Genomic DNA, 53,152 nt, shown 5'->3' with positions numbered 1-53,152 from the left:
CTCAGACAGCAATACAGGGTAAAGTGATGGATAAGCGGCAACAACCCATTGTTGGAGCCAATATCTATCTCGATGGAACTTACGATGGAACAACTTCAGATATGGAGGGCCAGTTCGAATTAATTACTTACGAAAAAGGTCAACAGGTACTTGTTATCAGCAGCATTGGATTTCAGAAATATAATTATGCTTTTTCAACAGACAGTGCTGTAGCTTTCTTAGAGATCATCCTGGAAGAAAAGATCAATGAACTAGAATCGGTTGTAATCACAGCAGGTACATTTGAGGACGGAGAGAAAAAGCAGTCGATGGTTTTATCTGCTTTTGATGTGGCTTCAACGGCAAGTGCTCAGGGCGATATCTACGGTGCTTTTAACAATGTTCCGGGAACCCAGAAAGTGGGCGAAGAAGGTAAATTATTTGTAAGGGGTGGCGAAAGTTACGAAACCCGCACTTTTATGGATGGTATGTATGTGGCTGATCCATTCTATTCGCAAGTGAATAATATTCCAACCCGTGGACGGTTTTCACCATTGTTGTTTGATGGTTTGTTATTCAGTACGGGTGGGTATTCGGCTGAGTATGGTCAGGCATTATCATCAGTTGTGGCATTAAAAACACTGGGACTTGAAAACGAGGATAAGTCCAGTTTAAGTTTGATGAGTGTCGGAACGGGATTTTCTCAGGTGAAAGCATGGGAGAAAAGTTCCGTGGCTTTTACTGCAGATTATATTAATTCGGCTTTGCATAATCAGATGTTTGGTTCTGATATCAATTGGCAGTCCGATCCAAATCTGCTTAATACCTCATTTATGCTTCGCCATAAAACAGGTCAGTCTGGGTTGATAAAAGCTTTTGCCTCTGTTCAATTAAACAGGATGGAAATGCTGTATGATAATTTTCCATCAGATCAATCACAGAATTTAAGTCTGAATGATGAGAGCTGGTATGCCAACACTACCTATACAGATATGATCAATGAGAAATGGATGATTCAGTCGGGTTGGGCTTATTCGTATTCGAAAGATAAGATGCTACTGGACACCATTCACATGCAAACAGTTAATCAGGATCATCATCTAAGATTCAAAGCGACTCACCTGACAAGCGAATCGTTCAAATGGAAAACAGGTGGAGAATGGTTTATTTCTCAGTACGGGCAGGATGTGAAAGCAGGAGCTGCAGGTGCCTTTCTGGACTATCGTAATCATCAGTTAGCTGCATTTGCTGAAGCTGACTGGCAAATCAGTCCTGTAGTAGCCATTCGTTTTGGCGGACGAACTGAATATAGTTCACTATTGAAGAAGGCCGAAGTCTCTCCGCGACTGTCGGGTGCTGTTAAAACAGGCAAAAATAGTCAGATCTCCATGGCATATGGTACATTCTTTCAAAACCCACAGGAAGACTATTTAAAGATTAACCCGCATTTGCAAACAGAGCAATCTTCTCACCTGATTGTAAATTATCAGTATAAGAATGAGAAACGTTTATTGCGTATTGAGGCTTATCAAAAAGAGTACGATCGACTGGTTATTTTCAATAATGAGTTCAGCTTTAATCCTGAAGATTATACAAATATGGGGTATGGATCATCCAACGGAATAGATCTGTTTTGGCGTGACGGTAATACCTTTAAAAATGTGGATTACTGGGTTTCTTATTCCTTCAACGATTCAAAACGTTTGTATCGCGATTATCCTGGAGAAGTGACTCCACCTTATGCATCGCGCCATAATCTCTCAATGGTCTGGAAACAGTTTGTTCCTGCCTGGAGTTCATTTTTTTGCCTGACCTATGGGGTGGCTAGTAAAAGGCCTTACCATAATCCAAACCTGGAGGGTTTTATGCAAATTAAAACCAATGTTTATCAGGATGTAAGTTTCAATATTACTTACCTCACCCGTGTTATGAATCGTGAAGCTGTATTGCATTTAATGCTAAATAATATCACAGGTCGTAAAAATATTTATGGTTACGAATACCGACAATCGCCTGATGAGAATGGATATTACGATGGAAAAGCCATTGTGGCACCAACAAAACAACAGGCCGTGTTAGTCTTAATGATCATGTTATAATCAACTTAAAAATCAACGTTATGAAAACTTTCTTTTTAATTGTTGCCGGATTTTTATATCCATTTGTAATGAATGGAACCAAAGATGCTTACCTGCAAAAAATGCAGCAAACCATCGGGCAAATGAACCAGTCAACAACCATTGAACAGTACCAGCAAGTTGCCAATACCTTTGAACGAATCAGTGCAGCTGAAACCGATCAATGGCAGCCTATGTATTATACAGCCTACTGCTATGTTATGATGAGTTTCCAGGTGAATGATGGAAGCCGAAGGGATGAAATTCTTGATCAGGCACAGGTTTGGATTGATAAGGCCTTTAAAGTGGCTCCTGATGAATCGGAATTATTTGTATTGCAGGCTTTTCTGTATCCGTCTCGTATAATTGTTAACCCGATTGACAGAGGGATGAAGTATATGGACTTAACTTATAAAGCCCTTGCAAAATCCAAAGAGTTAAATGTTAATAATCCCAGGGCCTATTATTTAGAAGCTGTCATGATTCAAAACAGTCCCGAAGCTATGGGTGGAGGAGCAGAAAAAGCCTTACCTGTTTTTGAAACATCATTGGAAAAATTTCAACAATTTAAACCCAATACGATCATTGATCCGGATTGGGGAGAAGAGGCTGCCAGACAATCCTATTCAGCATTAAATAATAGTATTGACGAATAATTTGGTATATTCATTTACTTAATCTCCAACAATGAAAAAATCGTCAGTTTCTAAATATGTAGTCAGATTTATTAAAGAGTTTTTGTTGCTAGCCTTAATAGGTAATGGGATCGTATATTTTATCATGGGCTACCATGAAATAACAATACCTGTTTTGCTTAAAAATACACTTTTTTCATTCATTGGAGGATGGCCCATGCTTAAGAGTGTGGCCTGGCTGGTTCAATCATTAGATAAAAACGTGCCATGGTTGGTTTATCCTCTTAAGCGATTGATTTACCAGTCAGTGGGAATGATTTTACTCTGTGCCTTTTTTATTCTTTTAGCCGTTGGAATAGCTTTTATCTGGCATAAAACATTGGAGGAGATAGATATAGAATTGTTTCTCAGTCAGGTTGGCCTTAGTTTGAAAATTGCTTTTGGTTTTCTTATCCTTTCTTCATTGGTTACCAATAGCGTACTCTTCTTTAAAAAGTGGAAAGATGCAGCTGTGGAGCAAGAGCGCTTAAAGCATGAACATACTGCATTACAATACGAAACGTTGAAGAGTCAGGTTAATCCACATTTTTTATTCAATAGTTTAAATGCATTGATTCAGCTCATACATACCGATGCAGACAGAGCCGAAGCATATGTGAAAAAGCTCTCACATGTGTATCGTTATGTGTTGGATATGAAAGATAAAGAAACCGTTGCACTAAAAAAGGAATTACAGGCGGTTGAAGATTATATCTTCCTGTTAAAAATAAAATACGGAGATAGTCTGAAAGTCAGTTTTCCGGATGAACTGCCCAAAGGAGCAAGGATTGTACCTCTCTCTCTGCAGATGTTACTCGAGAATGTGGTAAAACACAATGTTATTGCCCGAAGTAAACCTGTTGAAGTATCCATTCATTTGAAAGATGACTACCTGATAGTTAGAAATAACATCAACGAAAAAACAGATAAAGAACATTCGACAGGTATTGGACTTGAGAATATATCTACACGTTATCGATACCTGACTAATAAAACAGTTACCATTCATCAAGATAACGGGAGTTTTGAAGTAGGACTTCCGTTAATGTCAATTATCAAAAAAGAAGAATAAAGGCAGTAATATGAAACTGAAGGTAGTAATCATAGAAGATGAAATAATGGCAGCAGCGCGGATGAGAGATCTGTTGCTTCAATATGATTCGGAAATAGAAATTATTGCAGAGCTGGATTCAGTTGAAGATGCTGTGAAGTGGTTTAAAAATGGTGTAGTTCCCGATCTGGTGTTGATGGATATTCAGCTGGCAGATGGTATAAGTTTTAATATTTTTGATGAGGTGAAGGTGGATTATCCGATCATTTTCACAACGGCATATCAGGAGTATGCCATCAGAGCTTTTAAAGTAAATAGTATTGATTATTTGCTTAAACCAGTTTCATATTCCGATCTGGAACAAGCGATGAATGCCTTTAAAAAACATTTAGGGTTTGGTAGTAATCAGCTTTCGCTTGAAGTGATTGAGAAGGTAAGGCAGATGTTGAAGAAAGATTATAAAAAACGCTTTACAGCAAGGGTTGGTGAGCATATAAAATCGATTCTTATTGAGGACATATCTTTCTTTCATAGCGAAGGAAAAGGTACCTTCATTACTACTGTTGAAAAGCGTCAGTACCTGATTGATTATTCACTGGAGGCTTTAACCGAATTGCTCGATCCGGATATGTTCTTCCGCATAAACCGCCAATATATTATCAAACATTCGGCCATTGAGGATATAATGGCATATTCTCAAAGTCGTTTAAAGGTAAGACTTAAGAACTGCGATGATGAAAAAATTCTTATTAGCAGAGATAAAGTGGGTTCTTTTAAAGAATGGCTTGAGATTTGATTAATATACAAATCGATACCCGATGCCATGTATCGTAATTAATATTTCGGGATGATTAGGGTCGGTTTCTATTTTCTGACGCAGTTTTAAAATAAAATTATCAACGGTACGAGCCGTTGGTTGATAGTCATAACCCCAGATATTATCAAGGATACTATCGCGACTAATGGTGGCGTTTTTATGTTCGATCAGATATTTGAGAATATCAAATTCCTTGGCTGTCAGCTTTACAGGTTCGCCATCGCAATTGGCCATATAATTCTCAAAATTTACTTCCAGTTTACCTATCTTAATGGTTGGATCTGTTTCTTCTTTGGTATGATTGCCTGCCCGACGAAGTACGGCTTTAATTCTGGCCATCAGCTCGCGCAGGCTGAATGGTTTGGTCATGTAATCATCACCTCCTGATTCCAGTCCGATAACTTTATCAATTTCTTCGCCTTTAGCAGTTAAGAAAATGATAGGTGTCTCAATTCCTTTATGACGAACCTGCTTACAAACATCAAAACCACTTATTTTTGGAATCATTACATCCAGTAAAATAAGGTCGTATTGGGTACTGGTAATTTTCTTAATCGCCATCTCACCGTCGTCAGCCACGTCAACAGTATATCCTTCAAATTCAAGATTGTCTTTTATGCCCTGTTGCATATCAGGTTCATCTTCAACTATTAATAAATGTTTGTTGGTCATAGCTAAATATTTTTTGAAACGGGGAATTTAAGGGTAAATGTACTTCCTTTGTGTTCTTCACTAATCACCGATACCGAACCTTTATGGGCCTGCATAATATGCATCACAATGCTTAATCCCAAACCCGATCCTTTGGCATGATGAGCCAGTGCACCTTTGGTTACACGGTAAAATTTATCGAATATATGTTTCTGCTCTTTGGCAGGAATACCGATACCAAAATCACTAACAGTGACGATGACGAATTCGTCTTGTAATGAAGTTGTTAATTCTATTTGCTTAATCTCTTTACTGTATTTTATAGCATTGTCCAGAAGATTGGTGATTGCCTCTGTAATGGCTTCTGCATCACCATCAATCAATGGGATGTCATCGTTAAGTTTTACCTGTGCTTCAAATCCTTTGGATTCCATGCGGTAGGCATAATTTTTCATTACATCGCTTATCAAATCATTGATGTCGACCAATGAAAAAGTGAATTGCCGCTTTCCATCTTCAATTCTTGAAAAGTTAAGAATGTTATTGACAATGGAAGAAAGCCGTTGTGTTTCTTTATGGATGATGCTGTAATACTTACTGCGTTTGGTTTCGTCGTTAACCCGGTTGAGGTGAAGTGTTTCGGCATACATACTGATAAGTGCCAGCGGTGTTCGTATTTCATGCGAAACATTGGAAACAAAGTCGGATTTTATTTTTGCCAGTTTTATTTCACGTCGAATATTACGGTAGAAGAACCAGGCACCGATGATAAGCAAAACATCAATCAAAGCCAGGTACAGAATGTTATTGTAAGCTCTTTTGCGTGCTACATCGCTGATGGTTATTCCTTTGGGTTGAATGCCAATGCTGTAGTCGGGAAGCAGCCAGATCGAAATTTCATCGGTTACCGAAGCAGGAGTAGTGTTGAGTAAGGTGCTGAATATAAATTGTTCAGAACTGTTTTGCTTTACTGTCAGAATAAAGTTATCACCTGCAATACGTTGCATTCGTGGAGATAGTACATCTGAAATAAATTTGCGGGCATCTATTACAAATATTCCCAGTTTAAGCTCCTGATTCAGTTTGGTTACAAAGGTAATTAGTGAATAGTGCTGTACATCAAGGTCAATGGCCGATAGTTTTCGGTAACCTTCGCTAAAGTATGTAAACTGACGTTTAAGATTAGCTGTTTCACTTACCAAAGAGTCAACTATTTCCTTTCTAAGATTCTGGTCTTCCAACAACAGGTCGTTATAGTTAAACTGATCATTGGTATAGGATAGCAGTAACAGGTTTTGACACTGTGGATTCTTCTGCAGGTATAGATCAATATTGGATGATGTATTTTCGTCAGACCAAGTCATCTTTTCCAAATCGTTGATCCACGCATTTACATTATCATCAGCAAATTGATTTGTAGAGAATAAAACAGCTTCCAATTGATTATTGTAGATACCTTCAATCAGTTCTTCCTGATCATTCATTGAACTTAATTCCAGAACGGTAAAAAGTGATGTTGGAATGATTAAGAGGATCAGAACAAAAAAGAGAGGACTTATTTTAACTGTTTTTTTCATACAAAGGTTAAGACGAAAACCAAAGTATTAAATATTTATGGATTTGCCTAATAGCGTCCCCCTCCAATAAAGTATTTTTTGTAATAAAGTTCAGATAAGTTGTTGATTACCACACCTCGGCTAGTTGATGCATGAATAAAATTACCATCACCTAAATATATGCCAACGTGACTAACAACTGTTTTGTTGATTTTAAAAAATACGAGATCTCCGGGTTTAATTTTGGCTTTTGCTATTTTATTCGATTGGCTGTATTGATCTCTTGAGGAGCGTGGCAATGAAATATTGAAAACCGATTTGTAAATCTGTGTTGTTAAACCTGAACAATCGATACCAGATTTGTTAGTTCCTCCATATCGATAAGGAGTTCCAACCCAATTCTTAACTTCCATATTTAAATTATCTGAATTGATCGAAGTTTCCGATTCTGTTTTGATGCTTGGCTTCGATATCGGTTTTTCAGTAATTAATGTTTCACCACTGAGGTGAGCAATACGGTTATTAATTCTGCTGATATTTGATTGAATCTGATCTTTTTCAGATCTGACTGCTGATAATTCTTTTCTTTTGTCGGTAAGTTTATCCAGAATCTTTTGTTCCTTCCGACGGATGGTTGTTGTATTTCTTCTTTTTTTACGTTTGCCGGCTTCGGCCCAGGCTTTCTTTTTTAGTATTTCTTCTTCCTCCGCCAGTTTTTGCTCAGTTACCTTGATATGGCCCAATTCTTTATCAAGATTTTTGATTTCTTTCTGAAGCTGGCGTATTTCCTTTTTTGGCTTTGAATCTTCATTCTCAGACCTAAAATCAGGCGGACATGCTGCGTGCAACTGCAAAGTCAACAATAAAAGAAAAAGGGAAGAAAGAAGTTTATTAATCATTCATTAAAGCATTTTACTGAAAAAGGAAGCAATCTTTTTTAACTATCAAGAATAATAAACGAGCAGGTTTAAGATTCAGTATCTCAACCACCAGCCTTTTTTACCTTATAGCCTTCGTTCTTGAGGAGATCAACCACTTTATCACGGAAATCGCCCTGGATAAGAATTTCTCCATCCTTGGTGGAGCCTCCAACGCCGCATTTACTTTTTAGCATCTTACCCAAGTCTTTTAAATCATCATCATTACCAACAAAACCGGTAACCAGGGTTACTTTTTTACCACCCCGGTGCTTTTTATCAAGCATCACACGTAAATCCTGTTGCGAAGGAGCAAGAGTTTCCTGTTCTTCGTCTTCGTTATATTGGTAATCAAAATCCTGGTTCGTTGAGAAAACAACGCCATCCAGATTTTTCCATTTTTTCTTTGCCATTCTTTTTTTTGTGATAAAAATACAATTAATCGCTAAAATTCCTCATTCTATTAAATTGCTTTCACCAATGTGTGATCAGATATAGAAAGAATCAAATGCAATTCACCTGAATACTATTGATAAAATAAGCAAATGATTTTAACCACGAATTACACAAATTTCACGAATTAGATTTTAATGGTGTTTTCATAGGATAAAATCAGTTTAAATAAGCCTGAAAGGCTGACTGTAAAAGCCGTGGGTTTTAACCCACGGTATTAGAGAGTTGTAAATCCGTCGCACGCAGTAGCCTGTTTATCTGGCTAATCCTATTGCAACAGTTTAATATCTTATAATTCTATACACTACTTTCTTTGTCTGCCAAACAAAGAAAGTAACAAAGAAAATTCACCACGAATGATGCCTTTTTGAAATGGTTATCCCACAAGCCTTACCGAACAAGGGCCTCATTTCAAAAAGCCCGCTCCATTCGTGGACACCCACCGCACCTCAAATCAGCAATTTTTACCATTTATCCTTTGGTTTACCGGAATGCGCCTTCAGGAAAATGCGTTTAGAAAATCAAAGAATGGAGCGTTAAAAAAGAAAAGTTGTTTGATCCTGATTTAGAAACTGTAGGTTTTTGGCAGCCAAAAGCCACAAGGTTCTTATCGGGTGAGTTCTTTTATTTTAGCGGAGAGAATTGATTTTTAGCAATTTTCATGACAGCGCGGCACTTCTTGTTTACTTCTTCTTGCTGCAGAGAAGAAGTAAAAGCCCCCGCGGCTTGAGCGGGTTAAAAAGAATTATTGCTTTGGTATGATAATGACTATGTGTGAAGGCGAAGTGTTAATTTTAAAATTAGTTAGGATGGAATTCAACCAATTCCTTATGAACTTAATCGATAAATCAGCAAATATTTCATAACCACAAATTACGCTGATTTCAAGAATTATATTTTAATGGTGTGTTCATAGGATAAAATCAGTTTAAAGAAGCCTGAAAGGCTGACTGTAAGAGCCGTGGGTTTTAACCCACGGTAATGGAAAGCTGTAAATCCGTCGCATGCAGTAGTCTGTTTAGTCTGATAATCCTATTGCGACGGCATGGAAATCTATTATTCTCTCCATTTTTTCTAAGATCTTTTACAATCATAATAAGCCTGATTACTGGAATATTTAAGCCATAAATCATCAAATGATTTTAACCACGAATTACACAAATTTCACGAATCAGATTTTAATGGTGTGTTAAACGGTAAAAGTTGATTAAATAAGCCTGAAAGGCTGACTGTAAAAGCCGTGGGTTTTAACCCACGGTATAAGTGAGCTGTAAAACCGTCGCACGCAGTAGCCTGTTTAGTCTGATAATTCTATTGCGACGGTATCCTAATTTTTTTCATCTGGTATCTGCTCCATAAAAGAAGGAAAAGTCCTTGTGCGTTAAACAAAAACAATAAATTCTTGAAGCACATTACTGACTATTCGTAGATTATTTAATTAACTTAGTAAAACACTAATCTTATAAATATGAGACTGCTTTTCTCTTTGTTCTTATGTCTATTATTATCTCCGGTAATAGGACAGGTATCTAACGATTTTTCAAAGCTTGACGATTATTTTGATTTGCTCGAACAAAACAACAAGTTTATGGGTGGAGTTGCCATTTATGATGGCGATGATCTTTTGTACGAACGCTATTGCGGATACGCAGATATAAATAAAGGTCAAAAGATTGACTCACTGACAAAGTTCAGAATTGGATCAATCTCAAAAATGTTTACATCGGTTTTACTTTTTCGCGAAATAGAAAAAGGCAAGCTAAGCCTGGATACACATCTCGACCAATTTTTTCCGGATATTAAAAATGCTGAAAAAATAACAATAGGCCAGCTGTTGAGGCATCGAAGTGGTATTCATAATTTCACCAATGATTTGGATTATCTGGGGTATATGACTTATGAGAAATCAAGAGAGGATTTATTGCAGATTATTCAATCAAAAGGATCCGATTTTGAACCTGGGGAGAAGATGCAATACAGTAACAGTAACTTTGTGCTTCTCACATTTATACTTGAGGATCTTTCGGGTGAATCATATAGCAGCTTGGTTGATATTCTGTGTGTTGAATTGGGTTTGAAACATACAAAGGTAGGTGGTAAAATAAATACTTCCGACAATCAAGCCCAATCTTATAAATTCGTTGAAAACTGGCAGCCCGAGAGTGAAACCGATATGAGTATTCCATTAGGGGCAGGTGCAATTATTTCAACTCCCAGAGACTTGAACTTGTTTATTCAAAAACTATTCAATGGTAAGGTCCTCCGTGATGACAGTTTTAAGGCAATGACAACCATAAAAGATGGAGTAGGGTATGGCATTTTTTCATTCCCTTTTCACGATAAAACGTTACTCGGACATAATAGTGTAATTGATGGATTCAGAAGTAATTTATCAATTAATAAAAACATCAGTCAGGCGGTAACCGGTAATGGGTTTAATTATAATCTTAATGATATTTTAATTGCCTGTTTAAGCGAAATGTTTGACCGAGATTATGAATTGCCTGATTTTAGTGCTAAAAAAGTGGAATTGGAAGAAGGCGTTTTAAAAAGTCTGGAAGGAACCTATTCATCATCACAAATGCCTTTGAAAATATGGATTGCATTTAGCGATGGTAAATTAACAGCACAGGCAACCGGACAATCACCTTTTCCTCTAACAGCCTATGAAAAAGGAGTTTTTAAGTTTGATCCGGCAGGTATTCAATTAATTTTCCCTTTGGAGAAAGATCAGATTGTATCCGGAAAATTTCAACTCAAACAAAATGGAATGACATTCGAGTATCAGAGGGAGTAATTCTTTCGTACTTTTGTGGGCATGGAGGTAAGTACAATTAAAGTAATTGGTTTTGATGCAGATGATACACTGTGGGAGAATGAAACATTTTTCAGAGAGGCAGAGCATCAATTCGCCATGATTCTGTCAGATTACATGTCGGAAGAGGAGATAATGCATGAGTTATACCAGGTTGAACTGGCAAATATGCCTTTGTATGGCTATGGAATCAAGGCTTTTATTCTTTCTTTGATCGAAACAGGAAGTTTAATAACTAACAATCAGATAACTGCTGATCAAACCAATCAAATTTTAGCTATTGGTAAGAATATGTTGAATAAACCGGTGAAATTACTGGATGGTATAGAAGACGTATTGCAAACCCTGTCTCAAAAATACCGTTTGATAGTTGCAACCAAAGGAGATCTGCTCGATCAGGAACGAAAGTTGTCAAAATCAGGCTTGATAAAGTATTTTCATCATATTGAAATAATGAGTGATAAGCATCCTGAAGCCTATTTGAAATTAATCAGACACCTTGATTGTAAACCTTCTGAGTTTTTAATGGTTGGGAACTCTATGAAATCAGATGTATTGCCCGTTGAAGAAATTGGTGGATACGGAATTCATGTTCCTTTTCATACAACCTGGCAACATGAGATGGTTGAGAATCATGTGAAATCAGATCGTGTGATTGAGGTTGAGAGTGTTAAGGATGTATTAAAGATATTTAATTATTAAGTATGATAGTAACCTTAATGGGGTCTGTTGCTGCAGTACTCACTACGTCTGCCATGTTTCCGCAAGCAATACGTATTATTAAAACCCGTGATGTGCATAGTATATCGTTGCTGATGTACCTGGCAAATACCATTGGAATAGTGTTTTGGCTTATTTATGGTGTTTTGCTGAAGGAGATGCCAATTATCATAGCTAATTCAATAGCAATTATTCCGGCTGCATTAATTCTGATACTGAAAATCGTACTGGGAAAGAAAGGTAAGGATTAAGAGCAAAAAATAACCATCTCACGATTGCTGTCTGACGTTTCTCAATTCAAGAACAACCGATGAGATGGTTTGTACAATTACTTATCTTGCGGTCTAGTAATTGGTTTTGTTAATTTCGAAATAAGATTGTGGGTGCAAACATGCCGGGCAATTCTTAGGTGCTTTTGCTCCTTCATGAATGAAGCCACAATTGCGACACATCCAGGTAACTTTTCCGTCTCTCTCAAAAACTTTACCATCCATTAAATTGTCGAACAACTTACGATATCTTGCTTCGTGATGCGCTTCAACTTTGGCAATCATTTTAAAAGCAACAGCTACTTCTTTAAAACCTTCTTCTTCAGCTATTCTGGCAAATTCAGGATATAATTCAGTCCATTCTTCGTTTTCACCGTTGGCAGCAGCTTCCAGGTTAGCTTTTGTATCGCCAATTACACCGGCTGGATAAGAAGCTGTGATTTCAACCATTCCACCTTCCAGGAATTTAAAGAATCGTTTGGCGTGTTCTTTTTCCTGATCTGCTGTTTCCATAAAAATAGAAGCAATCTGCTCCAAACCTTCTTTTTGAGCCTGCTTGGCAAAATAGTTATAACGCATACGAGCCTGCGACTCACCTGCAAAAGCTTTCAACAGATTTTGTTCTGTTTTTGATCCTTTTAAAGTTGTCATAATATGTTCATTTTTGATTTTAATCTGGGTCGAACAACAATATTAATTCTTTATTTTTTTATTTTTAATATATATATAAGCTCATTTCCTTATTTAGATTTTTTCCAAACACTTAATTACAATGACTAATGATGGATATTTGCAAAATCATAAAGAAAGAGCGATTTAATAATCAGTATATTATTGTATAGTTAAATCGGGTCAAACATCGATTTGGGTGATCCACAAGTAGGACAGGTCCAATCATCCGGTAAATCTTCGAACGAAGTGCCTGGAGGAATACCATTTTCTTCATCTCCTTCTTCGGGGTCATAAATATATCCGCATGCCAGACATTTATATTTCTGAGACGAGGATGGAGCAGATGATTCTTCTTTAACCTTAATCTTTGATTTATCGATGTAAGTAGGAGCATTTTTAGGTGCAACACCTTTTTTAACTTCACGATAATAGGCGTAGGTTAATGGATCAGCCTCTTCATCAAGCAATTTGTTTTCAATAATCTCACCAATGAAAATAATATGAGTTCCCACATCAACCTTTTGAGCTACTTTACAATCAAACCAGGCAATAGAATCTTCAGTTACAACGGGTGTTCCACTCAGGCTTGTACCATATTCAATTTGTTGAAATTTATCCGTGTCTTTTCCGCTTTGATAGCCAAATAAACCAATGGTTTCGGCTTTGGCACTTTGCTTAAGTATTGAGATTGAGAAATATTCCGACTGCTCAATAAGTTCACAGGTAAGATTGTCTTTATTACAGCTGATCGCAATTTGCGGAGGTTCGGCAGTTACCTGAAAGACAGTATTGGCAACATAGCCATTTGATTTTTCATTGGCTTTTGCCGAAATAATATATAATCCATAAGTAATTTTAAAAAAAGCTTCAATGTTCATTTTGAGTCTGTTTTTGTGATCATATAAATTTAAACTTTATTCATCTATAGTCGAAGAATATCTTGCTTGGAGTGTAATATTTTTGCAGATTTGGATTCTATTTAGATTGATTGTAAATTATGATTTCTTAAATTTTATCATGCATAATCTGAATATCATAGTTTACTTTTGACCTTAGGAATGTGATACCTGAATCATATATTATAAACTGCGATAATTCTATCATCCGTTGCCTAGTGCAATAAATTGATTAATTGTTCGATATGAATAAAATAGTTGAGAAGGAGTTTTTTTCTGAAAACGTTGTGCGTTTGGAAATTGAAGCTCCTCGAATTGCAAAAGCCCGTAGAGCCGGACATTTTGTAATTGTTAAAGTGGGTGAAAAAGGGGAGAGAATTCCTTTAACCATAGCATCAGCCAATCCCGAAAAAGGTACCATCACTCTTGTGGTACAACGTGTGGGTGTTTCATCACGACGCCTGGCTGATTTAAATGTTGGTGATGAAGTAACTGACCTGGTTGGACCATTAGGACAGGCAACGCATATTGAGAATTTTGGAACGGTACTGGCCTGCGGTGGCGGTGTTGGAGTAGCTCCTTTGTTACCAATTGTTGAAGCCTTGAAAAAAGCAGGTAATAAGGTGGTTACTGTTATTGCTGCCCGTACCAAGGATCTTATCATTCTGGAAGATCAGATCAGAGAATACTCTGATGAGTTGATTATTACAACCGACGATGGATCTTACGGTGAGAAGGGTTTGGTAACCGAAGCAATGGAGAAAGTGCTTCAGCGCGAAAAAGTGGATTTGTCTGTTGTGATTGGTCCGGCTATCATGATGAAGTTTGCTTCATTAACTACTAAAAAATATGAAGTTCCTACTTATGCGAGTTTAAATACTATCATGGTTGATGGAACCGGAATGTGCGGGGCTTGCCGGATTACGGTTGGAGGTAAAACAAAGTTTGTTTGTGTTGATGGTCCGGAGTTTGATGCACATCAGGTGGATTTTGATGAGATGTTGCTTCGTTTAAACGGATACAAGGAAATAGAAAAAGAAGCAGAACAAAATTACCTTCATTCAAAAGATAAACAATAAGATGGCTGTTAGCAAAGAATTTTTAAAAGAAGAAAGAGAGCAGTCCTGGAGGGTTGATATACGCGGTTTGATGAAAAATAAGGAACGGACCGCATTGGAAAGGATTCATATGGGCGAGGTTGATCCAAAAGAACGAATTCTCTCAAATATTGAAGTAAATAAAGGATTAACACAGGAGGAAGCACTTGGTGAAGCACGCCGTTGTCTGGATTGTCCGGACCCGACTTGTATAACGGGTTGTCCTGTAGAAATAAATATTCCAAAGTTTATAAAGCGAATTGAAAAGGGCGAGTTTCTGGAAGCAGCTAAAGTGCTAAAAGAAACCAGTGCTTTGCCGGCTGTATGTGGTCGTGTCTGTCCACAGGAGAAACAGTGCGAATCAAAATGTTTTTATACCGTTAAACTGAAGAAGGAACCAGTTGCAATTGGATATCTTGAGCGTTTTGCTGCCGATTACGAGCGCGAAACCAATCAGATGTCGGTTCCTGAAGTAGCTAAAAGTAATGGCATTAAAGTAGCCGTAATAGGAAGCGGACCTGCCGGACTAACGTTCGCAGGCGATATGGCTAAACAAGGATATGATGTTACTGTTTTTGAGGCTTTGCATGAGATAGGCGGTGTATTAAAATACGGTATTCCTGAATTTCGTTTGCCTAATAACATTGTGGATGTTGAAATTGACATTCTTCGTAAGATGGGTGTTAAGTTTGAAAACAACTTCATTGTTGGTCGAACTGCAACCATCGAGGATCTGAAGGAAGAGGGTTTCGAAGGTTTCTTTACGGCAAGTGGAGCAGGTTTGCCTCGTTTTATGAATATACCGGGTGAGAACTATATTGGTGTTTTGAGTTCAAACGAATACCTGACCCGTATAAATCTGATGCACGCTGCCAGTCCTGATACGGATACGCCCATCTTAAGTGGTAAAAATGTTGCTGTTATCGGTGGTGGAAATACTGCCATGGATTCGGTTCGAACAGCTAAAAGGCTGGGTGCAGATAGGGCTATGATTATCTATCGACGTTCGATGGAAGAGATGCCAGCACGTGTTGAGGAAATTAAGCATGCACAGGAGGAAGGAATCGAATTTATGACTCTGACTAACCCTGTTGAATACTTTGCTGATGAAAAAGGTAAAGTCAGCAGGATGAGAGTTCAGAAAATGGAATTAGGTGAGCCGGATGCTTCTGGTCGACGTCGCCCAGTACCCATGGAAGGATCGGAATATGATATTGATGTTGATACCGTGGTGGTTAGTGTTGGTGTATCGCCAAATCCATTGATTCCAAATTCATTACCTCAGTTAGAAACGACACGATGGGGTACAATTGTGGTAGATGAAGAAAAACTTCAATCTTCTATTCCGGAGATGTTTGCAGGAGGAGATATTGTGAGAGGAGGAGCAACCGTAATTCTGGCAATGGGAGACGGCCGAAATGCAGCCGCTGCTATGCATCAGTATCTTCAGGAAAAACATAACTCTTAAACAGATGAGAAATCTTTCAACTACATATTTAGGTATACCCATTAAAAATCCAATTGTGATTGGTAGCTCTGGTTTGGCTTCAACCATTGGTGGTATTAAAAAACTGGCTGAAGCTGGTGCTGCTGCCATTGTATTAAAATCAATTTTTGAAGAAGAAATTGTAGCCGAAGCAGAACAAACCATTGGTCAGCAATTGGGCGTGGATGATAATAACCTGGAATTTTTCGATTATTACGATTACCAGGTCAAACAGGAAACGCTTGAGAAATATGTCTCATTGATTAACGAGGCAAAAGAAGCGGTTGATATTCCAATTATTGCAAGTATTAATTGTACTTCGTATAGCGAATGGATATCGTACGCTAAGAAATTTGAAGAAGCAGGTGTGGATGGGATTGAATTGAATATCTTCAAGCTCCCTTATGACGTTGAGGCATCTGCTGAATCAATAGAAAAGATTTATTTCGAGATTGTTGAGAAAGTTAAACATTATATTAAGGTTCCGGTAGGTATTAAACTTGGGTCTTACTTTACCAATATGGGAAATGTTTTAGCCTGTCTTTCAAAAAAGGCTGATGGTTTAATTCTTTTTAACCGCTTCACTTCTTTAGATTTCGATATTGAAAACGATCAGGTTGTAAGTGGTAAGGTTTATTCCAATCCTGAGGATTTTGCCATGTCGTTACGCTGGATTTCCATTTTGTCTCCTGTAGTCAAAAGTGATCTGATAGCTTCAACGGGTATTCACGAATATACAACTCTTGTTAAGATGATTATGGCTGGAGCTTCTGCAGTTGAGCTGGTATCATCCGTTTATAAAGAAGGACCGGAAATCATTCGATGGATGCTGGATGAAACAGAAAAGTGGATGGAGAGAAGAGGATATGAATCGTTAAATGACTTTAAAGGAAGAATGAGTCAAAGTCAATCGAATAATCCTGAAATGTTTGAACGCGTTCAGTTTATGCGTTATTTCTCTAGCTATAGCAAATAGGATAGGAGACACATGACAGAAGACCGAGGACGGAAGTTTGAGGTTGGATTGATTTTATTGCCAATGATTCAATAAATCAATTTTCGATTGAGAGGCGAAAAAGAGGAAGTGCAATTGTCGGACTGTCAGACTTTGTGCTTCGGAATATTTTTGCCTTTTACCTTTTACTTTGGGCTTTAGTTTACTAACTTCTTTGTTTCTAAGTATTTTATTTCTATCTTTGCGCCCTGAATTTAAAACCTTCTAAAAATTAAGAAGATATGTTGAATCATTATGAAACCGTTTTCATTTTAACTCCCGTTTTGTCTGATGTTCAGATGAAGGAAGCGGTAGAAAAATTCAAAGGTTTGATAACCGAGAATGGAGGTAAAATAGTAAACGAAGAAAATTGGGGCCTACGTAAATTGGCTTACCCAATTCAGAAGAAATCTACGGGTTTCTACCAGTTGTTTGAGTTCGATGCTGAACCTGAATTCGTTGCAACATTGGAGACAGCTTTCCGTCGTGATGAGCGTGTTATTCGCTTTTTGACATTCAAGCTTGACAAATACGCAAAGGCGTATGCAGAAAAAAGAAGAGCTAACAAAAAAGAAGAAAAGGAGAACTAGACCATGGCACAGAATCAATCAGAAATCAGATATCTTACTCCTCCATCAGTAGAGATTAAGAAGAAAAAGTACTGTCGTTTTAAGAAAAACAAGATCAAGTACATCGATTACAAAGATCCTGAGTTTTTGAAGAAGTTCTTAAACGAGCAAGGTAAAATTTTACCTCGTCGTCTTACTGGTACTTCTTTGAAATATCAAAGAAAAGTAGCTCAGGCTGTTAAGAGAGCGCGTCACTTGGCCTTGTTGCCATACGTAACCGATTTGATGAAATAAGAAAAAGGAGGATTTACGATGGAAATTATTCTTAAAGAAGATATTCAGAATCTTGGCCACAAGAACGAAATTGTTACTGTGAAAAATGGTTACGGACGTAACTATTTAATTCCTCGCGGAATGGCTGTACTAGCTACTGCTTCTGCCAAGAAAGTACACGAAGAAAACATGAGACAACGTGCTCATAAAGAAGAGAAAATTAAAAATGATGCCCTTGAGGTAGCTAAAACATTGGAAGGTAAGTCATTTACCATTGGTGCTAAAGCTAGCCAGACAGGTAAGATTTTTGGTTCGGTAAACACTATTCAGATCGCTGAGGCATTAACTAAAGAAGGTTTTGACGTTGATCGTAAAAACATTTCTATGAAAGAAGATGCCAAAGAATTGGGTACTTATACTGCAACTATCAAATTGCATCGTGAAGTGAAGGTTGACATCTCTATTGAGGTTGTTGCCGAGTAACATTTTTTATTAATCTCGGATTATTAAAAAAACATTTTTCAAACAAACATAAACCACCATGGGGACATGGTGGTTTTCTTTTTGTCTTAATGGTAGCTGTATTCAGGATATAAAAAAACTGCTTCTCATTATTGAAAAACAGTTTCAGAAGTATTTTGTATGCTGTTTACTTAACAGCCACTGTTTCAATTTCGATTAAAACACCCAATGGCAATTCTTTAACTGCAAAAGCTGCTCTTGCCGGAGGGTTAACCGGATATCTCGATCCGTAAACTTCGTTCATTGCTTTAAAGTTAGCCATGTCGCTTAACAGGCATGTTGATTTTACAACATCGGCAAAAGTATACCCGGCTTCTTCCAGTATAGCTCCGATATTTTTCATTACCTGCTCTGTTTGTTCTGTAATGCCACCTTCTACAACTTTACCTGTGGCAGGATCAACAGGTACCTGACCTGAAATATATAAGGTTCCGTTTACTTCTACTGCCTGACTGTATGGGCCAATGGCTCCCGGAGCATTGGTTGTTGATATTATTTTTTTCATGAGTATATATTTTTAAAATGAAACCTCAATTTAGACAAAAGTTTTTGAGGATTTCGGAATAAGTAATTTAATTTAAATGCTTTATGCTTAATTGTAAAAGTTCGAATTGTCTCGTGCACTGTTACGTTTTTCATATTTTAAATCCTGCAACATGCTCGAATTTACCCTGATAGTAAAGAAATATGATTTATATCGGCCAACTGGAACCAAACTAAAATTCATGCTCCAACAATGTAAATCGCGGCTGATTCCCATGCTGGTGTGTGCCAACGACTTTTGATCGAAACTATATCCCGAAGAAAAGTTGATTTTCCATTTAGGAGTAAGAGAAAAGTTACCATTAAAGTTAACATCTGATGTTACCTTAAAGTCGTAATCCATCTTATCCTTGTTAAAGGTTCCCTGCGAAAGCCTTAAGGAATAATTAAATGATATGTTCCAGGGTATTGAAAAGTCGGCATAGCCATCATCTCCTGCAGTTAGATTTCTGTTGTCATCTTCACCAAATTGGGGTAACCCTGAAGTTGGATCATCCGGATTTAAAGCATCCATGTTAGGTGGTTCCTGACTTTGGTCCTCATTTGGATCAGTGTTTTCTTTCTTTTTCTTGAATGTGTCAGATCCTATACTGTATCCAAAGCTTAGGTTGGCACTTGTTAAACGGGCTAATTTTCCATTATTAACTGTGAACTGATCAACCCTTATTGGGTTACCTGTACTGGTTGTATCCATAGCATATGGATCGAACCGGGCACCAAAATTGATATTGGTTCCTAAAATTTTTGTTCTGCCAGACATGTTAATGGTCGATAGTTTCAATGAGTCGGCCAGGAAATTATAACTTGAACTAAAATTTAAACTTTCGAGTATCTTAACTTTTGTTACAGAATCATTTTTGTTTTTAAGTTTCATCTCAAGGGTGTTGCCTAAGCTGATTCCCATAGATCCTGATTCACCTGAACCAGGGGTACCATAAAGATATCCTTCGTAATAGGAGTATTTCTTGCGTACTACTTTATCAGTGCTTTGGTTGTAGTATTCAAACCAATCGTAGAAACCATATTTAGGATCACTAAAGTCGGGACTGTAAGAGAATGAAACAGATGGAGTGGCAACGTGACGTATCGCTTGAACCTTATCTCCAAATAGTTTTTTCCAAGGAGTAAAAGTGGTGTAAACTTTTGTGGATGTTCCAGCACTTAAACTATAGTCGTAGGCTCTGTTAAAGCCTGAGATAGGATCACTTTTAACAATTTCTTGCTCATCTTCATCCCAATACTGTTCAGTCCTGGAGAGATACCAACGTTCTTTGTAGTTAAAAGATGGATTTAAGGTAAAGTGTTTTAAGAATTTAAAATTCATTGAAACCGGGATGCTGTGTTGCATACCGTTCTTCCATTGATTGGTAAAGTGATCGCCTGTAAAACCTAATTCATACTCTTTAGCACTTACGTAGTTCTTGGCATTACCAGTGTATGATAAACTTATTTTTTCAAGAAAGTTCTCATTAGTACCTACTTTATTCTTCTTTTTAAAAGGATAAAATCGGTTTACAGTAAAGGTAACGTCAGGTATTGTTAAGTCAATTGTTGTGTCGCGACTATTTTGAGAGTGTAAAAGGTTTAACGATAAGTTAAAAGGTTTGCCTGCCCATCGTTTACTATACGAAATACTTGATCGTTTGGTATTTCTTGAAATGTCGCTACTGTTTACAGTTCCAAGAGAATTAATATTATTCTGGTCGTACGAACTGGTTGAATAATTTACACTGGCCGAGAAGGTTTGATAAGGATTTGCTTTTTGATCCTGTCGATGACTCCAGGTGATAGACATATCCTTTGTTTTTTTGAAATCAGGAAGATCTTTCTCGCTGTAAAGGTTTTCCATGTACTGAAAGTTGAACCTTCCACTGTATTTATATCGTACCTTATAGTTGGTTGTTGTTCTGGAAGCCCAGGAGCCGTTGGTGAATATGTCTCCCTTCAATGTCAGATCAAAATAATCGTTGGCTGCCCAATAGTAACCTCCTTCTGTAAGTCCGAATCCACGAATTGTTTCGTCGCGATAGGATGGAAATATAAAACCGGAACTATAAGTGGAAGTACTAGGAATCATTGCAAAAGGTATGAACAATGGTAGTTTTACATCCTCCAGAACCAAATATGCAGGGCCTGTAATGGTTTTTTTACCAGGGATTACCTTTGCTTTGGTCAAATTCAGATAAAAGTGAGGATGATCATGATGATCGCAGGTGGTATACCTGGCATCTTTCATACAGTATGCATCATCTTCAATCTTTTTAGCTCTGTCTCCTACAACAAAACCTTCCCCTTGTTCAGTAACAATATGCTTGATAATGGCTTTTTCAGTTTTGAAATTATATTTCATTTCTCTCATCTGGTATTCGCCACTTGGATCTTTAAAGACAGGTAAACCAATTTCGTTATTCAGAGAGTCTTTTGTTCCGTATGCAACAGCAATACTGCTGTCCATATCAAGAATAATAGTGTTGGCAGTTAATAAAATGTCCTGATAACTTAGCTCGGCTTCACCATACAAATAGGTTTTCTTGGTTACCATATCTGTAAAAATAGAGTCTTTTGCTTTGTACTTTACTTCAGAATCAATTATAAAGGTGTTCGGATTTGAAGTTGTAGGAGGTTTATTTATAGTGTCTTGTGTTTGTGAAGGAGGTTCCTGAATCCTATTTCTAAGAGTGTCATTTCTTAAGATAGGATCATTTAATGAATCTAACTGAAATGCTGTCGGTCTCATCACAGGTCTCAATTCCGTAGATTGAGCATTTGATTTAACACTATGAAAAAAAACAACTGCCAATAATGTTGTTATCAACATGATTTTTAGCAGTCTACTATGTTGTGTGTGTAGAATTGTCAAAGTGGTCATTTTTTCAAGCGTCCACAAAAATAAATAAAAATTGCGCACGTTGCGGATTACATAAAAAAAATAGGTAAAACCGGCTACTTTTTTATCTCGTCAATATTTTCCTATTTTTGAACAGTAATTTGTAAAAGTATGACAATTTTTCCACGATATACACGCATAGTTTTTTCAGTAATTATAGGTTTTTTATTGTTTTTAACTGAAAACGAGCTGGTAGGACAAGAGGCTATTAAGTTTAATACTATTGTTATTGATGCAGGCCATGGTGGAAAAGATCCTGGTGCAATTGGTAAAATGTCAAAAGAAAAGGACATTGTACTGGATGTGGCTTTGAAACTGGGTGCCTATATTAATGAATATCTACCTGAAGTGAAGGTTGTGTACACACGCTCAAAAGATGTTTTTGTACCTCTTAACAAAAGAGCTGAAATAGCAAACAAGAACAAAGCTGACCTCTTTGTATCAATTCATGCAAATTCAATCAGTGTTCCGTCTATTGCCGGGGCCGAAACTTTTGTTCTTGGACTTCATCGTACAGAAGAAAACCTCGAGGTTGCCAAGAAAGAAAACTCTGTAATTGTTTTGGAGGAAGACTATAGCACTACCTATGAAGGTTTCGACCCGAATTCACCGGAGTCGTATATTATTTTTGAGCTGATGCAGAATGTGCATCTCGATCAAAGCATTCATGTGGCATCTTTGGTGCAAAATCAATTCCATAGCCGTGTTGGTCGAAACGACAGAGGAGTGAAGCAAGCTGGATTTCTGGTGTTGCGCGAGGCTGCCATGCCAAGCGTTTTGGTTGAACTTGGTTTTTTGAGTAATAATAAAGAAGAAAAGTTTATAGCTTCTGAAGAAGGAAAAACCTATATGGCTTCTGCATTGTACAGGGCTATTAGAGATTATAAAACAGAGCATGACGAGAAAAGTAAGATGCAGGATCTGACTCAGGCAAAAATCAAAGCTAAGAATGAAATTTATTATCGTATTCAGATTGCATCATCAAAAGCTCAAATTAAGGCCGGAACCAAGATTTACAAAAAGTTTGAAGACCTTTGGGAATATAAAGAAGGCCAATATTATAAGTATACTACAAGATGTGTGTCTGATTATAACGAAATTGTTGAACAGTTAAAAGCCGTGAAAAAAGAAGTGCACGATGCTTTTGTGGTTGCTTTCCATAATGATCAGAAAATAAATGTTAGTGATGCTCGAAAAATGACTAACGATAAATAATATCCCAAAAATAAACATTAACAAAAACCCATATTGATGAAGAAAGAAATAAAAATAGGTTTAACGGTTTTAGTAGCCTTTGTTGTTCTGGTTTGGGGAATTAATTTTTTAAGTGGAAGAGATATATTAAAGATAGGTGATTTCTATTATGGAACATATGCCAGAATTGATGGCTTAACAAAAGCCAGCCCTATTTATTATAAAGGATTTAAAATTGGATACGTAAGAGATATAGATTTTCATCCAACTTTAGCAGACCGTTTTCTGGTAACCTTTGAATTGCAGAAAGAAGTCCCATTACCCGTAGATACCCGTGCTCAAATATATAGTTTGGATTTGATGGGAACCAAAGGCGTTCAGTTGTTGCCTGGTAAATCGGGTGATATGCTGGCTTATGGTGATACTATGATGACATCAGTAATGGGAGATCTCAAAGATCAGGTGAGTATGGAGGTGCTACCGCTAAAAGACAAGGCAGAGCGTTTGATCGTTCAGCTAGATTCTGTATTTACCAATTTAGGCGATCTGGTTGATGAAGAAAATAAAATCAGTATTAAAGAATCAATGAAGTCATTTAATAAGTCAATGGAGAATTTTCAAAGGATTTCAGATAATTTATCGAAAAAACTGGATGATGGTGGAGATTTTTCCAATGTTATTACGAGAACTGATTCTGTAATGATGATGCTTACTTCTCAGGGGCCGTATATGGATACTGTTTTCCAAAGTATGGCTGGTTTTAGTCAGCAGCTCGAAGATGCTCAATTGAATGAATCATTGTTGGCATTAAAGAAAACACTGAATTCAACCTCTGATTTATTATCAACTATAAACGAAGGAGAGGGGAGTTTGGGTTTAATGCTGAATGATAAGGAATTGTATTATTCGCTTACAGAAGTTTCAGCCAGCTTAAACAGATTGTTGATTGATGTGAGGCATAATCCTAAAAGGTATGTTAGTTTTTCTGCCATTGATTTTGGTAAGAATGTGACCGTTTCGGATGGCTCTTATGGTGTTCTTGGTGTTGTTTATCAGGTTCAGTTGAAAGAATCAAAAAAACCGCTTCAAATGGATTCTGTTATTTTGGATGGAAAGTATAATGTATTCGAAGATTATCGAAACTCCAAATATTACTACTCGGTTGGTCAGGCCCGTTCATTTGATCAAATAGAAAAAGTTTATGACGAAGTAAGGCCTGTTTATGATGAGGCAAAGATCGTCGCCTTTGAAAATGGCCAATCTTTAAGTGTAAGAAAGGCCAAAAAAATTACTGAATAAAAAATATATATTCTGATAAATAATTTAGTATTAAATATTTTTTACCCTAATATCAAATTTTTTTGCAAAAAAGTCGAAATCGCTTGGTATAACAACGATTAAGGTATGTTGAGAGATATGGGTTAATTGTTTATTATTCATAAAATCAGGTAATTAGGCTGAAAATCTTTAAAAGGCTGATTTATAGTATTAGAACAATAAAATTGAGAATGTCAAGAAAATTAATATTTTTTTTTCCATTTTTTTATCACAAATTTTGTTTTTGGAAAAGGGATAGTGTTGAACATAAAGCTTAAAAAGGAAAACAAAAAAGAATGAATGTCGATTACTCTAATGTTTGGTCGAATTGTCTTCAGGTGATAAAAGACAATATACCCCAAACTAGTTACCAAACCTGGTTCGAGCCTATTAAGCCTGTTAAGTTGGATAAAGACATCCTAACAATACAGGTTCCCAGTTTATTCTTCTATGAATATCTGGAAGAGCATTATATCGATTTGCTAAGCAAGACTCTTAGAAAAAGCCTGGGGTCTAATGCTAAGCTCGAATATAATGTTGTGATGGACAATAGTCATATTAATAACAGGAAACCATATACTTTAAATTTCCCAACTACTAACAAAACAGATTTGCGTAATCGACCTGTTTCGGTTAGTACTAATCAGGACCGACCTGATATAAGAAACCCTTTTGTGATACCCGGGATAAAAAAGTTAAATGTTGATCCTCAGTTAAACAATGACTATAATTTTGAGAATTACATTGAAGGAGATTGTAATCGCCTGGCACGAAATGCTGCAATGGCAGTTGCAAAAAATCCTGGTAAAACAGCTTTTAACCCGTTGTTTCTTCATGGTAACTCAGGATTGGGAAAAACACATCTTGCACAATCCATTGGTATTGAAGTGAAACGTAGAATGCCGGAAAAAACGGTTTTGTATGTTAATGCCAATAAATTTCAGACTCAGTTTACTGATTCGGTAAGGAATAATTCACAAAATGATTTTCTGAATTTTTATCAAATGATTGATGTATTAATCATTGATGATGTTCATGAATTTGCAGGAAAAACAAAAACTCAAAATACATTCTTCCATATTTTCAATCACTTGCATCAAACAGGTAAGCAGTTAATTATTACCAGTGATAAGGCTCCGGTTGAATTGGCTGGAATGGAAGATCGTTTATTGTCAAGATTTAAATGGGGTTTATCTGCTGATTTGCAGGTTCCGGATTTCGAAACACGTGTTGAAATTTTAAACCGTAAAATCTATAATGATGGTTTAACCGTGCCGGAAGATGTTGTGTATTACATTGCCAGTAATGTTATCAACAATGTTCGGGAGTTGGAAGGTGCTTTAATTTCTTTGTTGGCCATGGCAACATTGAACAAGAAGGAAATTAACTTCGAAACAGCTAAAGGCATCATTGATAAGCTTGTTAAAAAGACATCAAGAGAAATTTCGATTGAATCGATCTCGCAAACAGTATGTGACTATTTTGGATTGGATCTGGATTTGTTGCAATCTAAAACACGTAAACGCGAAATAGTACAGGCTCGTCAGGTTGCCATGTATTTCAGTAAAGGACTAACCAATTCTTCATTGTCGACCATTGGTGCTAAAATTGGTAAGAAAGATCATGCAACGGTATTACATGCCTGTAAAGCTGTGAACAATTTAATTGAAACCGATAAAGATTTTAAAGGGCAGATCAAAGAAATTGAGGCTCAATTGAAATCATAACTTGAAAACGCTAACTTTCAAAAAAAGACATCCGTTTTTTGGATGTCTTTTTTTGTTTGTAATCGTTTACTCCCCAATTTAATTATTTTTGCCTTGTTATAATTTTTACTAAATGAGAGAGTTTCCTGCAGAATGGTATGAACAAAGTGCTGTTCAGTTGACATGGCCGGATGCTTCCACAGATTGGAAAGATATTCTGGAAGAAGTAATCCCGGTATTTAAAAGTATTGCTGATGAGATTAGTGAAGATCAGAAAGTATTAATTGTTACACAGGATGTAAGTGCTGTCAAACAGATGTTTGATGGAAATGCAAATATTGTGGTTGTTGAGAGTGAAATTAATGATACTTGGGCTCGAGACCATGGAGGTATTTCTGTTTTTGAAGATGGAAAACCTGTTTTGCTTGATTTTGGATTTAATGCCTGGGGTAACAAGTTTGAATTCAATAAAGACAATGATATCACCCAACGGAAATTTAAAGCTGGTGTATTTAAACCAGAGGTTGAATATTCTGATAATCTGGATTTTATTCTTGAGGGTGGAAGTGTTGAATCGGATGGCAAAGGAACCCTACTAACTACTTCAGAATGTTTGTTGTCTCCCGAAAGAAATCCTCAGTTTTCTAAAGTGGAGATTGAAAATGAATTGAAAAAGCGTTTAGGTGCTAATAGAATATTATGGTTGGATAATGGATATCTGGCAGGTGATGATACTGATAGTCATATTGATACTTTGGCTCGCTTGATTAGTGAAGATACCATTGCATACGTTGCTTGTGAAGATGAGAATGATGAACACTACATCAGTTTAAAGGCAATGGAAACAGAGTTGATGGACTTCAGACAAGACAACGGAGAACCTTACAGGTTGGTTAAACTGCCAATGGCGGATGCGGTGTATGACGAAGAAGACAGATTACCTGCTACTTATGCTAACTTTTTAATTATCAATAAAAAAGTATTGGTTCCGTTTTATAACTCAAAAAAAGACGAAGAAGTTAAAAAGATAATGGCAGAGCTCTATCCTGATCGTGAGATAGTTGGAATCAATTGTTTACCTTTGATCAAACAGCATGGTTCATTGCATTGTATCACCATGCAGTATCCTAAAGAGTTTGTAAAATAGATTAATCATGAAACAAGATAAATTAATAGTGGGTGTTATTCAGCAATCGAACGTTGATTCGGTTAATGATAACTGTAAATTATTGGATCGTAATATACGTGATTGTGCTGCAAAAGGAGCGCAATTGGTTGTACTACAGGAATTACATAACAGCCTTTATTTCTGTCAGCACGAAACAGTTGATTATTTTGATTTGGCTGAACCTATTCCCGGACCATCTACCGAGTTTTATGGAAAGTTGGCAAAAGAGTTAGGTATTGTTTTAGTGACTTCCTTATTCGAAAAACGTGCTGCCGGATTATATCACAATACTGCCGTTGTTTTTGAAAAGGATGGATCCATTGCTGGCAAATACCGAAAAATGCATATCCCTGATGATCCCGGCTTTTATGAAAAATTTTATTTTACTCCGGGAGATCTTGGTTTTGAACCTATAGAAACATCTGTAGGTAAGCTTGGAGTTCTGGTTTGTTGGGATCAGTGGTATCCGGAGGGAGCCCGTTTGATGGCATTGAAAGGAGCTGAATTATTGATTTATCCAACCGCAATTGGTTGGGATGTTAATGATACTTCGGATGAACAGGATCGTCAGTTGGGAGCATGGACAATTGCACAAAGAGCTCATGCTGTTTCTAATGGTTTACCAGTGATTGTTGCTAATAGAACCGGACACGAAATTGATCCGACTGGTCATTCTGATGGAATACAGTTTTGGGGAAACAGTTTTGTAGCAGGTCCTCAAGGCGAAATTTTAGCGCAGGCTCCGGCCAATGAACATTGTAATCTTATACTGGAAGTTGATCTGAAGCGAAGTGAAGATGTACGTCGGATCTGGCCATTTTTAAGGGATAGAAGAATTGATGCTTATGGCAACATTATCAAAAGATTTATTGACTAAAATTTAAACCATCATATCTGAATTTAAAATCTACGAAAAGAATGAAACAGTTAAGTTATTTATTTATTGTTTTGAGCATTATGGTTACATCATGTCAAAATTCAAGTGAAAAGGAAAAAAATCCTTTTTTTGAAGAATATACTACAGAATTTAAGGCGCCTCCATTTGATTTGATTAAGGAGATACATTATTTGCCTGCTTTTAAAGAGGGTATTGAGCAACAAAAAAAGGAGATTGATGCAATAGTTAAAAATGAAGATGCTCCTGGTTTTGAGAATACGATCCTTGCTTTTGATAAGTCAGGTTCATTATTAACTAAAGTTGGCAGTGTTTTTTATAATGTTAAAGAGACAGATAATAATGATGAACTTCAGGCTATTGCCCGTGAAGTTACACCTCTGATGACTCAGCATCGCGATAATATCTCTATGAATATGGAGCTTTTCCAAAAAGTGAAAGCTGTGTATGATCAAAGAGAGTCTTTGGGATTAACCTCTTCTCAGATCAGGGTTGTTGAGAAATATTATAGAGATTTTGTGAGAAATGGTGCAGAATTGGATGCTGATGATCAGGAAAAACTGAAAAAGCTGAATGAGCAGCTTGCCATGCTTCAATTAAAATTTGGGGAACATCAATTGGCCGAAACAAACAAAAATTTTAGTCTGATTATTGACAATGAAGCCGACTTAGCTGGACTACCGTCTGGTGTTGTTGAGGCAGCTGCGCTTACTGCAAAACAAAATGGTCAGGAAGGTAAATGGATGTTTACATTACAGAAGCCAAGTTTGATTCCTTTTCTTCAGTATGTTGAGAATCGTGATTTGAGAGAAAAAATCTATCGCGGATATTTCATGCGTGGTAACAATAACAACGAATTTGATAATAAAGAGATTGCTGTTCAGATGTCTGCAATCCGTGCTGAAAGAGCTAATTTATTGGGATATAATACTCATGCTGAATACGTGATTGATGATAACATGGCCAAAACACCTGAGAAGGTTTATGAATTTTTAAATCAGCTTTGGGTGCCAGCTTTGGAAAAATCAAAAAATGAGCTGAAAGAGATGCAAGCTATTATTGATGCAGAAGGAGGCGATTTTGATTTGCAGAGTTGGGATTGGTGGTATTATGCCGAAAAGCTGAGAAAAGCCAAATATGATCTTGATGAGTCGCAAATAATACCTTATTTCAAGTTGGACAATGTTCGTGATGGCATGTTTTGGGTGGCAAACCAATTATATGGAATAACTTTTTCATCCATTAACAGTGTTCCGGTTTATAATCCGGAAGTTGAAGTATTTGAGGTTAAAGAAGCTGATGGTTCACATCTTGGTTTGTTGTATCTTGATTATCATCCGCGTGACAGCAAAGGACCAGGAGCTTGGTGTACAGGTTTTCGGGAATCGATTACTCGTGATGGTGAGAAGACAGCTCCTCTGGTATCGATAGTTTGTAATTTTACAAAACCAACAGGAGATACTCCGGCATTACTAAACTTTGATGAAGTGTCAACCCTGTTTCATGAATTCGGGCATGCTTTGCATGGATTGTTCACAACAGGTGAATATAAAAGAACGGCTGGAGTTGTGCCACAGGACTATGTGGAATTACCATCACAGATTATGGAAAACTGGGCTGCCGAACCAGAAGTATTAAGGCATTACGCGAAGCATTACGAAACAGGAGAGGTTATACCTGATGATTTGATTCAGAAAATCCAAAATAGTGGCCATTTTAATCAGGGTTTTATAACAGTGGAATATCTGGCTGCATCAATTCTTGATATGGATTGGCATAGTTTAACAACTGAAACTAAAGTTGAAGATGCTCTTCAATTCGAAGAAGCTTCAATGGACAAAATTGGTTTAATAGATGAAATAATCCCTCGTTATAGAACTACCTATTTTGGACACATTTTTGATGGCGGATATTCAGCAGGTTATTACGTATATATTTGGGCTGCAGTGCTTGATTCGGATGCTTTTGATGCCTTTAAACAATCTGGAGATTTGTTTAATCCTGAGTTGGCAGCTAAATTTAGAAAGTACTGCTTATCAGAATGTGGAGAAGATGAAGGAATGGTTCAGTATGTTAAATTCAGAGGACAAGAACCTACTGTTGATGCGCTTCTTTCAAAGAGAGGATTGAACTAAGAGAAGAATTTAAAATAAAGAAAAGAGGATTGATAATAATTTGTCAATCCTCTTCGTTTTTTAGTAAAAGTTGTCATCCTTATTAAATGAATGCATTGGGATAGTGTAGCATAAATTAGGAGGGTGACAACTTTTAATTTTTAATCCAGTCAATTATTTCCTGATCGTAAGGTTTGGTTTTTGGAGCAATTACTTTAGCAATGGTTCCATCTGTATTAATAAGGTATTTCTGAAAATTCCACTTTATCTCACTATCTTCAAAGTTATTAAGATCTTTTGTGGTCAGCCATTTATATAATGGGTGCATATCTTCTCCTTTAACCGATATTTTAGACATGATGGGAAAAGTAACACCATAATTAACGCTACAAAAAGTCTTTATCTCACTGTTTGTTCCTGGTTCTTGTCCTAAAAAGTTATTGGCCGGAAATCCAATAATGATAAAATTATCTCCACCATATTCTTTATAGAGCTCTTGTAATTGCTCGTATTGAGGAGTCAAACCACATTTACTTGCTACATTCACCACCATTACTTTTTTGCCTTTTAATTCAGCAAGATCAAATGATTTGCCATCAATATCTTTTACAGTAAAGTCATAGAACGATTTACTTGTCTGTCCGGTCATAGCCAACGTAAGTGATAAAAAAAGTGTTAGAGTTAAAATAATTCTGTACATAATCAGTTTATAATGTTTGTAATTCAGATATATAACAATCATGTTGAGGAAAGGTTTGGACAGAGATATGAATGTTTTAAACTACCTATTCCTTTTCTCTGATGAAAGGTACAAATCTCACTGTTAAAAGGCTTTGCTGCTTTATTTTACCATTTTTTTTAATGTATAAATTTAAGTGTTGTGTGTTATTAACAGGACCTACTGGTATAATTAATCTGCCATTTTCAGCCAGTTGATCCAATAAAGGTTCGGGTACTTTATCTGGAGCAGCGGTTACAATAATAGCATCAAAGGGTGCATGTTCTGGCCATCCGTTATAGCCATCACCTTGCCTGCAAAACACATTGGTGTATCCACCTGTTTCTAATTTGTGTTTACTAACAATCGACAACTCTTTTACGATCTCAATGGTAAATACACTGTCAACAATTTGAGATAAAATGGCTGACTGATATCCACTGCCGGTTCCAATCTCAAGCACTTTATCCTTGCTGTTCAAATTCAGTTTTTCAGTCATGAATGCAACAATATATGGTTGAGAAATAGTTTGGTTGTAACCAATAGGAAGTGGACAATCGAAATAGGCTTTGGATTTGTGTTTTTCGGGTACAAAAAAATGGCGTGGTACATTTAGCATTGCTTTGATAACCTCAGTATCAGTTATTCCTCTGTCAATTATCTGTGTTTGTACCATTTTTTCTCTCATATCTACTTCATTTAATTGAAGTTGGAGTGTGTTTAGTATTATGACTATTAATATTAGTTGCATAAATAAAAATCCGGGCATGTTTACCCGGATTATTTTTTTGTGTTATGATTTCATATGTTCAAAATGATCTTTGACTTTTGCAATCAATTGCTTTTGTGTCAATTTATCTGAGTTTTCTATGGCAATTAGTTTATTATGAAAGTTATGGTGTTTCTTTAGTTCCTTTTCGAATAGATTTTTAGTTTGAGATGGTCCGAAAATAAAAATATTGGAAGCATCTTCAAGGTTGTGAATGATCTCTTCAAAATAATGATGCAGTTGATGTTTCTTTCTGTTGGTTTGTTTCTTACTGGGGTTTACCTGCATCGAACCAAGCCTTGAGAAATCTTTGCCTTCACCCGGAAAACGGGTTCTGCTTTCAATGTCTGATTCAATAGTTTTTACGGATTGATTGCCGTTGTTTAAATCAACCAGGATAGCTTTGGTTGAGTTTAACCAAATTCCAATTTCTCGTTTCATAAAGATGAAAGTTTAAAATAATAATTAATCAAGCGGGTGTTGTGCGTTGTTTTTATAAGGTGCTGATACATGGCTTTGTACAATTACCCATTTCGAATCTCTTTTTTCCATAACCCCTGTGTGTCTGAATCCCTCAAGATTAAATGGTTCGCCTTTGGTTTCGTAGCAGGTGTCAAGCAGCTGTGAATACCAGGCTACATCTCCTGATTGACTCAGGCTTATGTGTGTGTCTTTTGCTGTTATGGTATATCCCTTGCGGTCGGTAATAGCCGCTTCCATCCACGAATAGAAGTCTTTCCAGCCATACCATATTTCATCCAAATCGGTTCCAATATTTACAAGGTCGCTGTTGTGGGCAAAAGTTGTTGCGAAAGTATATAGATCTCCTTCTTCCTGAGCCCGCAACATTCTACTTAAAGTGTCCTTAATAGGAGCTACCTTTTCCGAATCTCTGATTTGTGCATTCAGTGTATTCATGGTGTCGGTTTTTGAGGTTAGTAACATCTTTAATCTTCCTTATTCAGTCTTTCACTTGTCTTCCGGATGGTTAATTAAGTTACTAAAAAGCGATAGCGGTGTCAATACAAAAACTATAGTTCTTAAGGTCTGGCTTTTTTTGTTTCTTTGTACAAATTTTTTAGTTGGTATGCCAAGATATTTTATGGAAATGGCCTATAACGGGCAGAACTATCATGGGTGGCAGATTCAGCCCAATGCTATAAGTGTACAGGAAGTTATTAATGATGCGCTGTATAAGGCTATTCGAGAGGAGGTTAATGTTGTTGGAGCTGGTAGAACGGATACGGGTGTCCATGCATCTTATTTTGTGTGCCATTTTGATTGTGAACAGATAATTGGTGATACCGATTTTATTCTACACCGATTGAACCGGATTCTTAGAAATGATGTGGTGGTTTATACTTTATTTCCTGTAAATGATGACGCTCATAGTCGTTTTGGTGCTGTTTCGCGAACATATCATTATTATCTTAAACCATTCAAAACTCCATTCTTTAATGATATAGCCTATAGACCAACATTTAATGTGGATATAACAAAGATGAATGAAGCTGCCCGTAAATTGTTTGACTATACTGATTTTACAAGTTTTAGTAAGCTGCATACCGATACTAAAACCAATAATTGTAAGATCATGCAGGCTCAGTGGGTCGACAAAGAAGATATGTTTGTTTTTGTAATCAAAGCCGACCGTTTCTTACGAAATATGGTGCGAGCCATTGTGGGTACATTACTGGAAGTGGGGCGTGGTAAAATGTCGATTAATCAGTTTTGCGAAATTATAGAAGCAAAAGACAGATCAATGGCAGGTACTTCAGTTCCACCTCAGGCTTTGTTTTTGGTTGATGTTGAATATCCTGAGGAATTGTTTCAGCCGATTAAAAAGAAACCTCCCGTGCAGGTTGATTTATAGATCGTTCCAGATTGCCCACGAAGCTTCTGCTTGTAAGTGAAGCATTTCCAGTCCATTTTTAGTGGCAGCACCATTTTTTGCTCCCATCTGCATAAATTTCGTGTTCTCGGGATTGTAAGTTAAATCAAAAAGCAGGTGGTTTTTACCAATACAATTGTAATCAATATCCGGGCACTCATCAATATTAGGATACATACCAACCGGAGTGGAATTAACAATTACCTTATATTCATCTAGAATATCAGGTGTAAGAGAGGAGTAATTAATTAGATTATCAGTATCCTCTTTTCTACTGACATATTTATATTCCAAGCCAAGCATCTCAAGGGCGTGAGCTACGGCTTTTGCTGCACCACCTGTTCCCAATACCAAAGCTTTTTTATGATGATCTTTTATAAATGGTAAAATTGAATTTTTAAAACCAATCAAATCGGTATTATAACCTTTAAAGTAGGGTTTCTTATCTTTCCAGGTAATTTTTATGGAATTAACAGCTCCTACTTTTTCTGCTGTTACATCCAATTCATTGAGGTACTGAATAACTTTTTCCTTGTATGGAATGGTAACAGATAATCCTGCTATATATGGATGATGGTCAATCAGGCTTGGAAATTCTTCAATTGTTGGTATTTCAAAATTCAGGAAACGGGCGTCAATGTTCTCATTTTTGAATTTAGAAGTGAAATATTTGTACGAAAAAGATTGAGCAAGAGGATAACCGATCAGACCAAAAGTTTTCATGACTATGCGTTTTGATTTTTTTTATTGGCAATTAATTCAGTTGCAACAATGCTTGCTATGCCTAAAATAATAAAAAACAAGGCCAAAAGAAAGCTCAAATTCATATCTGGAAAATTATAATCGTAGCCAACTGTTTTGATTTTATCACCAAATATTTTGGTAACAGGTTCCTTCCATGGCCAAAGCACTCCCAACGATCCCGCAATAAAACCAGTCAGCAAGGCAATGGTTTGATTATGATATTTTTTCAATAGCCACGACAGAAAATGAGAAAAAGCGATTAATCCAACGCCTGCCCCTAATCCAACTGGGAAAAGTACCTTCAGATTCAATTCACTTACAGCATTAATCATTACCAATTGATAATTACCTAGTAGAATCAAAACAAATGAACCTGAGAGTCCGGGGAGTATCATACTGCATATAGCAATAACTCCGCAGATAATCAGGTAAATAAATGAGCTGTTTTCGGATGCGGGTGTTAAAACAGAGATTGCAATTGCTACTCCAGTTCCAACTAACAGACTTATAATACTGGATATATTCCAGTTTTTCACCGTTTTGCCTACGAAGTATACAGATGCCAACACCAGACCAAAGAAAAATGCCCAGATATAAATTGGATGATTTTCGAAAAGGTATTTAAAAAGCTTGGCCAGTGAGATTATAGCTAATCCAATACCGGCAAATAATGAAACCAGAAAACCAAGATCTATATGATTGGCAAATTCTTTAAATTTTCCTGAGAATAGCAGTTTTATTGCAGTAACATCAAATGACTTAATGGCATTTATCAGGCGTTCGAAGATTCCTGTAATTAAGGCAAGAGTTCCACCTGAAACACCCGGAATAACATTTGCTGCTCCCATGGCTGCTCCTTTTAAGGCAGTTTTTAAATAAAAAGTAATGTTAGGCATACTCATAAGTAGCTTATATATGGTATTGTAAAAGTTAAGGCAGAATTGACTTGAATTCAGGGATGGATTGTAAAGTGGGTAATTCCTCCAATAAATAGCTTAATAATGTGGAGTCTAAATCCAGTGCTGTTTTTAATTCTTCAACCGCATTGTCTGTGTCATTCAAATATTGATAATGAATGATAACAGCCAAATAACTAACAGCTGCAATATCAGGGTATTGTTCTTTTAATTCTACTAAGAACTGTTTAGGGATAAAATCCTTGTCCAATCCCATTTTCAGTTTAATCAACTCAATCCATCCGGTTAGCTCTTCAGGATCAATATTTAATCCATTTTCAAGACTGCGGGTTGCATCCTCAGCCTGGTCTAATTCAAATAAACCACGGGCATGTGCAAACCAGTAATCGGCATTCATTGGATTAATGGATATGGCCTGATCAATGGCCTGCAGTCCGTTTTTGAAATCCTCTTTTTCCATCAGGGCTGTTCCAATGCCATACCAGGCATCACCGCTTTCAGGTAGTTCTTTTGTTACCAGGCGATAAAAGCGAATTGCCATATCATAGTTCCCAAGTTGTTCCCAGCAATCAGCAATGTATTGATAGGTAAGAACTACATCTTTAATCAGACTTACATGTTCTATATATGCATCCAGAGCCTCAGCAAAACATCCTTTATGTGCCAGGCTATTACCTTTGTTAAAGTATGCCTCGCTATGATATGGGTTAATGGCTAAGGTAAAATCATATGCCTGACTGGCCTCAATAAAACGATCTTCCTTATTATATAAAATACCAATGTTGTACCAGGCATTTTCTGAGAAAGGATCTATCTCAAGAAGCTTCTCGTAAATGCTGATGCTTTTGGTTCTTTCTCCTATTTTATCAAGTGCAAAAGCCAACTCAAATAAAGCGTTGGTATTATTAGGGTATTTTTGTATCAATTCTTCAAGAAAATATACAGCTTCAGTATAAACTTCTGATTGATTTAAATTATATGATATTTCAAGCAAAATATCTTCTTCGTCATCAAACGCAAGGTTAACAGCTTTTTTAAAATATTTAACCGCTTTGGCAATGTCATTCTTTTGAAGCAGTACCCATCCCATGGTGATGAAAACTTCGGTATTGGTGTTTTCAATCGGAGCAACCTGTAATAATAAATCAAGGGCTTCGTCCAAGTGATTGTCATCGGCCAAAAGACCAGCTTTTTTCACAAGGAGGGTGGTGGATTGAGGGTGTTGTCGCAATCCTATTTGAAGTATCTGTTCAGCTTGTTTAAGCAAACTTTTTTCCAGATAGAAATCAAAAATATTTTCAACCTGATGAACATCGAAGTAAACTTCTTTGTCAGTACTGATCATTCTTTCAAATCGTTCTACTGCCTCAAGTACATCATCATGGTTTGTGTGCAAGAAATCCTGCATATATTTAATCATTGTTTATGCAACAAAAATATTAAATAATTCAATTATTACAATTCAATGGTATTGAATTATACTAACAGTTTATTAACGATTTATTGAGTGTGAATTACCCCAAAAAACAAAAGCCTCAAAAGAGGCTAGTGCATTGGGGATATTTAACATTAAGGAGTGTTTAAAAAAAAGAGGCTGTACTAGGGTTGGGTATCAGCCTCCTTGCCTGAAGAGAAATTGCACCTTTATCGCCAAAACACTAGAATTGTGCACTTTAATCTTACAAGCGATCGCCTGGGGTTGAAATGAAGTTAGAACGAAAATGTGTTCTACATTTCAGTTCGTTCTGCAAGTGTTAAGAAATCGCCATTTTCTTGAGTGGGTCACTCTTCATTTTACCTTGGCAGTAATTTAATGAATTTGAAAGTTTAAACTTTCTGTCCGGTTAAGCTTAGTTGTGTGTACTATTTGCATTTTCCGGTATTTGCCTTTGCAAACCGCAGAATGAATTTACAATTGATGTGCCATGTTTTGTAATGGTAATGATATCAATGTGTTAGTTAAATTCATGGTGTTCTGTCACCTGCTAATCTTTGTTCGGTTATGATACAAGTGCTTGTTCGAAATCGGGCAGTCAGATTTTAGATTACAAAATTTGAGACTCATTTTAAAGGTTTGAGTTATCTACATTGAACCCAGAAGCAGAAGTAGAATACCTGTTAAAATACCAGTGAGGTAGATTGCTTTTTGTTTGATATTTTTTTCCTTAAACAGGATAGCGCCGAATACAAAAGCAATAATTACACTTCCTCTGCGAAGGGCAGAAATTACAGAAATAAGTGCTTCGGGATTGCTTAATGCATAAAAATATGCAAAGTCGGCAATTACCAGCATTATTCCAACCAGAGGTATACTCCAACGAAATTTAAAAGGACTGTGTTTTGAACGCTGTGGATACCATACTAAATATACAATTGGAACCATTAAAAGAGCCTGATAAACAGAAAACCAGCTTTGCACAGCCATGCGGTCGAGGTTGGTCATCAGATATTTATCATACAAACCACTTGCAGCGCCGGTAAGGGTTGCCAGAATAATAAACCAAAACCATTTATTGTTTTTTAAAGAAAGACCTTCTAGTTTACCAATGGTTGAAAAAAGATAGAAAAAAGCAAGAGTTATGATTAATCCAATCCATTGAAGCATATTTAGTTGTTCACCAAAAATTAAAATAGCTCCGATTAAAGTCCATAAAGGCCCAGTAGCTCTGATTGGACTTACAACAGTTAATGGTAGATGTTTTAATGCAAAAAAGGAAAAGATCCATGAGGTGAGAACCAAAACTGCCTTGGCAAAAATGAAAAGATGAGTTTTTCCGTCAGCATGAGGAATAAAGAGTAAATCGCCTTCATTTAAAATTCCATTATTGGATAAAATAAAAACGGGAAGAAATAAAAATGCAGAAGACATGGTGCTTACTAATAATACTGGAAATACAGCATTATCGTTAACCGATACTTTCTTCAAAACATCATAAATACCTAAAAAGAGGGCAGAAACAATAGCGTATAAAAACCACATGGTCAGAAAAAATTTTCGCAAAACTAATGCTTTTAAGTGGAGTGCGAAACGTTCGTAAGATTTCTTAACGTTAATTTGATGGCAACATTCAGTGTTGTTTTTGCAAAGCTTAACGGAAATATTTATCTTGGTATAAAACACCTTGTTATGGATTATGTACTCATAAAGAATGGTAAAATTATAAGTGATGATGAGGTGGTGGAGAGCGATTTGTTAATTGGCAATAATAAGATTGTTGCTATTGGTAATGGTTTGGAAAGACCTGAGCCTGAAACTCCTGTGATTGATGCTGGAGGAAAATATCTGTTGCCTGGAGCTATTGATACAAGTATATCTTTTGGTGAGTTGTGTCAGGTAGAGAGTGATATACAGGTGAGATTTAATCAGGCTGAAGTGATGGGTGGAACAACAGCCATTATTGAGACAATGATGCCAGGTTATTCATTAAATGCTACTAGTGAATTAATTAATCGACGGAATAAAAAGTTTTTTGTTGTACCTGATTATAGTTTTCATCTTGCATTGCAGGGGTGGGAAGGGATGACGGCGAAAGATATTGATTATTGCTATTCGCACGAGGGGATTACATCATTCTTTCTTCAGTGGCCCTTATTGGAATCATACAGCCAGGCAAAGCTTGATGAATTATTACAGGTAATTGCTTATTTCGATTTGGTTATTGTACTTGAAATGCAGCAGCCTGAAATAATAGGGTACGGTCATCCGGAATTGGATGTGAAATACAAGGAGTCGATCGATGAGCACTTGAGGCAATTCAGATTTATTATTAGTAAAATTATTAAGTACGGATGTCGGTTATGTCTTCTTGGACTGAGTTTTAAGGAGCAATTGGATATAATTGATGAATTTAAGGAGTATGGACTGATTACAGCGGAATTAGTTTTTCCATATAATATTGGAGGGCAGGATCGGTATGAAGTCAATGAGGACTCTATTTTCTCAGGTTTTTCACTGGCTAATCGTTTAACATTAATACCAACTGATAAATTATGGGAGCTGCTACATGAGCCTCATTATTTTTTAGCCCGTCCTTTAATAAATTTATCAGGAGAAGGAATTGTGAAAGACAGTCAGGTTAATAATCGGCCTGATGAGTTTTTTTTATTGAAGAATTTTCTTTCAGTTGTTTATACTGCCGGTGTTGTTGAAGGAAATATTACTATTTCAGAATTTGCTTCAATTGTTTCTGGCAGGCAGTCAAAATTATTTGGTCTTTATCCTAAAAAAGGTGTATTGAAGATAGGAGCAGATGCTGATATCGTAATCTGGGATCCTGATTTTGAGAGGAATTTATATTGTAATTTTCCTGTAGGAATGAAAGGTGAAAGTAAGAGTATAAAGCTGCATGGTCGCCCTGATTTTGTTTTTGCCCGGGGTAATATGGTTTATGATGGGGAAAATTTTACTAAAGAAGGTTGTTGTGGTAAATATTTATATAGAAGTCCTGTTTAATGATAGGTAATGAGTAGCATTTATTTATAAATTATTACCATCATTTAAAATAATTATATTTGCCTTGCAAAACAAATTCTATGACATCAGGCGAGAAAAGCAATATATCAATGGCGCATCAGCCTCACAAAGGTAAATCAAGCGATAATCTATTTGACTTAAAAAGGATTCTATTTCTTCTCAGAAAAAACTGGTATTTATTTCTAATATCATTACCTCTTTGTATCGGTTCGGTGTATATTTATCATCGTTATACTGTGCCGGTTTACCAGGCGCGTGCCACACTTTTATTGAAAGGCGATGACCAGCGTTCAATTACCCGTTCTGAATTAATCGAGGGCTTTGGACTATCACCCGAAGCAAGAAGTGTAGAAAATCAAATGTTCGTTATTAAATCAAAAAAGCTTGTTAAAAAGGCTATTGATCGTCTGGATTTTGGAGTTACCTATATGATTGAAGGTAATTTTAAAGATAGTGAACTATATTATAGTAAACCATTTGTGGTGGAATTTGATTCTTTGCATCCTCAATTATTAAATACACCAATTAAGGTCAGTTATATTTCGAACGATGAAGTCAATGTAAATGTTGAATCAGAAGGTGGACAGCTTTTTATTTATAATGGTGAGAAGCGAGCAGGAAGCTCTGGTCCGGTTAAGTTTGAGCAGAATGTAAAGTTCGGAGAATGGATAACAAATAATCATTTTTCATTTCGAATTTTACCTTCATCTTATTCTTTTACAAATGATAAAGTGTATCACTTTGTATTCAATACTAATGATCAGTTAGCGAATCAGTACAGGTCGAGGTTAGGGGTGAGTGCCTACCGCGAAGGATCTAGTATTATTTATATATCAGCTACAGGAACAAGCCATGAAAAATTGACTGTGTTTTTAGATGCCTTGTGCGAAGTTATTCTGGAGTATAATCTGGAACAAAAAAATAACATGGCAACTCGTTCATTGGCTTTCATAAATGCGCAGCTGGAGAATATTTCAGATACATTGGATAAGGTACAAAATAGCTTACTGAAATATAGAAAAGACAACCGGTTTATGGGACCTTCTGAGTTTTCGCAACGGTTGGCGGAGCAATATTTTGATGCTGAGAAAGAAGTGAAAATGTTGGAAATGCAACAGTCGTATTATAAATTTTTGCAGGACAATCTTGATAATGCTTCCGATATAGAGGAATATATGTTACCGGCAGTGAATGATGAAAATACAGGGTTTATTAATCAGTTGGTGATGCAATTGATATCTTACGAAGAGGAAAAGGAGATTCTTTTAAGTGCTGTAGAAAAGAATAATCAATATCTGAGAAGTTTGGAAAGTAAGATAGAGGTTACCAAGGAAAATCTGCAAAAGGGAATAAATCAGGTACTAAGAAGTCTGGATCTTGAGCAACAAAAATATCACAACAAATTAAAAGATATTGTGGTAGATATGGATCAGTTGCCTGATTTAGAGAAGACTTATTTAAAAATTGAAAGAACCTATAAATTAAACGACGCTATTTATACGTTTTTACTACAAAAACAATCGGAGACTCAAATTGCCAAAGCTAGCAATGTTCCTGACAATGAAATTATTGATAGTGCCAGTATATCGGCAATCATTTCACCGACTAAAAAGAGTAACTATCAAAAAGGATTTCTTCTGGCTTTGGTTCTTCCTTCTGCTTTTATTGCTTTAAAAGAATTTTTGAATACCAAGGTTCGAAATAAAGATGATGTGCATTATTTAGCTCCCGGGTTATCAATTGTTGGAACGGTTGTGCACAATAAGGATGGTGTTAATAATGTGATAAATGATTATCCGCATTCGGTGATAAGTGAATCATTCAGGGCTATTCGTACAAAATTGAAGTACATGAATAATGATCATGATGCTAAGGTGATTACATTAACAAGTACCAATACCGGAGAAGGAAAAACTTTTTGTGCTGAGAATCTGGCCTCCGTGTTTGCTATATCTGGTAAAAAAACAGTTTTGCTTGGTTTTGATTTGCGCAAACCTCGATTAAGTGCTTTATTTCAGCTAATCGATAAGCCTGGTTTGTCAAACTATTTGATTGACGAAGAACATGTTGAAAATATTATATATTCAACAGATTACAAGAATCTTTATGTTGTTCCTGCAGGACCGATTCCTCCTAATCCAAGTGAATTATTATCAGGTGGTGGGCCAAAAGAGCTATTTGCATACTTGAGAAAGCATTTCGATGTAATCGTTGTGGATTCACCGCCTATAGGATTGGTGGCTGATGCAAGGATGTTGATGCAGGAGTCTGATTTTAACCTTTTTGTGGTTAGAGCTAATTATACACTTAAAGAACACATGTCATTAACCATTGAAAATTTAATGGAAGAAGATGTTGCTAAAATTGGAATTCTACTGAATGATGTATCATTAACCGAGAGAGGATACGGATATTATTCAGCTGAATATTACAGCGAGCATTATAAGGCTTAACTATTAATTGCGTTTGATAAATTGAGTGAGTTTGCTGAAATTTTTTACAAATAATGAATAGAATCCTCCAACTTGATTATGCTTTAAGGCAAGATAATCTTCTTTTGATTTTTGAATGATATTGGCGAATGATTTGTTGCTGGCTCCACCCATTCTCATATTTACAATGAGTTTGTCTAAAAAGAAGCTTTGTGTTTCAGGATTTGAAAAGAGGCGTAAAATAAAGTCATAGTCGGCAGCAATCTTATAGTTGGTATTGAAGCCTCCTGTTTTCAGGAATAATTCTTTTGAGATATACAGAGTTGGGTGTGCAGGCATCCAGCCTCTTTTTAATAATTGAGGTTTAAAAGTCTGACTTTTCCAATGACGAACGGTTTTGTGTATGTCATTCTCCTGAACGTAATTCAGATTACCGTATAAAGCGTTAATGTTGTTTGTTGAAATAGCAGTAATAATCTCTTCAATAATGGTTTTACTAGCCAGAACATCATCTGCATGCAGGTATCCAATCCAATCTCCGGATGCCATTTTTAAACCTTTATTCATGGCATCATAGATGCCGGTGTCTGGCTCACTAATCCATTGGCTTATTATGTCTTTGTTCTCTTTTATTATTTCTATAGTATTGTCAGATGAGTTTCCATCTACAATAATGTATTCAATGTTATTAATTGCACTTTGTTCTCTTATACTATTGATTGTTGTTTCAAGAGTTGAGGCACTGTTGTATGTAACAGTAATAATGCTGATCTGCATATTGAAAGGTTGCTGTTAAGAAAAATAATATAACTGAATGTCTTTTTTTATAGCATCTTTCGCTTGCTTAATGTGGAAAGAGACCTCATTACTGTTTCGTTCCAGTATTTTTTGAGAAAGCTCAATTGAAGGAGCATCTGGTTTCACTTCGCCTGAACAAGTATTAATTAATTTGATGACTTCATCGCGCGATTTGGTTATTAACTCCCATGTTTTTACAGGTAAATAGATCTGCATTGCCAGGTTGTGCTCAAATTCTGAGCGAATATTCTTTAATAATAACGCATGTAGCTGAAGGTTTGTTAGTCCTTGTTTCTGTTCGCGCAGAATCATAGTTTCAGGATTTATTCTTTCCAGTAAAATGGTCAGGCGCTCATATGCTTGTATCTTAAGTGGCAAAACTTCTTTTTGCATAGCAATGGAGAGTTCAATTTGTCTGGTTTTAATATTTTGCTTTAAAAACCAGTTGACCAAAACCAGTATGGGAATTCCAATCATTAAATAAGGAATTGCCTGGTAGATGATTAATTGCCAATCGATCATTATGTAAAGTTTAAGTGTTTAAATAAATGTTCTAAATCCATAAGAATGATTTAATTACTTCTGAATTGCAATTGCAGAAATTTTTCAACTTATAATTTATTGCAATTATCTGGTAAAAAACAACAATTAATAATAATTTCAATCTTGTGGACTTGTAATTTTTACTTAGTTTTGTATAGAATTCGCTGCAAGATAGAAAATGTTTTCGGATTGCAGGATACTAAAATTATTGTATAATTTTTCAGTTAACTGGGTTAATAAAACGCAATCGATTTATGGAAGCTTTACAAATTTCGGACAGGATTAATCGTTTGTCAGAATCACAAACTATTCTGATGAATCAAAAAAGCAAGGAATTACAGGATAAAGGAGTGGATGTTGTAAATCTTACTCTTGGAGAGCCTGATTTTTATACCCCTGATCATATTAAAGATGCCGCAATCGATGCTGTTAATAAAAATTTCACTAAATACCCTCCGGTTCCCGGTTATCCGGCACTTAAGAAAGTAATTTGTGAGAAACTGAAAAAGGACAATGGTTTGGATTATGATCCGGCTCAAATAGTTGTTTCAAATGGTGCCAAACATAGTCTTGCCAATGTTTTGCAATGCCTGATAAACAATGGAGACGAAGTTATTGTTCCCGCTCCTTATTGGGTAAGTTACATTGATCTGATTAAATTATCTGAAGGTATTCCGGTGGTTATTGAATCAAGTGTGGATACCGATTTTAAAATAACACCAGATCAGTTGGATAAAGCGATTACAGCAAAAACAAAAGCTGTAATGTTTAATTCACCATCTAATCCATCAGGTAGTGTTTATTCCCGAGCTGAAGTAGAAGCTTTGGCTGAGGTTTTAAAGAAATATCCTGAAGTTTTGATCATTTCAGATGAAATTTATGAGAAGATCAATTATGTTGGTGAACATGCCGGTTTTGCTGAAGTTGATTATTTAAAAGACAGAACCATATTAATAAATGGAGTTTCAAAAGCTTATGCAATGACAGGTTGGCGTATTGGCTACATAGCTGCGCCACTAGCTCTTGCTAAAGCAACTTCGAAACTACAAGGGCAGTTTACTTCAGGTGTTTGTGCCATTGCACAAAAGGCTGCCGAAGCTGCTATTGGAGGAAGTCAGGAATGTGTTGAAGAGATGCGCGAAGCATTCTTGAAACGTCGTGACATGGTATTGGACTTAGTGAAAGATATACCTGGTTTTAAAGTGTCAATTCCTGATGGAGCTTTTTATATCTTCCCTGATTTAAGCTATTATTTTGGTAAGAGTGTAAACGGAAAAGTAATGAACGGTTCAATGGATTTATGTTTGTATCTGTTGGAAGATGCTCATGTTGCTTCAGTGCCAGGGGTTGCTTTTGGTGATGATAGATGTATCCGTTTCTCTTATGCTGCCAGCGAAGAACAATTACGTATTGCTTTTGAAAGAGTTAAAAATGCTTTGGCAGAACTTAAGTAGTTCTGCCTTTTAATATTTCTCAAAAAATTGTTTCTTTGGGTTGCATTTGTAACCGATTGTAACATTTATGGATAAAACTCCACAAAAAACCGTTAACGTAGAAGGAAATATTGTTGATTTCAACAATGTATATATTCGTCAACAGGAGCATTTAATACTGCAAAATGTAAATTTTCAGATTAAACCTGGTGAGTTTGTGTATCTGATTGGTAAGGTGGGAACTGGAAAATCCAGTCTTTTAAAAACTATGTATAATGAGTTGCCTTTACAGGAAGGACATGGGTTTGTGGCCGGTTATCATCTGAAAGGGGTTAAAAAGAAACAGGTTCCTTTCCTTCGTAGAAAGATGGGTATTGTTTTTCAGGACTTTCAATTGTTGTCAGATCGGACAGTTTATAATAATCTTCTCTTTGTTTTAAAGGCTACAGGTTGGAAAAACAAAAAAGACATAGATAAACGTATTCGTGAAGTTTTGTCTCATGTTGATATGGTTCACAAAGGCTACAAAATGCCACATCAACTGTCGGGAGGGGAACAACAACGAATCGGAATAGCCAGGGCTTTGTTAAATGAACCGGATTTGATTCTGGCAGATGAGCCAACCGGAAATCTTGATCCGGATACCTCGGATGAATTGATGCTTTTGCTTAGAAGGATCTGTGAAGGTGGTAGAACCGTTATTATGGCAACACATAATTATAATCTGCTTAAAAAATTCCCCGGACGAACAATTCGTTGTGAGGATACCCGATTGAGCGAAAGTAAACAGGAGGAAATAGATTTTAACCTGTTGGATTAATTAACCTGTTGATTTCTTGCTAATAAAAAACCAAGGAGTGTTGCTCAATGGCTGCATCACTTTTTTTATCTTTATCCTGAATGAGGTTTTTATGCACTAATTACCTTGTTTCTACGTTATAGTATTTAATTCGATCATAATATTCTTAAGCCTAAGGCTCATGATGAGAAATATCTTCTTTCTACTATTCATAGGGGTGCTACAATTTAGCTTCGCTCAAAAATCGTTAAAATATCAATCTGTTGAGGAATCATACGAGAAGGGCATGGAGTTATTCAGGCATCAGAAATATGGTTTGGCCAGATTGCAGTTTAATGCTTACGTCGATGCCAATAAAAACAATATGTCGGCCAGAGTAGCTGAGGCTGCATATTTGAAACGTGTTTGTTCGCAGAAGCTTGACAATGGTGATATGCAATATCAATGGGAAGATTACATTAAAAATTACCCATATAGTAATCGTTTACCTTATGCTTACATGCACATGGGCGATTATTTTAAAGACAAAGATAAGTTTCGACAGGCTACAAGATGGTATGAGAAAGTGGATGCCAACGGTTTGGATAAAGAAACAGAGCTTGATTTTAACTTCTCGGCAGGTTATGCTTTGTTTAAGCAGGAAAGGTATGATGAGGCACTTGTCTATTTCAATAAGATAAAGGGACAGGACAATAAGTACTATTCTTCGGTATTGTATTATTACAGTCATATTCAATACGAAAAGGAGAATTATCAGACAGCCCTTGAAGGATTCAAAAAGCTGGAGAATGATAAAGGATTCGAAAAAGTGGTTCCTTTTTACATAGCTCAAATTTATTATTTGCAGGATGATTTTGATAATGCCATTAGCTATGCATTACCAATGGTGAAAGAAGGCACAAAACAACGCCAGGCTGATATGAATCGAATTATTGCTGATTCGTATTATGGTAAAAAAGAATATACAAAAGCAATTCCATATTATAATAAGGCCATTGATTTGGTAGAGCAACCAAGAAGAGAAGACTTTTATCATCTGGGTTTCTGTTATTATTATGGAAAAGATTACGATAAGTCAACAGAGGCTTTGTCGCAAGTTACATCGGCAGAAGATATCATGTCGCAGAATGCTTATTATCATTTGGGAGACTGTTATCTGAAACTTAAGGATAAAAAGCGTGCCCGAGTGGCTTTTGAGGCTGCATCGAAGTATGATTTTGATAAAGATATTCAGGAAGATGCATTGTTTAATTACATAAAACTGAATTATGAGCTTTCCTTTTCGCCTTTCAACGAAATCATCAATTCATTTATGACATTTATTGAATTATTTCCTGAAAGTGATAAAATAGACCAGGCCTATCAGTATTTAGGTCAGGCTTTTCTAACTACCAAGAATTACAGGGAAGCTCTGAATTCGATGGAAAAGATTCAGCGTAAAAATGACGATGTATACAGGGCATTACAACGCGTGGCATATTTCAGAGGTCTGGAATTATTCACGGATCTTAATTTTACTGAAGCCATTGAGTTTTTCGATTACAGTCTGAAGTATGCTGAGTATGATAAAAAATTAAAGGTGGGTGCATATTACTGGAGGGGAGAAGCCTACTACAGAACAGGTAATTATTCTAAATCAATAAAAGATTATCGTGAGTTTATTTACATGCCGGGATCGTATCAAACCAAAGAGTTTCCTATAGCTCATTACAATATTGCCTATTCCTATTTCAAACAAAAAGAATACAGTGAAGCCAATACATGGTTCAGAAAATACATTAATATAACCGACGGAAAAGATCGTGTTATGTATGGTGATGCATTGAACCGATGTGGAGACTGTTATTATGTGAACCGCGATTTTACTCAAGCAATTGCCATGTATACCAAAGCATCTCAGGTTCCGGAAGGATCACCTGATTATGCTTTGTTTCAGAAAGGTTTCTGTTTGGGGTTAGCCAAGGATAATACGCAGAAAGTAAATGTGTTGAAAGATTTGACCAATCGCTACCCTCAATCTCATTATGTTGATGATGCCTTATATGAAATGGGACGATCGTATGTTGCCATGGGTCAGTTGGATAATGCCATTTATAATTATAAAACTATTAAAGAGAAGTATCCAAAAGGAAGTCTGGCTAAGAAGGCAATGTTGCAGCTAGGTTTGGTTTACTATAACGATAATGATCTGGATAACTCAATGGCATTCTATAAACGTGTGGTTAATGAATATCCGGGAACTCCTGAAGCAGAGGACGCTTTGTTGGGAATTCGTAATATCTATATGGATCAGAATAATTTGGATGGATATGTTCGTTACACCGAAAATCTGGGAGGTTTTGCACGACTGGATATTCGTGAGCAGGATTCTTTAACATTTGTAGCTGCCGAACGATTTTACATGAAGAATGACTGTGAGCATGCTATCAAACATTTCGAAAGTTATCTTACAACCTTCCCTGAAGGAAAATTTGTATTGAATGCTCATTTTTATAAGGCAGATTGTCAGTATAGAACAGGAGATTTATCTGATGCATTGAACTCTTATGAGTATGTTGCCGGCAAAGGCCGTAGTTTATTTACTGAAGAGGCCTTATTGCGCATGGGCGAGTTGAATTATCAGCAAGGAGCGTATCGCAAGGCTTTTAATGCATTTGAACGATTGGAGCAGGAAGCCGAAATAGCTGAAAATCGTATTGAAGCCAAAATTGGAGTTATGCGATCGCTAGTCAAGCTTGATTTACCTGAAGAATGTGTGAAAGCAGCTCAAAAGGTGTTGGACGGAGCCAAGATTGCAGATGAAATAAAGAGAGAAGCCAGATATTACATGGCACAGAGCTATGATAAACTAAAGGATAAGGAAAAGGCTTTTGAGAATTACTCGAAGTTGGCAGGTAACACCAAGAGTAGTGAGGGAGCTGAATCCAAATACTGGGTAGCCCAATATTACTACAATCAAGGAGAAAAGGATCGTGCAGAAAAAGAGATATTCGACTACATCGATAAAGGTACTCCACATCAATATTGGCTGGCCCGGAGTTTTATTCTTTTGGCTGAGATCTATCATGATAGAAAAGAAGATTTTCAGGCTCTGCAATATCTGCAAAGTATTAAGGAGAATTATCAGGGAGATGATGACATTCATTCAAGGGCAGATAATTATATAAATGCCTGGCAGGTAAAAGCTGAAACAGAAGCTCCTGCTGATACGATATCTGTTGTTGATTAACTGAATCTGAAAATGAATAAAATGAATTTGATGCAAACAAAATATATCAAGTTAGTACTAGTGGGTTTGGCTTTTGCTTCGTTTAATCTTCATGCACAGGAAGAGATTAACAAAGATGTGAAAGTTGTTCGTGAGTATACACCAACCGTATCTGATGCATTTAAAGTTAATCAAATGCCGGATGTGAAAGATTCAGTTACACTGCGACCCAGCTTTAACTATCGAATCATTAGTACGTCAGTCAATGCCGATTATAAACCAACATTAATAAATCCGGCAAAAATTCAGACAGAACAACGTGAATTATTGTTGAAGTCGTATGTTAAAGGAGGTGTTGGAAACTATAATGCACTCTTGGGTGAACTTGGGTATAATATTCTTGAATCGGAACCTTTTCTGTTGGGATTGAATATCGGACATACTTCATCCTTTGGAAAGCTGAAGCTTGAAGATGGTGAAAGTGCAGATGCTCCAATGAATGATACCTATGCTAACCTTGGGTTTAAGCATTTTTTTGATGATAAAACCTTGAGTGTGGATTTAAACTTTTTGCATAATATCTATCACTATTACGGTTATCAAACATTGGTTGATGAGACGGACTACTACTTGCCGGGTTCAACTGATCCTGTTTTAGGGAGTGATTTGAAGCAGGATGAAAGACAAAGATTATCAGTCTTTGATATGTTAATCGGGCTACAGAATAATGTAAGCGACGATAATAAAACAGTATACAACGCAAATTTTGGTTTTTCAAGTTTTGGGAATGTAACAGGGGTAAAGCAAAACGGTTTTATGCTTAATGGAGCCGTGCGTCATCCGGTTAACGATTTAATATTTTCATTAGAAGGTAAAGTTCAAAGTTTTAAAACCAGTGTTCCTGATACAATCGGAGCGATGTATACTTTTTCAGATCGAAAACTAACTTATATTGAGGCCAACCCTGCTGTACATTTTAATTTTGATAATATAAATGTGAAGGTAGGTATGGTGATTGGTGGTCAGATAGACTCTGAAGATGATCAGTTTTTTGTTGCACCTGATATTCTTGCGAAGTTGACTGTTGTTGAAGGTATTGTGGCTCTTTATGGAGGCTTGAATGGAAATATGAATATCAATGATTATCGTTCAGCTGTATATGAAAATCCATTTTTATCACCCGATGCAAATATCAAATCATCGATGTATGGGTTAAACTTATTTGCCGGTATTGAAGGTAATTTTAGTTCTTCAACCAGTTTCTCTGCCGGAATCGAGTACAGCTTTTTTAATGATGAACATTTCTATGTAAATAAATATTACAGTGATCAGCCAGAGACAAGTAGCTCTTTATTCACATATCAGTACTCTAATCTGTTTGTACCTGTTTATGATGATGGTAATTTACTTAAAGTAAAAGGTGAGCTGTTGTTTCGACCCAAGAAAGAGATAGAATTGTTACTTCACGGAGCCTATAATGGATGGAACCTTGATTCTGAAGCGGCAGCCTGGCATGAACCGGAAGTGGAATTTGGTCTAAAAGCATCATTGAATTTAAATGAATTTATTTCTTTGAATAGTAGCATTGGTTACCTGGGTGAGCGAAAAGCATATGACAGAGAGTTGGATGATTTGCAGAAGACTTTAAATGGTGTTTTTGATATGAATCTGGGTGGAGAATATCGCTTTAGTCGTCAATGGACTTTTTGGGCAAATGTTAATAATATAGCAGCTTCAAAATACTATCAATGGAATGGATATCCATCGCAACGACTGAATATGCAGGCCGGAATTATATATACCTTTTAAGGGCTAAGACTTTTGATCCTAAGGGGTTATAAATAAGCTTGTAATTAAGGTTTTTGATGGGGTAAAAAAACATTCTTTTTGACTCCCCAAAATGGTGATTTTTGCTATATTTGTAGGTCTTCCTTTCGGGAGGATGTTTAAACCGGGTGATCCGGTTTTTTTACGCTTTTCAAAAGTATTTTAAGATGAGTGAAGAAGTAAATGAAAATGTAAATAAGCAGGGCGAATACAGTGCCAGTAGTATTACGGTTTTGGAAGGGTTGGAAGCTGTGCGTAAGCGACCTGCAATGTATATTGGTGATATTGGTGAGAAAGGATTACACCACTTGGTTTATGAGGTGGTGGATAACTCAATTGATGAGGCTCTTGCCGGACACTGTGACGAAATTACTGTCGAAATTTATGAGGATAACTCTATTTCAGTTACGGATAATGGTAGGGGTATTCCTGTTGATTATCACGAAAAAGAAGGTAAATCAGCACTGGAAGTTGTAATGACAGTGTTGCATGCCGGAGGTAAGTTTGATAAAGATTCATACAAAGTATCCGGTGGTTTGCACGGTGTTGGTGTATCCTGTGTGAATGCACTATCAACTATGTTAATAGCAGAGGTTCATCGTGATGGTAAAATTTATACTCAGGAATTCTCAATTGGTAAGCCGGTTACAGATATTACTGAAGTAGGAACCACTGATAAAACAGGTACCAAAGTTACATTTAAGCCTGATGCATCAATCTTTAATGTGACTGAATACAAATGGTCAATTCTGGCGAATCGTTTGCGAGAGCTTGCCTTTTTGAACAGTGGTATTAAAATTCATTTGATTGATCACCGCACACATTCGGAAGACGGAAGTGATAAGGCTGAATTTTTCCATTCAGAAAGAGGTTTGGAAGAATTTGTAGAGTTCATTGATGAAACACGCGAGAAACTGATTGACAATCCAATTCATATCGTAACTGAGAAAAACGATATTCCGGTTGAGATTGCCATCATGTACAATACTTCATTTAACGAAAACATTTACTCATACGTTAACAATATTAATACCATTGAAGGAGGTACCCACCTTACTGGTTTCCGTCGTGGATTGACACGTACCTTAAAAACTTTTGCTGAGAAATCAGGAATGCTAAGTAAGCTGAAGTTCGATATCAATGGTGATGATTTCCGTGAAGGTTTAACTGCTGTTGTTTCTGTTAAGGTGGCAGAGCCTCAATTCGAAGGTCAAACCAAAACTAAACTGGGTAACGGTGAGGTTAGTTTGTCGGTTGATCAGGCTGTTAGTACCATGTTGACGCACTACCTTGAAGAAAATCCAAAAGCTGCCAAAGATATTGTTAATAAAGTAATTTTGGCCGCACAGGCGCGTCATGCTGCACGTAAAGCACGTGAGTTGGTGCAACGTAAGAGTGTTTTGAGTGGCGGTGGATTACCCGGTAAGCTGGCTGACTGTTCAGAAAAAGATCCTGCTCTTTGTGAAGTATTTCTTGTCGAGGGAGATTCGGCGGGTGGAACAGCCAAACAAGGTCGTGACAGAAAATTTCAGGCAATCCTGCCCTTACGAGGTAAGATTTTGAATGTTGAGAAAGCGCTACAACACAAAGTGTTTGAAAGTGATGAGATCAAAAATATATTTACAGCTTTAGGAGTTACCATTGGTACCGAAGAAGACAGTAAAGCTTTAAATCTTGAAAAACTACGTTATCACAAAGTAGTAATCATGACCGATGCCGATGTGGACGGTAGCCACATTACAACATTGATTATGACTTTCTTCTTCAGATATATGAGAGACCTGATTAAAAATGGTTACCTATATATTGCCACTCCTCCGTTGTATCTTTGTAAAAAAGGTAAAAACGAAGCTTATTGCTGGAATGAAAAACAACGTTATGAATTTGTTGAGCAATTTGGTGGGGGTAAAGAAGATAGTGTTCACATTCAGCGATACAAAGGTTTGGGAGAGATGAACGCAGAGCAGTTGTGGGAAACAACGATGAATCCGGAAGAACGTACCCTTCGTCAGGTAACTATCGAAAGTGGTGCTGAAGCAGACAGAGTATTCTCAATGTTGATGGGTGATGAGGTTCCACCACGTAAGCAATTTATTGAAGAAAACGCTACTTATGCAAATATTGATGCTTAAGTAACAATGATATTCTTAAAGAAAGAGGGTGTCCAAAATTGAGGCACCCTCTTTTTATTATTCAAAAAAATGGAGTTCTTCCTTAAATTATTTCATCCAGCTGAGAGCTTATATG

General features: G+C 36.5%; 45 protein-coding genes. 27 read left to right on the top strand and 18 right to left on the bottom strand.

Going from position 1 to position 53,152, the window contains the following annotated elements; genetic code table 11:
• The 4 genes from ACRD62_RS17890 to ACRD62_RS17875 form a co-directional block, all read left to right on the top strand.
• Positions 1-2,078, top strand: a 2,078-nt coding sequence (locus tag ACRD62_RS17890; RefSeq protein WP_430821478.1) for a TonB-dependent receptor, incomplete at its 5' end; no start/stop codon positions are given.
• Positions 2,079-2,098: 20 nt separating this feature from the next.
• Positions 2,099-2,752 carry a hypothetical protein gene (locus ACRD62_RS17885; protein WP_430821477.1) on the top strand — a complete coding sequence of 218 codons (654 nt, stop codon included), beginning with the start codon at positions 2,099-2,101 and terminating at the stop codon, positions 2,750-2,752.
• 31 nt (positions 2,753-2,783) lie between these two features.
• Complete coding sequence (locus tag ACRD62_RS17880) at positions 2,784-3,842, top strand: sensor histidine kinase (RefSeq protein WP_430821476.1); 1,059 nt, start codon at positions 2,784-2,786, stop codon at positions 3,840-3,842.
• Positions 3,843-3,852: 10 nt separating this feature from the next.
• Positions 3,853-4,617 carry a LytR/AlgR family response regulator transcription factor gene (locus ACRD62_RS17875; protein WP_430821475.1) on the top strand — a complete coding sequence of 255 codons (765 nt, stop codon included), beginning with the start codon at positions 3,853-3,855 and terminating at the stop codon, positions 4,615-4,617.
• Here the strand turns inward: ACRD62_RS17875 and ACRD62_RS17870 are convergent, their stop codons facing one another.
• The 4 genes from ACRD62_RS17870 to ACRD62_RS17855 all read right to left on the bottom strand — a co-directional run bounded on the left by ACRD62_RS17870 (position 4,618) and on the right by ACRD62_RS17855 (position 8,175).
• Positions 4,618-5,310, bottom strand: coding sequence for a response regulator transcription factor (locus ACRD62_RS17870; RefSeq protein ID WP_430821474.1), 693 nt, complete (start codon positions 5,308-5,310; stop codon positions 4,618-4,620).
• A gap of 2 nt (positions 5,311-5,312) precedes the next feature.
• Complete coding sequence (locus ACRD62_RS17865; RefSeq protein WP_430821473.1) at positions 5,313-6,866, bottom strand: sensor histidine kinase; 1,554 nt, start codon at positions 6,864-6,866, stop codon at positions 5,313-5,315.
• Positions 6,867-6,913: 47 nt separating this feature from the next.
• On the bottom strand, positions 6,914-7,744 hold the full coding sequence (locus ACRD62_RS17860; protein WP_430821472.1) for a C40 family peptidase: 831 nt from the start codon (positions 7,742-7,744) through the stop codon (positions 6,914-6,916).
• A gap of 83 nt (positions 7,745-7,827) precedes the next feature.
• Positions 7,828-8,175 carry a translation initiation factor gene (locus tag ACRD62_RS17855; RefSeq protein WP_430821471.1) on the bottom strand — a complete coding sequence of 116 codons (348 nt, stop codon included), beginning with the start codon at positions 8,173-8,175 and terminating at the stop codon, positions 7,828-7,830.
• Positions 8,176-9,683: 1,508 nt separating this feature from the next.
• Between ACRD62_RS17855 and ACRD62_RS17850 the strand changes: the two genes are divergently transcribed.
• The 3 genes from ACRD62_RS17850 to ACRD62_RS17840 are packed head-to-tail and all read left to right on the top strand — an operon-like array spanning position 9,684 to position 12,001.
• Complete coding sequence (locus ACRD62_RS17850) at positions 9,684-11,012, top strand: serine hydrolase domain-containing protein (RefSeq protein ID WP_430821470.1); 1,329 nt, start codon at positions 9,684-9,686, stop codon at positions 11,010-11,012.
• A gap of 21 nt (positions 11,013-11,033) precedes the next feature.
• The gene (locus ACRD62_RS17845; protein ID WP_430821469.1) at positions 11,034-11,732 is read left to right on the top strand and encodes an HAD family hydrolase; all 699 of its coding nucleotides are present in this window, start codon (positions 11,034-11,036) and stop codon (positions 11,730-11,732) included.
• Positions 11,733-11,734: 2 nt separating this feature from the next.
• Complete coding sequence (locus ACRD62_RS17840; protein WP_430821468.1) at positions 11,735-12,001, top strand: SemiSWEET transporter; 267 nt, start codon at positions 11,735-11,737, stop codon at positions 11,999-12,001.
• A 93-nt stretch (positions 12,002-12,094) separates the two neighbouring features.
• Here ACRD62_RS17840 and rbr read toward each other — a convergent pair whose 3' ends face one another.
• Both rbr and ACRD62_RS17830 read right to left on the bottom strand, forming a co-directional pair.
• On the bottom strand, positions 12,095-12,670 hold the full coding sequence (gene rbr / locus ACRD62_RS17835; protein ID WP_430821467.1) for a rubrerythrin: 576 nt from the start codon (positions 12,668-12,670) through the stop codon (positions 12,095-12,097).
• Positions 12,671-12,861: 191 nt separating this feature from the next.
• Positions 12,862-13,569, bottom strand: coding sequence for a flavin reductase (locus ACRD62_RS17830; protein ID WP_430821466.1), 708 nt, complete (start codon positions 13,567-13,569; stop codon positions 12,862-12,864).
• 263 nt (positions 13,570-13,832) lie between these two features.
• On the opposite strand from ACRD62_RS17830, the gene ACRD62_RS17825 reads away from it, so the two are divergent.
• The 6 genes from ACRD62_RS17825 (at position 13,833) to rplI (ending at position 18,489) form a co-directional block, all read left to right on the top strand.
• A complete protein-coding gene (locus tag ACRD62_RS17825) occupies positions 13,833-14,666 on the top strand; it encodes a sulfide/dihydroorotate dehydrogenase-like FAD/NAD-binding protein (RefSeq protein WP_430821465.1) in 834 nt (277 codons plus the stop codon).
• Between the two features lies 1 nt (position 14,667).
• The gene (gltA, locus tag ACRD62_RS17820) at positions 14,668-16,152 is read left to right on the top strand and encodes an NADPH-dependent glutamate synthase (protein WP_430821464.1); all 1,485 of its coding nucleotides are present in this window, start codon (positions 14,668-14,670) and stop codon (positions 16,150-16,152) included.
• Between the two features lie 4 nt (positions 16,153-16,156).
• The gene (locus ACRD62_RS17815) at positions 16,157-17,146 is read left to right on the top strand and encodes a dihydroorotate dehydrogenase-like protein (protein ID WP_430821463.1); all 990 of its coding nucleotides are present in this window, start codon (positions 16,157-16,159) and stop codon (positions 17,144-17,146) included.
• 260 nt (positions 17,147-17,406) lie between these two features.
• Complete coding sequence (gene rpsF / locus ACRD62_RS17810; RefSeq protein WP_321409643.1) at positions 17,407-17,754, top strand: 30S ribosomal protein S6; 348 nt, start codon at positions 17,407-17,409, stop codon at positions 17,752-17,754.
• 3 nt (positions 17,755-17,757) lie between these two features.
• Positions 17,758-18,027: a 30S ribosomal protein S18 gene (gene rpsR, locus ACRD62_RS17805; RefSeq protein ID WP_212188816.1), complete on the top strand. Its 270-nt coding sequence runs from the start codon at positions 17,758-17,760 to the stop codon at positions 18,025-18,027.
• 18 nt (positions 18,028-18,045) lie between these two features.
• A complete protein-coding gene (gene rplI / locus ACRD62_RS17800) occupies positions 18,046-18,489 on the top strand; it encodes a 50S ribosomal protein L9 (RefSeq protein WP_321409646.1) in 444 nt (147 codons plus the stop codon).
• 166 nt (positions 18,490-18,655) lie between these two features.
• Here rplI and ACRD62_RS17795 read toward each other — a convergent pair whose 3' ends face one another.
• Both ACRD62_RS17795 and ACRD62_RS17790 read right to left on the bottom strand, forming a co-directional pair.
• Positions 18,656-19,033, bottom strand: a complete 378-nt coding sequence (locus tag ACRD62_RS17795) for a RidA family protein (RefSeq protein ID WP_430821462.1) — start codon at positions 19,031-19,033, stop codon at positions 18,656-18,658.
• 87 nt (positions 19,034-19,120) lie between these two features.
• Positions 19,121-21,889 carry a putative LPS assembly protein LptD gene (locus ACRD62_RS17790; RefSeq protein ID WP_430821461.1) on the bottom strand — a complete coding sequence of 923 codons (2,769 nt, stop codon included), beginning with the start codon at positions 21,887-21,889 and terminating at the stop codon, positions 19,121-19,123.
• A 180-nt stretch (positions 21,890-22,069) separates the two neighbouring features.
• On the opposite strand from ACRD62_RS17790, the gene ACRD62_RS17785 reads away from it, so the two are divergent.
• The 6 genes from ACRD62_RS17785 (at position 22,070) to ACRD62_RS17760 (ending at position 30,373) form a co-directional block, all read left to right on the top strand.
• Complete coding sequence (locus tag ACRD62_RS17785; protein WP_430821460.1) at positions 22,070-23,173, top strand: N-acetylmuramoyl-L-alanine amidase family protein; 1,104 nt, start codon at positions 22,070-22,072, stop codon at positions 23,171-23,173.
• A gap of 36 nt (positions 23,174-23,209) precedes the next feature.
• Positions 23,210-24,451: an MlaD family protein gene (locus ACRD62_RS17780; protein ID WP_430821459.1), complete on the top strand. Its 1,242-nt coding sequence runs from the start codon at positions 23,210-23,212 to the stop codon at positions 24,449-24,451.
• A 314-nt stretch (positions 24,452-24,765) separates the two neighbouring features.
• Positions 24,766-26,196 (top strand): chromosomal replication initiator protein DnaA, encoded by a 1,431-nt coding sequence (gene dnaA / locus ACRD62_RS17775; protein ID WP_430821458.1) that lies wholly within the window; start codon positions 24,766-24,768, stop codon positions 26,194-26,196.
• Between the two features lie 112 nt (positions 26,197-26,308).
• Positions 26,309-27,322 (top strand): agmatine deiminase family protein, encoded by a 1,014-nt coding sequence (locus ACRD62_RS17770; RefSeq protein WP_430821457.1) that lies wholly within the window; start codon positions 26,309-26,311, stop codon positions 27,320-27,322.
• Between the two features lie 7 nt (positions 27,323-27,329).
• On the top strand, positions 27,330-28,220 hold the full coding sequence (locus tag ACRD62_RS17765; RefSeq protein WP_430821456.1) for a carbon-nitrogen hydrolase: 891 nt from the start codon (positions 27,330-27,332) through the stop codon (positions 28,218-28,220).
• Between the two features lie 41 nt (positions 28,221-28,261).
• Complete coding sequence (locus ACRD62_RS17760) at positions 28,262-30,373, top strand: M3 family metallopeptidase (RefSeq protein ID WP_430821455.1); 2,112 nt, start codon at positions 28,262-28,264, stop codon at positions 30,371-30,373.
• A 133-nt stretch (positions 30,374-30,506) separates the two neighbouring features.
• Here ACRD62_RS17760 and ACRD62_RS17755 read toward each other — a convergent pair whose 3' ends face one another.
• The 4 genes from ACRD62_RS17755 to ACRD62_RS17740 all read right to left on the bottom strand — a co-directional run bounded on the left by ACRD62_RS17755 (position 30,507) and on the right by ACRD62_RS17740 (position 32,757).
• Positions 30,507-31,094, bottom strand: a complete 588-nt coding sequence (locus tag ACRD62_RS17755; protein WP_430821454.1) for a glutathione peroxidase — start codon at positions 31,092-31,094, stop codon at positions 30,507-30,509.
• Positions 31,095-31,137: 43 nt separating this feature from the next.
• Positions 31,138-31,758, bottom strand: a complete 621-nt coding sequence (locus tag ACRD62_RS17750) for a protein-L-isoaspartate(D-aspartate) O-methyltransferase (protein WP_430821453.1) — start codon at positions 31,756-31,758, stop codon at positions 31,138-31,140.
• Positions 31,759-31,863: 105 nt separating this feature from the next.
• The gene (locus tag ACRD62_RS17745) at positions 31,864-32,280 is read right to left on the bottom strand and encodes a hypothetical protein (protein WP_430821452.1); all 417 of its coding nucleotides are present in this window, start codon (positions 32,278-32,280) and stop codon (positions 31,864-31,866) included.
• Between the two features lie 24 nt (positions 32,281-32,304).
• Complete coding sequence (locus tag ACRD62_RS17740; RefSeq protein ID WP_430821451.1) at positions 32,305-32,757, bottom strand: nuclear transport factor 2 family protein; 453 nt, start codon at positions 32,755-32,757, stop codon at positions 32,305-32,307.
• A 169-nt stretch (positions 32,758-32,926) separates the two neighbouring features.
• Here ACRD62_RS17740 and truA point away from each other — a divergent pair, with 169 nt between their 5' ends.
• A complete protein-coding gene (gene truA / locus ACRD62_RS17735) occupies positions 32,927-33,712 on the top strand; it encodes a tRNA pseudouridine(38-40) synthase TruA (RefSeq protein WP_430821450.1) in 786 nt (261 codons plus the stop codon).
• Here truA and ACRD62_RS17730 read toward each other — a convergent pair.
• The 4 genes from ACRD62_RS17730 to ACRD62_RS17715 all read right to left on the bottom strand — a co-directional run bounded on the left by ACRD62_RS17730 (position 33,707) and on the right by ACRD62_RS17715 (position 38,392).
• A complete protein-coding gene (locus ACRD62_RS17730; protein WP_430821449.1) occupies positions 33,707-34,453 on the bottom strand; it encodes a shikimate dehydrogenase family protein in 747 nt (248 codons plus the stop codon). The genes truA and ACRD62_RS17730 overlap by 6 nt on opposite strands.
• 2 nt (positions 34,454-34,455) lie before the next feature.
• Positions 34,456-35,376, bottom strand: a complete 921-nt coding sequence (locus tag ACRD62_RS17725; RefSeq protein ID WP_430821448.1) for a DUF368 domain-containing protein — start codon at positions 35,374-35,376, stop codon at positions 34,456-34,458.
• 28 nt (positions 35,377-35,404) lie between these two features.
• Entirely contained in the window at positions 35,405-36,799 is a 1,395-nt protein-coding gene (locus ACRD62_RS17720) for a tetratricopeptide repeat protein (RefSeq protein WP_430821447.1), read from the bottom strand.
• Positions 36,800-37,474: 675 nt separating this feature from the next.
• Positions 37,475-38,392, bottom strand: a complete 918-nt coding sequence (locus ACRD62_RS17715; RefSeq protein ID WP_430821446.1) for an EamA family transporter — start codon at positions 38,390-38,392, stop codon at positions 37,475-37,477.
• Positions 38,393-38,449: 57 nt separating this feature from the next.
• Here ACRD62_RS17715 and ACRD62_RS17710 point away from each other — a divergent pair, with 57 nt between their 5' ends.
• On the top strand, positions 38,450-39,844 hold the full coding sequence (locus ACRD62_RS17710) for a hypothetical protein (protein ID WP_430821445.1): 1,395 nt from the start codon (positions 38,450-38,452) through the stop codon (positions 39,842-39,844).
• 80 nt (positions 39,845-39,924) lie between these two features.
• Positions 39,925-42,318, top strand: coding sequence for a GumC family protein (locus ACRD62_RS17705; RefSeq protein ID WP_430821444.1), 2,394 nt, complete (start codon positions 39,925-39,927; stop codon positions 42,316-42,318).
• Between the two features lie 3 nt (positions 42,319-42,321).
• On the opposite strand, the gene ACRD62_RS17700 is transcribed toward ACRD62_RS17705, so the two are convergent.
• A complete protein-coding gene (locus ACRD62_RS17700; RefSeq protein ID WP_430821443.1) occupies positions 42,322-43,074 on the bottom strand; it encodes a glycosyltransferase family 2 protein in 753 nt (250 codons plus the stop codon).
• Between the two features lie 15 nt (positions 43,075-43,089).
• Positions 43,090-43,617, bottom strand: a complete 528-nt coding sequence (locus tag ACRD62_RS17695) for a DUF7935 family protein (protein WP_430821442.1) — start codon at positions 43,615-43,617, stop codon at positions 43,090-43,092.
• Positions 43,618-43,892: 275 nt separating this feature from the next.
• On the opposite strand from ACRD62_RS17695, the gene ACRD62_RS17690 reads away from it, so the two are divergent.
• From ACRD62_RS17690 to gyrB, 5 genes are all read left to right on the top strand, one after another.
• Entirely contained in the window at positions 43,893-45,092 is a 1,200-nt protein-coding gene (locus tag ACRD62_RS17690; RefSeq protein ID WP_430821441.1) for a pyridoxal phosphate-dependent aminotransferase, read from the top strand.
• A gap of 67 nt (positions 45,093-45,159) precedes the next feature.
• Entirely contained in the window at positions 45,160-45,891 is a 732-nt protein-coding gene (locus ACRD62_RS17685; protein WP_430821440.1) for a cell division ATP-binding protein FtsE, read from the top strand.
• A 160-nt stretch (positions 45,892-46,051) separates the two neighbouring features.
• A complete protein-coding gene (locus ACRD62_RS17680; protein ID WP_430821439.1) occupies positions 46,052-49,099 on the top strand; it encodes a tetratricopeptide repeat protein in 3,048 nt (1,015 codons plus the stop codon).
• A gap of 30 nt (positions 49,100-49,129) precedes the next feature.
• Entirely contained in the window at positions 49,130-50,887 is a 1,758-nt protein-coding gene (locus ACRD62_RS17675) for a porin family protein (protein ID WP_430821438.1), read from the top strand.
• Between the two features lie 185 nt (positions 50,888-51,072).
• Positions 51,073-53,037, top strand: coding sequence for a DNA topoisomerase (ATP-hydrolyzing) subunit B (gene gyrB, locus ACRD62_RS17670; RefSeq protein ID WP_430821437.1), 1,965 nt, complete (start codon positions 51,073-51,075; stop codon positions 53,035-53,037).
• Positions 53,038-53,152: the final 115 nt, after the last annotated feature.

The sequence above is a fragment of the Carboxylicivirga caseinilyticus genome, from assembly GCF_050589785.1.
GTDB classification, from domain to species: Bacteria; Bacteroidota; Bacteroidia; order Bacteroidales; family Marinilabiliaceae; genus Carboxylicivirga; species Carboxylicivirga caseinilyticus.
The sequence above is the reverse complement of the archived record's forward strand: the minus strand, read 5'-3'. Positions and strand labels throughout refer to the sequence as shown.

Excerpts from the sequence above, each read along its gene's own strand:
- ACRD62_RS17885 (WP_430821477.1), top strand. The coding sequence starts at position 2,099 with ATGAAAACTTTCTTTTTAATTGTTGCCGGATTTTTATATCCATTTGTA.
- ACRD62_RS17880 (WP_430821476.1), top strand. The coding sequence starts at position 2,784 with ATGAAAAAATCGTCAGTTTCTAAATATGTAGTCAGATTTATTAAAGAG.
- ACRD62_RS17875 (WP_430821475.1), top strand. The coding sequence starts at position 3,853 with ATGAAACTGAAGGTAGTAATCATAGAAGATGAAATAATGGCAGCAGCG.
- ACRD62_RS17870 (WP_430821474.1), bottom strand. The coding sequence starts at position 5,310 with ATGACCAACAAACATTTATTAATAGTTGAAGATGAACCTGATATGCAA.
- ACRD62_RS17865 (WP_430821473.1), bottom strand. The coding sequence starts at position 6,866 with ATGAAAAAAACAGTTAAAATAAGTCCTCTCTTTTTTGTTCTGATCCTC.
- ACRD62_RS17860 (WP_430821472.1), bottom strand. The coding sequence starts at position 7,744 with ATGATTAATAAACTTCTTTCTTCCCTTTTTCTTTTATTGTTGACTTTG.
- ACRD62_RS17855 (WP_430821471.1), bottom strand. The coding sequence starts at position 8,175 with ATGGCAAAGAAAAAATGGAAAAATCTGGATGGCGTTGTTTTCTCAACG.
- ACRD62_RS17850 (WP_430821470.1), top strand. The coding sequence starts at position 9,684 with ATGAGACTGCTTTTCTCTTTGTTCTTATGTCTATTATTATCTCCGGTA.
- ACRD62_RS17845 (WP_430821469.1), top strand. The coding sequence starts at position 11,034 with ATGGAGGTAAGTACAATTAAAGTAATTGGTTTTGATGCAGATGATACA.
- ACRD62_RS17840 (WP_430821468.1), top strand. The coding sequence starts at position 11,735 with ATGATAGTAACCTTAATGGGGTCTGTTGCTGCAGTACTCACTACGTCT.
- rbr (WP_430821467.1), bottom strand. The coding sequence starts at position 12,670 with ATGACAACTTTAAAAGGATCAAAAACAGAACAAAATCTGTTGAAAGCT.
- ACRD62_RS17830 (WP_430821466.1), bottom strand. The coding sequence starts at position 13,569 with ATGAACATTGAAGCTTTTTTTAAAATTACTTATGGATTATATATTATT.
- ACRD62_RS17825 (WP_430821465.1), top strand. The coding sequence starts at position 13,833 with ATGAATAAAATAGTTGAGAAGGAGTTTTTTTCTGAAAACGTTGTGCGT.
- gltA (WP_430821464.1), top strand. The coding sequence starts at position 14,668 with ATGGCTGTTAGCAAAGAATTTTTAAAAGAAGAAAGAGAGCAGTCCTGG.
- ACRD62_RS17815 (WP_430821463.1), top strand. The coding sequence starts at position 16,157 with ATGAGAAATCTTTCAACTACATATTTAGGTATACCCATTAAAAATCCA.
- rpsF (WP_321409643.1), top strand. The coding sequence starts at position 17,407 with ATGTTGAATCATTATGAAACCGTTTTCATTTTAACTCCCGTTTTGTCT.
- rpsR (WP_212188816.1), top strand. The coding sequence starts at position 17,758 with ATGGCACAGAATCAATCAGAAATCAGATATCTTACTCCTCCATCAGTA.
- rplI (WP_321409646.1), top strand. The coding sequence starts at position 18,046 with ATGGAAATTATTCTTAAAGAAGATATTCAGAATCTTGGCCACAAGAAC.
- ACRD62_RS17795 (WP_430821462.1), bottom strand. The coding sequence starts at position 19,033 with ATGAAAAAAATAATATCAACAACCAATGCTCCGGGAGCCATTGGCCCA.
- ACRD62_RS17790 (WP_430821461.1), bottom strand. The coding sequence starts at position 21,889 with ATGTTGATAACAACATTATTGGCAGTTGTTTTTTTTCATAGTGTTAAA.
- ACRD62_RS17785 (WP_430821460.1), top strand. The coding sequence starts at position 22,070 with ATGACAATTTTTCCACGATATACACGCATAGTTTTTTCAGTAATTATA.
- ACRD62_RS17780 (WP_430821459.1), top strand. The coding sequence starts at position 23,210 with ATGAAGAAAGAAATAAAAATAGGTTTAACGGTTTTAGTAGCCTTTGTT.
- dnaA (WP_430821458.1), top strand. The coding sequence starts at position 24,766 with ATGAATGTCGATTACTCTAATGTTTGGTCGAATTGTCTTCAGGTGATA.
- ACRD62_RS17770 (WP_430821457.1), top strand. The coding sequence starts at position 26,309 with ATGAGAGAGTTTCCTGCAGAATGGTATGAACAAAGTGCTGTTCAGTTG.
- ACRD62_RS17765 (WP_430821456.1), top strand. The coding sequence starts at position 27,330 with ATGAAACAAGATAAATTAATAGTGGGTGTTATTCAGCAATCGAACGTT.
- ACRD62_RS17760 (WP_430821455.1), top strand. The coding sequence starts at position 28,262 with ATGAAACAGTTAAGTTATTTATTTATTGTTTTGAGCATTATGGTTACA.
- ACRD62_RS17755 (WP_430821454.1), bottom strand. The coding sequence starts at position 31,094 with ATGATTGTTATATATCTGAATTACAAACATTATAAACTGATTATGTAC.
- ACRD62_RS17750 (WP_430821453.1), bottom strand. The coding sequence starts at position 31,758 with ATGAGAGAAAAAATGGTACAAACACAGATAATTGACAGAGGAATAACT.
- ACRD62_RS17745 (WP_430821452.1), bottom strand. The coding sequence starts at position 32,280 with ATGAAACGAGAAATTGGAATTTGGTTAAACTCAACCAAAGCTATCCTG.
- ACRD62_RS17740 (WP_430821451.1), bottom strand. The coding sequence starts at position 32,757 with ATGAATACACTGAATGCACAAATCAGAGATTCGGAAAAGGTAGCTCCT.
- truA (WP_430821450.1), top strand. The coding sequence starts at position 32,927 with ATGCCAAGATATTTTATGGAAATGGCCTATAACGGGCAGAACTATCAT.
- ACRD62_RS17730 (WP_430821449.1), bottom strand. The coding sequence starts at position 34,453 with ATGAAAACTTTTGGTCTGATCGGTTATCCTCTTGCTCAATCTTTTTCG.
- ACRD62_RS17725 (WP_430821448.1), bottom strand. The coding sequence starts at position 35,376 with ATGAGTATGCCTAACATTACTTTTTATTTAAAAACTGCCTTAAAAGGA.
- ACRD62_RS17720 (WP_430821447.1), bottom strand. The coding sequence starts at position 36,799 with ATGCAGGATTTCTTGCACACAAACCATGATGATGTACTTGAGGCAGTA.
- ACRD62_RS17710 (WP_430821445.1), top strand. The coding sequence starts at position 38,450 with ATGGCAACATTCAGTGTTGTTTTTGCAAAGCTTAACGGAAATATTTAT.
- ACRD62_RS17705 (WP_430821444.1), top strand. The coding sequence starts at position 39,925 with ATGACATCAGGCGAGAAAAGCAATATATCAATGGCGCATCAGCCTCAC.
- ACRD62_RS17700 (WP_430821443.1), bottom strand. The coding sequence starts at position 43,074 with ATGCAGATCAGCATTATTACTGTTACATACAACAGTGCCTCAACTCTT.
- ACRD62_RS17695 (WP_430821442.1), bottom strand. The coding sequence starts at position 43,617 with ATGATCGATTGGCAATTAATCATCTACCAGGCAATTCCTTATTTAATG.
- ACRD62_RS17690 (WP_430821441.1), top strand. The coding sequence starts at position 43,893 with ATGGAAGCTTTACAAATTTCGGACAGGATTAATCGTTTGTCAGAATCA.
- ACRD62_RS17685 (WP_430821440.1), top strand. The coding sequence starts at position 45,160 with ATGGATAAAACTCCACAAAAAACCGTTAACGTAGAAGGAAATATTGTT.
- ACRD62_RS17680 (WP_430821439.1), top strand. The coding sequence starts at position 46,052 with ATGATGAGAAATATCTTCTTTCTACTATTCATAGGGGTGCTACAATTT.
- ACRD62_RS17675 (WP_430821438.1), top strand. The coding sequence starts at position 49,130 with ATGCAAACAAAATATATCAAGTTAGTACTAGTGGGTTTGGCTTTTGCT.
- gyrB (WP_430821437.1), top strand. The coding sequence starts at position 51,073 with ATGAGTGAAGAAGTAAATGAAAATGTAAATAAGCAGGGCGAATACAGT.